We start from the raw sequence: 56,828 nt of genomic DNA, 5'->3' as shown, positions 1-56,828 counted from the left end.
CAATGGTAAACCTTGCCACCCCTTTCTTAACATAAATCAGCTCAGTTTCATTATCATGAACGTGATGTCCCGACTCCCATTTAGGATCGTCACTAAACGCAAAGCGCGAAAGTCGTGGCGTTTTACCGGCGACAAACAGCGTTTCGCTGGCATTATCAAAACAGCGTTGATACATGACAACCTCCCTATTCCATGAGCAAGTAAAAACAATATATGCCGGATAAAATACGGCGTGTATTGCGGTTATACAACCGCATTTAGCGAGAGCTAAACAAGATTATTTACATTGAATGCAAGATAGTACGTAAACGATGGCATAATATTGCCACTTATTGTGCTTTTGTTTTAACGATCTCATTTTTTTTGCAAGATTGTTTGCAAGGAAAACAGATTGCTCCGTCGAAAACCCCGCCCTGCTATCGCACACTATTTTCAGACCATTTTTACCTTCCATCGGAGATGGTTCCGTATGCGACCCACAGGAGAAATCATGAAAATAATAACCTGCTTTAAGCTGGTGCCTGAAGAACAGGACATTGTTGTCACTCCCGAGTACACCCTCAATTTCGACAATGCCGACGCCAAAATTAGCCAGTTCGATCTCAATGCCATTGAAGCCGCAAGCCAGCTTGCAACGGATGATGATGAGATAGCCGCGCTGACCGTTGGCGGTTCATTGTTGCAGAACTCAAAAGTGCGTAAAGACGTGTTATCCCGCGGACCGCACTGTCTGTACATGGTGCAGGATGCCCAGCTTGAGCATGCACTGCCTATCGATACCGCAAAGGCGCTGGCGGCAGCAGTTGAAAAAATCGGCTTCGATTTACTGATCTTTGGTGAAGGTTCCGGCGACCTTTATGCCCAGCAGGTTGGCTTGCTGGTCGGAGAAATTCTGCAACTTCCGGTGATTAATGCTGTGAGTGCTATTCAGCGTCAGGGCAATACACTGGTGATTGAACGCACGCTTGAAGATGAAGTTGAAGTGATCGAACTCTCTGTTCCAGCCGTGCTGTGCGTCACGTCAGATATTAACGTGCCACGCATTCCATCGATGAAAGCCATTCTCGGCGCGGGCAAAAAAACGGTACATCAGTGGCAGGCGAGTGATATCGGCTGGAGCCAGGCCACGCCGCTTGCTGAACTGATCGGCGTTCGCGTACCGCCGCAAACAGAACGCAAACACATCATTCTCGATAACGATTCGCCGGAAGCCATTGCCGAGCTGGCGGAACATCTGAAGAAAGCCCTGAACTAAAGCCAACGGAGAAGAAACGATGAGTCAATTAAACAACGTCTGGGTCTTTAGCGATAATCCTGAACGTTATGCCGAACTGTTTGGCGGCGCGCAGCAATGGGGCCAACAGGTGTATGCCATTGTACAAAATACCGACCAGGCACAGGCCGTTATGCCTTATGGTCCAAAATGTATTTATGTTCTTGAGCAAAACGATGCTCTGCAACGCACTGAAAATTACGCTGAAAGCATTGCTGCCCTGCTGAAAGATAAACACCCCTCTATGTTGCTGTTGGCCGCAACGAAACGCGGTAAAGCGCTGGCAGCACGGTTAAGTGTGCAACTGAATGCGGCGCTGGTGAACGATGCCACGGCGGTGGATATTGTCGATGGTCACATTTGCGCCGAACACCGCATGTATGGTGGATTAGCGTTCGCCCAGGAAAAGATCAACAGCCCGCTGGCGATCATTACCCTTGCGCCCGGTGTTCAGGAACCTTGCACCAGTGACGCCTCGCATCAGTGTCCGATTGAGACTGTGCCTTACGTTGCTCCGCGTCATGAAATTCTTAGTCGCGAACGCCGTGCGAAAGCGGCAAGCAGCGTGGACCTGAGCAAAGCAAAACGCGTGGTCGGCGTCGGTCGTGGTCTGGCAGCACAGGATGACCTGAAAATGGTCCACGAACTGGCAGCGGCACTCAATGCTGAAGTCGGTTGTTCACGCCCGATTGCCGAAGGCGAGAACTGGATGGAGCGTGAACGTTATATCGGTGTCTCCGGCGTGTTGCTGAAATCCGACCTCTACCTGACGCTGGGGATCTCCGGGCAGATCCAACATATGGTTGGCGGCAATGGCGCAAAAGTGATTGTCGCCATCAATAAAGATAAAAATGCGCCAATCTTCAACTATGCCGACTACGGTCTGGTGGGCGATATCTACAAAGTCGTCCCTGCCCTGATTAGCCAGTTGAGTCGCTAATTCCCTTTCAACTACATCTCCCGCTGTGAAGACAGCGGGAAGGGAGCATAACGCATGTCGGATGACAAATTTGATGCCATTGTGGTCGGTGCGGGCGTTGCCGGTAGCGTTGCCGCATTGGTCATGGCGCGAGCCGGACTGGATGTCCTGGTGATCGAACGCGGCGACAGTGCCGGATGTAAAAATATGACCGGCGGGCGTCTTTATGCCCACACGCTTGAAGCGATCATTCCAGGCTTTGCTGCATCAGCGCCGGTAGAGCGCAAAGTCACACGCGAGAAAATCTCCTTCTTAACCGAAGAGAGCGCCGTTACCCTCGATTTTCACCACGAGCAGCCAGATGTTCCGCAACACGCTTCTTATACCGTATTGCGCAATCGTCTCGACCCGTGGTTGATGGAACAAGCCGAACAGGCGGGTGCGCAGTTTATCCCGGGCGTTCGCGTCGATGCGCTGGTTCGTGAAGGTAACAAGGTCACTGGCGTCCAGGCCGGGGATGATATTCTCGAAGCCAATGTGGTGATTCTGGCTGATGGCGTTAATTCAATGCTTGGCCGTTCGCTGGGAATGGTTCCCGCCTCCGATCCGCATCATTACGCTGTTGGCGTTAAAGAAGTCATTGGCCTCACGCCGGAGCAAATCAACGATCGCTTTAACGTCACTGACGATGAAGGTGCCGCCTGGCTGTTTGCCGGTTCCCCTTCTGACGGTCTGATGGGCGGCGGATTCATCTACACCAATCACGATTCCGTATCGTTGGGTCTGGTTTGTGGATTGGGTGATATCGCCCATGCGCAAAAAAGCGTGCCGCAAATGCTGGAGGATTTTAAACAGCACCCCGCCATTCGCCCACTGATTAGCGGTGGCAAACTGCTTGAATATTCCGCGCATATGGTGCCGGAAGGCGGTCTGGCAATGGTGCCACAACTGGTTAACGATGGTGTGATGATCGTCGGTGACGCCGCAGGCTTCTGCCTCAATCTGGGCTTTACGGTTCGCGGAATGGATTTAGCCATCGCATCGGCCCAGGCGGCTGCCACAACGGTGATTGCCGCCAAAGAACGCGCGGATTTTTCTGCCACTAGTCTGGCGCAATACAAACGCGAGCTGGAACAAAGCTGTGTTATGCGTGATATGCAGCATTTTCGCAAGATCCCAGCGCTGATGGAAAACCCGCGCCTGTTTAGTCAGTATCCGCGCATGGTCGCCGATATCATGAACGATATGTTCACTATTGACGGCAAACCAAACCAGCCGGTACGAAAAATGATTCTCGGACATGCGAAGAAAATCGGGCTGATTAATCTGCTGAAAGATGGCATTAAGGGGGCAACCGCGCTATGAGCCAGAACGCTACGGTCAACGTTGACGTCAAATTAGGCGTCAACAAATTCCATGTTGATGAGGGCCACCCACATATCATTCTGGCGGCAAATCCCGACATCAATGAATTTCAAAAATTAATGAAAGCCTGCCCTGCCGGACTGTATAAGCAGGATGACGCGGGAAACATTCATTTTGATTCCGCCGGTTGTCTGGAGTGCGGCACCTGTCGGGTGCTGTGCGGCAACACTATTCTCGAACAATGGCAATACCCCGCAGGCACCTTCGGTATTGATTTCCGTTACGGCTAATTACGCTTCCCACAGGCCCGCACATCGGGCCTGACGTTCTGTTTCGAGAGTTCAAAATGAAAGTGACATTAACGTTTAACGCGCAGCGTCGTGCAGCCTATCGACAACAAGGATTGTGGGGCGATGCTTCGCTGGCCGACTACTGGCGGCAGACTGCATGCGCGATGCCAGACAAAATAGCCGTTGTCGATAATCATGGCGAATCGTACACCTATAGCGCACTCGATCACGCTGCGAACTGTCTGGCAAGCTGGTTACTGGCTAACGGTATTGAATCGGGCGATCGTATCGCTTTTCAATTGCCTGGCTGGTGTGAATTTACCGTTATCTATCTTGCCTGCCTGAAAATCGGTGCAGTTTCCGTGCCGTTGTTGCCTTCCTGGCGAGAAGCTGAACTGGTGTGGGTGCTCAATAAGTGTCAGGCAAAAATGTTTTTTGCACCGACATTGTTTAAACAAACGCGTCCGGTAGATTTAATCCTGCCACTGCAAAATCAGCTTCCACAACTACAACAGATCGTCGGCGTGGATAAGCTGGCCCCCGCCACCTCGTCTCTCTCGTTAAGTCAGATTATTGCCGACAATCCCCCGCTGGCCGTCGCAACATCGGTCCACGGCGATGAATTAGCGGCGGTGCTATTTACCTCCGGAACTGAGGGCATGCCAAAGGGCGTGATGCTAACGCATAATAATATTCTCGCCAGCGAGCGGGCTTATTGCGCGCGGCTGAATCTGACCTGGCTGGATGTCTTTATGATGCCTGCACCACTCGGTCACGCGACGGGGTTTCTGCATGGTGTAACAGCGCCGTTTTTGATTGGCGCCCGCAGCGTGTTGTTAGATATTTTTACCCCGGAAGCCTGTCTCTCGCTGCTTGAGCAACAACGTTGTACCTGTATGCTCGGCGCAACGCCGTTTGTTTATGACCTTTTGAATCTACTTGAGAAACAGCCTGCCGACCTTTCTGCGCTGCGTTTCTTTCTTTGCGGCGGCACCACGATCCCCAAAAAAGTGGCGCGTGAATGCCAGCAACGCGGCATTAAATTATTAAGCGTTTATGGTTCCACGGAAAGCTCGCCACATGCAGTGGTGAATCTCGACGATCCTTTGTCGCGCTTTATGCACACCGATGGTTACGCTGCCGCTGGGGTGGAAATTAAAGTGGTCGATGATGCACGCAAGACCTTACCGCCAGGTTGCGAAGGTGAAGAGGCTTCGCGTGGCCCTAATGTGTTTATGGGTTATTTTGATGAACCTGAATTAACCGCTCGCGCGCTGGATGAAGAGGGCTGGTATTACAGTGGCGATCTCTGCCGCATGGATGAGGCTGGCTATATAAAAATTACCGGACGCAAGAAAGATATTATTGTTCGCGGCGGCGAAAATATTAGCAGCCGTGAGGTGGAAGATATTCTATTGCAGCATCCTAAAATTCACGATGCCTGTGTGGTTGCGATGCCCGATGAACGTTTAGGTGAACGTTCATGCGCTTATGTCGTGCTGAAAGCGCCGCATCATTCATTATCGCTGGAAGATGTAGTGGCATTTTTTAGCCGTAAACGGGTCGCGAAATATAAATACCCTGAACATATCGTGGTGATCGAAAAACTGCCGCGCACGGCCTCCGGTAAAATACAAAAATTTTTGTTACGCAAAGATATTCTTCAACGGCTGGAACAAACATGCGTTGAGGCATAATTCATAAATAATAAAGCACCTTATACGCAAGGTGCTTTATTCAATCCCGATTAACCACGTCCGACATATGGCATATTATTTGCCATAATCGTTATTTCCAGCACGTTCGTGGTTACTGGCAACTGGGCCATCATCTGAATGGCTGCTGCAACATCAGCAACATTCATCATATCTTCCGCTTTAATAGCGCCATCTGCCTGATAAACGCCCTTACGCATCCGATTCGATAATGTCGTTTCCGCATTGCCGATATTAATTTGCCCGCAAGCGATATTAAATTTGCGACAATCAAGGGAAATGGCCTTGGTCAACCCGGTAACAGCATGTTTCGACGCCGTGTATGCCGCAGTATAAAGGCGCGGTGTCAGTGCGGAAATCGACGCATTGTTAATAATGCGTCCTCCCATTGGCTGCTGCGCTTTCATGATTTTAATCGCTTCTTTCGAACACAAAAATGTCGAGTGAATATTGGCGTTAAACACGCGTGTCCACTCAGTAAACTCAACCTCTTCAATACTTTTTGCCGGACTATTATTGCCCGCATTATTGAACAAAAGATCCAGTCGACCAAAACGAGCCTTAATCTCGGCAAATAGTGCAACGACAGCGGACTCATCCGTGACATCAGCAACCAGAGGAATAAAGCGTTCCTTGGCTAAACCTTGTGCACATTGCTGTAAGGTTTCTTCGTTACGCGCGGCAACAATAACAGTATATCCAATGTCATAGAGTGCCTTTGCTGCCGCGTAGCCGATACCTTTACTTCCCCCTGTCACCAGGGCAATTTTTGTCATAGCCAGCTCCGCCTATAATAAACTCATGTCGATTTTCACGACTGTTTTTTTGATTTTCTCCACGTTATCGACTTTATAACATGCCCGATGTACCTCTTCCGGGAAGACCACCACAAACTGTCCTGGTGTCAACGTGATTATCCGATCATTAATACGTTCATCAGCATAAAAAATAACGTCACGGTCGCCCAGGTGGCTTTCTACAACCGAGTTTTCTCCATCATCAAAATCCACACAAATCCGCTCTTCTCCGGCAATTAAGAAATGGACATCAAGATATTTACGATGAACTTCTGGTCGGCATTCATGTAGTGGTTTAGTCATCGGTTCAACCACGGTATAAAATATTGAGTCATCCTGAATAAAAACCTTCTCCCCCACAGGAACACTATTCAGCTCATGCTGTGAAAGATACTCAATGACACGAGCAATGACAGGATGAAATGTCCGCTTTTGTTGTTCACTAAGATACGCGATATCACCATAAATCATATTTCCCGCCTTATTGAGTAACAGGGGTAATAACTGGCTGTCCGCTAAAGAAAGCCTGTAAGTTATCAAAAACCAAATCTGCCATTGCATTAAACGTTTCGCTCGTACCACTGGCGATATGTGGCGTCAGGACAACGTTATCCAGCGACATTAATTGTTCTGGCACATGTGGTTCGTTGGCATAAACGTCCAGTGCCGCACCAGCAATGATGTTATTTTGCAGAGCATCAATCAGATCGGTTTCGTTCACCACTGATCCCCGGGAAATACTGATCAAATGTCCGGTTTTCCCCAGAGCCTGCAGCACAGTTTTGTCGATAACGCCGCGTGTACTTACCCCGCCTGGCAGCGTCAGAACGAGGAAGTCCACCGCTTGCGCCAGAGAAACCAGCGAATCATGCGCCGTCCATTCAGGTTTGTTATGCGGTTTTGGGTCGAAATAGTGAATTTCCATTTCAAATGCTGCTGCACGGCGGGCTACAGCATTACCAATGTTCCCCAGACCAACAATTCCGCAACGTTTACCACTCACTTTCGTCGCCATCGGGAAACGCCCTTCGTTTGGCCAACGACCGTCACGAACATAACGATCGGCAATGTTAATACGTCGGGCAACATTGAGTAACAACGCCATGCCAATGTCTGCAACACAGTCATTAAGCACGCCAGGGGTGTTGGTGACGATAACGCCATGCTCCCTGGCTGCCACGATATCAATAGGGTCATAGCCCACACCATTGCTGGCAATAATCTTCAGATTCGGAAATTTTTCAATTAGCGCCCGAGAAGCTCCCATTACCGGATTACCACTGGTCACCAGCGCCTTAATATCCGGCGCGATCTGCGTGTAAAAAGCGTCTGCGTCGGTCAGTTCCCACAGGCGATATGCGGTGAAGGTAGATTCAACTTTAGCCATTAAGCGGTCGCTTAATTTGCCGACGATAGCCACCTGAATATCTTTTAAGTTCATACACTATTCCTTGATTGATGTTTGCCGCAGGCCACTTACCATAGGCCAAGAATTTTCCACCACACCGCCCCCAGTCCGAACCAGATGACAATGTTCAACAACATGACGATAAAGCCCAGCCGCCACCATTCTCGTTGCGAGACATAGCCAGCGCCGTAATAGATGACTGCGGGTCCGTTGCCATAATGCGAAATGCCGCTCATCAGGTTAGTGACGAACGCCAGTGACAGAGCAGCCATCATCGGCGGCGCGCCTGCAGCAACCGAGACGCTGCCAAAAGCGGCATACATCGCCACTACATGCGGCGTACTTCCGGCAAAGAAATAGTGGGAATAGCAGTAAACTATCAGCAAAACCGTCAGTGTTATTTCCCAGGGAATGCCGGTGAACAGAGCCGAGGTTGTGACGGCGAACCATTTGAACAGGCCAAGCTGATTGAGCTTATCTGCCATACAAATCATGACGCCCAGCCAGACCAGAATGTCCCAGGCCCCCTTCTCTGACTGCACATCCTGCCAGGTGATAATCCGGGTCATCAACATTAAACAGACGCCGGAAAGCGCGACAGCGGTCGCATCCAGACCAGTCCATTTCGATGTACTCCAGGCCAATAATGAAAGCAGGAAAATGCCAATCGTCACGCGCTCATCTCGGGTTACCGGCCCCATTTTGATAAGTTCTTCCTGTGCCAACGCTTTGGCTTCTGGCGTCTTTTTGATCTCTGGCGGGTAGAGTTTGTAAATGACCAACGGCATAGTGATAAAAGCGATAATGCCCGGCACTAGTGCGCTTAGCGTCCACATCCCCCATGAGATATCGACAAATAAGGTGCTGGCCGCCAGAGATACAATGAGTGCATTTGGCGCGCTGGCCGTCATAAACATCGAGGATGAGAGACAGTTGGAATGGAACACCGTCTGCATCAGATAAGCGCCAATTTTACGCGGCCCTTGATCCGGTTCAGATCCAAAGCTGTTAGAGACACTGCGAACAATCGGGAACAAAATTCCCCCTGCTCGCGCTGTGTTTGATGGCGTTGCGGGCGCGATAATCATATCGCTTAGCGCCAATGTATAACCCAGACGTAACGAGCTGCCGCCAAATCCGCGAATCAGCAAATAGGCGATACGCCGCCCCAACCCCGTTTTGATGAATCCTTTCGCGTACAGGAATGCGGCGACAATAAGCCATACCGTGGTGCTGCTGAAACCTTTTAAGGCTTCGCTGGTTTTCATCATGCCGGTCAGCATAATAAAACTGATGGCTATTAACGCGATAGCGCCTACCGGCAACGGTTGCAGAATAAACGCCACCACAGTGGTGATGAATATGGCCAGAATGTGCCAGGTTAAGGGTGTTAATCCGTCAGGGACGGGGGAAAACCATATTGCGAGTGCGACAATCGCACAAATCAGGACTTTCAAATAGCAACTCATATGCAATCCCTGTAGCTGTTTCCCTCCGCTCGCGGAGGGAATTTATCCTGTTTTCTGTACAGCCAGACAAATCAGAAAATCGGTTTTAGTTCGAATAAATTCTCTGAATTACATAATCTGCGCTTATGTCTGAATAACGGTGCGGTAATTTTTCATATCCATATCCCTTTTTATGCTGTGGTTGAAGACAGTATAAAAACGGGACTCGCCAGTGACTTCGTGCAATCCAACGAACTCTGGATGAAAAAATTACGCATATGCTTAAGGAAATTGACGAGTGGTCACATTCGGCTTTGAGAAAAAACAGTATCGAGAATTATTCTGTGGAGAGGATCGCAAACGAATTAAAATCAGAAAGAACACCAGCCAATTATTCAGATGATGCCCGGAAGCTTTTTATATTGCACGAGCGCGTTTGCCCGAAGTAGGTTGATAAAAGGTGTGGATATAGAAATGGACCCGGCGACAAAACGCCGCCGGGTTTTTATTTACTTCTTCAGTTCAGCCAGGCATAACCAGGTTTGCACCACGGTGTCCGGGTTCAGAGACAGGCTATCGATCCCCTCTTCCATCAACCATGCAGCAAAGTCTTCGTGGTCAGACGGTCCCTGACCGCAAATGCCGACATACTTGCCCTGTTTCTTCGCAGCACGGATCGCCATAGACAGCAGTGCTTTCACGGCGTCGTTGCGCTCATCGAACAATTCAGACACCACGCCGGAGTCGCGGTCCAGACCGAGCGCCAGCTGTGTCATGTCGTTTGAGCCAATTGAGAAACCGTCGAAATATTCGAGGAACTGCTCAGCCAGCAAGGCGTTGGACGGGATTTCACACATCATGATGATTTTCAGCCCGTTCTCACCACGTTTCAGCCCCTGACGAGCCAGTTCTTCAACCACTGCTTTCGCCTGGTCTACGGTACGCACGAACGGGATCATGATCTCTACGTTGGTCAGTCCCATGTCGTTGCGCACACGTTTCACCGCTTCACACTCCAGTGCGAAGCAGTCGCGGAAGCTGTCAGAAACGTAGCGGCCCGCGCCACGGAAGCCCAGCATCGGGTTCTCTTCATGCGGCTCGTAACGCTCACCACCCACCAGATTGGCGTATTCATTGGATTTAAAATCAGAAAGACGGACAATCACGCGTTTCGGATAAAACGCGGCGCCCAGCGTCGCGATCCCTTCGGTCAGACGGCCAACGTAAAATTCGCGCGGAGAATCGAAGCCTTTCATCATCTCGCGAATTTCATTTTGTAACTGTGGTTCCTGGTCATCAAACTCAAGCAGTGCGCGGGGGTGAACGCCAATCATGCGGTTGATGATAAATTCCAGACGCGCAAGGCCCACGCCTTCGTTCGGCAGGCAGGCAAAGTCAAACGCACGGTCAGGGTTACCGACGTTCATCATCACTTTCAGTGGCAGGTCCGGCATGGTTTCCACGCTGGAGCTTTTCACACTGAATTCAAGCAACTCCGCATAGACGTAACCGGTATCGCCTTCGGCACAAGAAACGGTGACGTTCTCACCGTCTTTCATCCGTTCGGTCGCATCACCGCAGCCCACTACCGCCGGAATACCCAGTTCACGAGCGATAATTGCCGCGTGACAGGTACGACCGCCACGGTTGGTGACGATGGCAGACGCTTTCTTCATGATCGGTTCCCAGTCCGGGTCGGTCATGTCAGTAACCAGCACGTCGCCAGGTTCGATGCGGTTCATTTCGCTGATGTCATGAATGACTTTCACCGGACCCGCGCCGATACGATGACCGATAGCGCGGCCTTCGGCAATAATCTTGCCCTGTGAATGCAACGTATAACGTTCCATCACCTGACCGCGAGAACGTACAGTTTCTGGACGCGCCTGCACGATAAACAATTTACCGGTGTGGCCATCTTTCGCCCACTCAATATCCATTGGGCGACCGTAGTGTTTCTCAATTTGTACGGCCTGTTTTGCCAGTTCCTGCACTTCTTCGTTGGTCAGCGAGAAGATGTCACGCTGTTCCTGCGGTACGTCTTCGATTTTAACCTGCTTGCCGTGCTCCTGGGTCGGCGCGTAGACCATACGGATTTTTTTCGACCCCATGGTGCGGCGCACGATAGCCGGGCGATTCGCTGCCAGTGTCGGTTTATGCACGTAAAACTCATCCGGGTTAACCGCGCCCTGCACGACCATTTCACCCAGGCCCCATGCGGAAGTGATAAACACCACCTGGTCAAAGCCGGATTCGGTATCAATGGAGAACATCACCCCAGAAGATGCGAGGTCGGAGCGCACCATCCGCTGAACACCGGCGGAGAGTGCCACGCCACGGTGATCGTAACCCTGATGCACACGATAAGAGATGGCGCGATCGTTAAACAGAGAAGCAAAGACATGTTTCACTGCCACGAGAACGGCGTCAAAACCCTGAACGTTGAGGAAGGTTTCCTGCTGACCGGCAAAAGAGGCGTCCGGCATATCTTCTGCGGTGGCGGAGGAACGCACCGCAAAAGAGGCATTTTCGTCATCGGCGGAAAGCTGTGCATAGGCTTCGCGGATGGCGTTTTCCAGCTCAGGCTGGAAGGGAGTGTCGATAATCCACTGGCGGATTTGCGCGCCCGCTTTCGCAAGCTGGGTAACATCGTCAATATCCGTTTTATCCAGCAGTTCATAGATGCGCTGGTTTACGCCGCTTTGGTCCAGAAACTGGTTAAACGCGTCGGCGGTTGTGGCGAAACCATTCGGAACGGAAACGCCCATTCCGGAAAGGTTAGTAATCATTTCACCCAGGGAGGCATTTTTGCCCCCAACCCTGTCTACATCATTCATGCCGAGTTGGTTATACCAAAGCACCAGCGGTGACGAGCCATTGTTGGACATCGAACAATCCTTTTGTGATAAATGAACGGTTTGAGAAACACATTTCTGCGTATTTATCTTTGCATATTTAACCGGATGAAAAAAACGGTGAATCGTTCAAGCAAATATATTTTTTTACTTTTTAAGACAGATCCCTGCGTTGCGCAAATTCGCTATCTTCAGTAATTTCCACATAAACCATCGGTATAAACGAAAGCGTAAAAATGAAATGCTGTTTTCATAAAATATAAAATTGAAGGTTCATTTTATAAACCAGGCATAACCTTCTACGCTTCTGTACGTTTTTAATTTATGCTTTCATAGAATTATGTCTGCATCACGGGAAGAACAAAATGGATAATGCTGTTGATCGCCACGTTTTTTATATTTCTGATGGTACGGCTATAACTGCGGAGGTATTAGGACACGCAGTGATGTCACAATTTCCCGTTACTATCAGCAGCATTACGCTGCCGTTTGTCGAAAATGAGAGCCGTGCTCGGGCGGTGAAGGATCAGATTGACGCAATTTATCACCAGACAGGTGTGCGCCCGCTGGTTTTTTACTCCATTGTGCTACCGGAAATCCGCGCCATCATTTTGCAAAGCGAAGGTTTTTGCCAGGATATTGTGCAGGCGCTGGTTGCCCCGCTACAACAAGAGATGAAACTGGACCCGACGCCGATTGCTCATCGTACCCATGGCCTGAACCCTAATAATCTCAATAAATATGATGCGCGCATTGCGGCGATTGATTACACCCTCGCCCATGACGACGGCATTTCGTTGCGCAATCTGGACCAGGCTCAGGTGATCCTGCTCGGTGTCTCTCGTTGTGGTAAAACCCCCACCAGCCTGTATCTGGCGATGCAGTTTGGTATCCGCGCGGCAAACTATCCCTTTATTGCCGATGACATGGATAATCTGGTGCTGCCCGCGTCGCTCAAACCGCTTCAGCATAAATTGTTCGGACTGACTATCGACCCTGAGCGTCTGGCGGCGATTCGCGAAGAGCGTCGGGAGAACAGTCGCTATGCCTCGCTTCGCCAGTGCCGGATGGAGGTTGCGGAAGTGGAAGCGTTGTACCGTAAAAATCAGATCCCGTGGATTAACAGTACCAATTATTCGGTAGAAGAGATTGCCACCAAGATCCTCGATATCATGGGCCTAAGCCGTCGAATGTACTAGAGAACTAGTGCATTAGCCTATTTTTTTGTTATCATGCTAACCACCCGGCGAGGTGTGACACACCTCGCACTTGAAATCAGCTGCGATTGGTTTATCGTGATGCGCATCACTTCCCGGTAGTCCTGCCGTTGAAGCAACAAATTTCTGAGACTTGTAATGAACAGAACTGACGAACTCCGTACTGCGCGTATCGAGAGCCTGGTAACGCCCGCCGAACTCGCGCTACGGTATCCCGTAACGCCTGGCGTCGCCAACCATGTCATTGATTCCCGCCGCAGAATTGAAAAAATACTGAACGGTGAAGACAAGCGGCTATTGGTCATTATTGGACCCTGCTCGATCCACGATCTGACCGCTGCCATGGAGTATGCCACCCGTCTGCAGGCGTTGCGCAACCAGTACCAGTCACGACTGGAAATTGTAATGCGCACCTATTTTGAAAAACCGCGTACCGTTGTTGGCTGGAAAGGACTCATCTCCGATCCGGATTTAAACGGCAGCTATCGCGTTAATCACGGCCTTGAAATGGCACGTAAGTTGCTGTTGCAGGTAAATGAACTGGGCGTTCCCACCGCGACCGAGTTCCTCGATATGGTGACCGGTCAGTTTATTGCTGACTTAATTAGCTGGGGCGCAATTGGCGCACGTACCACCGAGAGCCAAATCCACCGTGAAATGGCGTCAGCGCTCTCCTGTCCGGTAGGTTTTAAAAATGGTACCGATGGCAACACGCGGATTGCCGTGGATGCTATCCGCGCAGCCCGTGCCAGCCATATGTTCCTCTCGCCAGACAAAAACGGTCAGATGACCATCTATCAGACCAGCGGCAACCCATACGGCCATATTATTATGCGTGGCGGCAAAAAACCGAACTACCATGCCGATGATATCGCCGCAGCCTGCGATACGCTTCACGAGTTTGATTTACCTGAACATCTGGTGGTTGATTTCAGCCACGGTAACTGCCAGAAGCAGCACCGCCGTCAGTTAGAAGTCTGTGAAGATGTTTGCCAGCAAATCCGCAATGGCTCCACGGCAATTGCCGGAATTATGGCAGAAAGTTTCCTGCGCGAAGGTACACAAAAAATCGTCAGCGGTCAGCCGCTCACCTACGGTCAGTCGATTACCGATCCTTGTTTAGGTTGGGAAGATACTGAACGCCTGGTCGAAAAACTCGCCTCTGCGGTAGATTCCCGCTTCTGAATGCGTGCCCATTCCTGACGGAATGGGCATTTCTGCGCAACTTGTTGTCTTCTCAACAAATTACTGCTTGCTCTGGTTTGCCATAATATTGATAATAAGAATCATTGTTATATCAATTATTATTAATTTTTATGCGTTATACGGATAGCAGAAAACTCACGCCTGAAACGGATGCCAATCATAAGACCGCTTCCCCGCAGCCCATTCGGCGAATTACCAGCCAGACACTGTTAGGTCCTGATGGCAAACTGATTATCGATCATGACGGGCAAGAATATCTGCTCCGTAAAACTCAGGCTGGCAAGCTGCTGTTGACCAAGTAGCCTTTAACTCGAGCAGCTGACTTCAAGCCGTTTACCCCAGTCAGGTGGACGACTGACATAGTCATCATCCCTGTCGCTGAAAGGATTTCGCAACGCTTCATGCAGACGTTGTAATTCTGTCATATCGCCCTTTTCTGCCGCCTCAATAGCGCGTTGTGCCAGCCAGTTTCGCAATACCAGCGCAGGATTGACGCTCTGCAGCAGTTGCTGACGTTCACTATCGGCAACTCCGTCTTGTTGCAAGCGCGCCCGATAACGCGTAAACCAGTCATCAAACGCCGCGCGGTCAAAAAACTCATCGCGCAGCGGTGAAGCCGCACTGTGCTGCTCGGTCAGGCTTAACATGCGGAATGTGCGAGTATAATCACTGCGCTCTTGCGCCATCAGACTGAACAATTCATTCAGTAGCGCATTATCCTCTTTTTGCTCCGTCATAAAGCCCAGCTTCTGCCGCATACGTTTTCCATAATGCGTCAACAAAACCTGTTGATAGCTTTCCAGTGCCTCGTTTAACGCGTCGACAGTGATAAACGGCGACAATGTCTGCGCCAGACGCTGTAAATTCCACAACGCAACGGCAGGTTGATTATCAAAGCTGTAACGTCCCTGATGATCAGAGTGATTACAAATAAAGCCCGGTTCATAATCATCGAGGAAAGCAAATGGACCATAATCCAGCGTCAGCCCGAGAATCGACATGTTATCCGTGTTCATCAAACCGACTGTCTGCCAGCTGGCGATTAACGAAGCCGTACGTGCGACAATATCGGTAAACCAGAGGCGGTATTTATCCTCTTCATCCTGAAGATGCGGCCAGTAATAGCGAATGGCGAAGTCAGCCAGCTGGCGAACTTTTTCCGGTTCCCGACGATAGTAAAAGTGTTCAAAGTGGCCAAATCGCAAATGACTCTGCGCTACGCGCATCAGCATCGCTCCTGATTCGACCGTCTCCCGGTAAACCGGCGTATCGCTGGTAACAATGCTTAAGGCGCGTGTCGTCGGAATGCCAAGGTGATGCATTGCCTCACTGGCAAGACTTTCGCGAATTGTTGAACGTAAAACCGCAAGTCCGTCGCCCATCCGCGAATAAGGCGTCAGTCCCGCACCTTTCAGATGCCAGTCCATGGTGGTGCCGTCGGCAAACTGTTGCTCGCCGAGTAAAATACCGCGCCCGTCGCCAAGCTGCCCCGCCCAGACACCAAACTGGTGGCCACTGTAGACCTGGGCCAGTGGCGACATGCCCGGCAGTAAAGTTTCGCCGCCCCAGACACTCGCGCCACTTTCAAACAGCGACGATGGAACACCCAGCGTATTAGCCAGTTCGGCGTTATACCAAATCAACCGGGCATTATTTAAAGGCGTAGGGGAAAGCGATGTATATGTTGCCGGCAATTCATCACGCCAGCGGGTAATAAAAGACAGGGTCATAGATCCTCCTGTTTGATAGTGTAGACGGTTACTCTCGTCTTAAACACCAGCAAACAAGAGGGTTATCGCTGGACCAGCGTTGTTATCTGGCTAACGGGAACTGCGGGCCACAAGCATCCCTGAAAAGCATGGAAACCAAACGGCACCATCTGCGCCAACATCTCCGGTGTATTAATACCAGCAGCAATAATACAATTGCAACAAGGTGAAATTTGCGCATGGAGCGCACGAATAAAAGGCGCGAAAGATTTATGGACTATTTGTTGCTGAATAAAACCTTTATCCAGCATGACGCGAGTGAAAAGCCCATCAAAAACAGCCTTCATTGTACTGTTGCCCGCACCCAAATTTCCCAAAACCAATGGAAAAATTTGCGATAAGTGCAAAAGTTCATAATTATCTTTTCCCTCATTAAGATGAGGATAATTTTCATTAATCATCAATTCAGCAAAGGGAATTTTTAATAGTTTGCTTGCGTAATTATCCCTATCTAATAATAACTTTGCTACTTGTGGCGTTAAATTAATCCAGGCAAAGAGTTTATGTTGAATAAAAAAATGTTGGCATGATTTTAGTAATTCCAACTTTTCGGCAAATAATTGCCAATGCTGCTCCTCTGAAAGTTGTGCAATAACCCGTGTCGTCGGGATGCGCACCGTACCATCGTCACTGGAGAAATGGGTTATTAACTCAACCCCAACAAGATTTTGTTGGCTGTCTCTTATCGGTAGAAAATAGTAATCAGAATGATAAAGATTCTCCAGTAAGACCTTCATGGTAACAGCCCCTCTCTTCGGATTTTTTTCAACATCCAGATAAAAAGTTTGAGGCCATAAGGCATAACAAATACAGAGGGAATAACTTTCATTTGTTCCATGTTAACCACTTTTTCAGGGGTCCTTTTTTTAGATTATCCTGAGTATAAACGAATATTCCATTTGCGGTATTTTTGTCTGCAAAATACTACTGTATTCAGGAGTTAACAGACGGTGCGGTATCAGCACCGTCCATTTATTGAGATACTAGATTCGTCTCGCCTGCCAGAAATTTTTCTGCCAGTAGACATTATCGAGGGAAGAACGCATCACCCCCTTGCTGGTAGAGGCGTGAATGAATTGATTGTTGGTATCGTAAATACCCACGTGTAAACCATTTTGCCCGGAACCTGTTTTGAAAAAGACCAGATCGCCTGGCAGCAATTCTTCTTTATCAATTTGGGTACCGATAGCGGCCTGTTGTTTTGTTTCGCGTGGCAACTGTAAGTCGAAACGGTCACGCATCGTCACAACCACGAAACCAGAACAGTCCACTCCACGTCGAGTCATGCCGCCATAACGATACGGCGTACCATGCCAGCTCTGTAGTTGATCGTTCAAACCGGCAATGACAGTAATGGAGTCAGAAAGCCTGGCGTTTGGCGGCGGCGCTTTATGATGGCTACACCCGGCCAGAAACAGTGCTGTAATTAAAATTAGGCAGAAACGCATTCCGTACGAATCCTCTGTTTTTTATTCTTGCATTAATTTAGCGTCGAAATTACCCGTTTTTCAAGATGCTAATGAAATCAGGTGGTCGAAATCAGCATTCGGTGACCTTCAATGTCCAGACGACGGAAGCTCATGCCATAAGCCTGGGCCAGATTCGGCGGTGTTAGTACTTCATCTCGCCGCCCACTGGCAAGCAGTTTTCCTTGTTTAAGTAACCACGCCCGATGCGCGTGACGCAATGTGTGGTTAAGATCGTGACTGCTCATCACAATCGCCACGCCTTGCTGACAGAGTGCGCTCAAAATTTTATCTAACGCGCTTTGCTGGGCAACATCAAGGCTGTTCATGGGTTCATCAAGGAGAAGCAATTGACCTGCCGGATTCGCTTGCGGCGTGATTTGTAGCACCACAGCAGCAAGACGGACACGTTGCCATTCACCACCGGATAGTTGATTGGTGCTTCGACCGAGTTTGTCATCAAGGGCCAACGCCCCTGCGACATCATTTAGCAGATCGGTTCGCGTTTTATCGTGCTGGTGCATGGTCAGGTAATGCCAGACTGGCATAGCAAACGGCGGCGTCTGTTGTTGTGCAAGATAGGCGCGATGCAGGGCGAGTTTTGTTGCGGGCCAGGTATCCAGTGGTTTACCTGCAAACTGAATGCTTCCCTGACCACTGGTCATCCCCGCCATTCGCGCCAGCAAGGTGCTCTTGCCCGCGCCGTTCGGACCCACCAGATGCAGGATCTCCCCTGCCCGGACCTCGCCAGAAAGCGGCCCCAGGCGGGTTGATTCCGCTACATCCTGTAACTGCATCACAATAGACATTATTTTGCCAACGCCAGTTTAATGCTTTCCATTACAATAGGATCTTCCGGCGTCATATCCGGGGAAAAACGCTGGATGACCTTTCCGTCTCTACCCACCAGAAACTTTTCAAAATTCCACAAAATATCATCAGGGTACAGTGGCGCACGGCCTTTACTGGCCATTCGCGCGTAGAAACCGCTCTCTTCCGGTGCCACCGCCGTGGGCGCTGCGGCAATCAATTTTTGATATAGCGGATGACGCCCTTCGCCATTGACCTCAATTTTACTGAACATTGGGAACGTCACGCCCCAAGTGGTGGTGCAATAAGTTTTAATTTCTTCATCACTACCTGGTTCTTGTTCAAGGAACTGGTTGCACGGAAATCCCAGCACGACGAAACCACGATCGGCCCAGGCTTTCTGGATGTTCTCCAACTGTTCATATTGCGGCGTTAAGCCACACTTTGAAGCGACATTAACAATTAGCAGCACATTACCGGCATATTTCTCCAGCGTGGTCACTTCCCCGTCAATCGTCTTCACTACGGTGGTCAGAATGGGATCTTGCATCGTGTCTCCTGGATAAGGTCAGTAAAAATCTTAGCTTTTAATCATAGACCGTCTTTATGCGGCTAACGTCCTGCTTTTAACAATAACCAGATAAACACCGGCGCCCCCAGGGTGGCGGTGACCACACCAATCGGTAACTCTGCGGAAGCCAGCGCCAGTCGAGCAACAATATCGGCAAGCAGCAACGCAGTAGCACCTGCCAGCGCGCAGCCGGGAAGTAATACCCGGTGATCGGTTAATCCGCACAGCCGCAGAATATGCGGGATAACCAGGCCAATAAACCCAATAGCGCCAGCCAACGCCACACTGACACCGACCATCCAACCGGTAGCCGCGACCAGTACATTCCGCCAGAGCCACAGTGGTAACCCCAGTTGTCGCGCCGAGATTTCACCCAGCGCTAACATATTCATTGGTCGGGACTGACAGCAAATCCACAGCAACACCGGAATCAAGGCCACCATCAGCCAACTTTGCCGCCAGTCCACACCGCCAAAGCAGCCCATCATCCAGTACATCAGTTGGCGTAAATCAACAGACGTGGAAAAGTAGATGGCCCACGTCATTAACGCGCTACAGATGATACCCAGCGCAACACCAGCCAACAGTAATCGGCTGGTTGAAAGATGACGGCGGGCAAAACGCAAGAGAATTAAGGTGATAATAAGCGCGCCAGCAATCGCACACAGCCCCAGCGCCCAGTTCGGTAACTGCCCTTGTCCGAGCAATACAGCGGCGATAAGCCCCACTCCAGCGCCGTTAGAGACGCCAAGCAGCCCCGGCTCCGCAAGAGGGTTTTCAAACAGCGCCTGCATGACCGCGCCTGATAACGCCAGCGCCGCGCCAACCAGCAATACAGCCAGGGTACGTGGCAGGCGAATTTGCCAGACGAACAGTTCGCCACGAGGAGTGAACCAGTCGGCAGGTGAAATCCATTGTTCACCAGCGCAAAGGCTTAAGAGAAGCGCCAGCAGCATCAAAACTGACAGACATAATAACCAGCGAATATTTTGTCGCTGTTGTTGGCGGGCAAGTGTCAGCATGGTATCCGTTCTGCTGAAGTGTCATTCCGTTGATTTTACGGTGACTCTTCGACAGTGAAAAGAAAAAAGGCCGCAGAGCGGCCTTTTTAGTTAGATCAGATTACTCGTCTTTGGGTGTGGCGTTTTCGACCCGGCTTTTTAACTTCTGCCCGGGTCTGAAGGTCACCACGCGCCGTGCTGTAATGGGAATATCCTCGCCCGTTTTCGGGTTACGTCCCGGGCGTTGATTCTTATCACGCAGATCGAAGTTACCAAAACCAGAGAGTTTCACCTGCTCGCCGTTTTCCAGAGCGCGACGGATCTCTTCGAAAAACAGTTCAACCAGTTCTTTGGCATCCCGCTTGCTAAGCCCAAGCTTATCAAACAGATATTCTGACATTTCAGCTTTTGTAAGCGCCATAGGTTCAATCCCTCAATGATGCCTGGAATCGCTCTTTTAATGCCTCTACACATTTGGCGACGGTAGCGGCAATCTCCTCTTCTTCGAGTGTACGGCTGGTATCTTGCAGGATCAGGCTTATGGCGAGGCTCTTATACCCCTCCGCAACACCCTTACCGCGGTACACGTCAAACAAGTTTACGCCAACTACCTGATTTACGCCAACTTTCTTACATTCGGATAAAATATCCGCTGCGGGAACGTTTTCTGCAACCACAACCGCGATGTCACGACGGTTCGCCGGGAAGCGCGAAATCTCGCGCGCTTGAGGCACCACGCGGTCTGCGAGCTTGTTCCACTCCAGTTCAAACACCAGAGTGCGACCGTTAAGATCCAGTTTACGTTCCAGTTCAGGATGAACAACCCCAACAAAACCAATACGTTCACCTTTCAGATAAATCGCTGCGGATTGTCCCGGATGCAGTGCCGGATTCGCTTCTGCACGGAACTCAACATCAGCCAGTTTACCGGTCAGGTCGAGAACGGATTCAAGATCGCCTTTCAAATCATAGAAATCAACAGTCTCTTTTGCCAGGTTCCAGTGCTCTTCGTAACGGTTACCGCAAATCACACCGGCTAACATCAGATCCTGACGAATGCCCAATGGCGCCTGCGTATCTGGCACGAAGCGCAGACCGCTTTCAAAAATGCGCACACGGTTTTGCTGACGGTTCTGGTTGTACACTACAGTTGCCAGCAGACCGGTCCACAGAGAAAGACGCATTGCCGACATTTCAACGGAAATCGGGCTTGGCAGCAGTAAGGCTTCAACGCCCGGGTGGATCATCTGCTGCACTTTCGGATCAACGAAGCTATAGGTGATCACTTCCTGATAGCCTTTGTCGTTGAGCAGCGTTTTCACGCGCTTGAGTGACAAATCGGCTTCACGGTGAGTCCCCATAATCAGGCTCGCCTGCACCGGTTCATCCGGGATGTTGTTGTAGCCGTAAACACGCGCCACTTCTTCGACCAGATCTTCTTCAATCTCCATGTCGAAACGCCAGCTCGGTGCAACAGCCTGCCACTCGTCCTTGCCTTCGGTAACTTCACAGCCGAGACGACGCAGAATGTCAGTCACCTGTGCATCGGCAATATGATGGCCGATCAGACGATCCAATTTGCTACGACGCAGAGTGATGGTCGCACGCTTCGGCAACGTTGCTTCGTTAGTGATATCGATAACCGGGCCAGCTTCACCGCCGCAGATTTCGATCAGCAGACGGGTCGCACGTTCCATTGCTTTGTGCTGCAGTGCCGGATCAACACCACGCTCATAACGGTGAGAAGCATCAGTATGCAGGCCATGACGACGAGCACGACCGGTGATAGACAGCGGGCTGAAGAACGCGCATTCCAGCAGGACGTTTTGCGTTTCGTCATTCACTCCAGAGTGTTCGCCACCGAAGATACCGCCCATCGCCAGCGCCTTGTTGTGGTCGGCGATGACCAGGGTGTCAGCGTTCAGCTTCGCTTCGGTACCGTCGAGCAGTACCAGCGTTTCGCCCTCTTTCGCCATCCGCACCACAATGCCGCCTTCAATGCGATCTTTGTCGAAAGCGTGCATCGGCTGACCCAGTTCGAGCAGCACGTAGTTGGTGACGTCAACCACTGCATCGATAGAACGAATCCCGCAACGACGCAGTTTTTCTTTCATCCACAGCGGAGTTGGCGCTTTAACGTTAATGCCTTTTACTACGCGGCCAAGATAACGCGGGCAGGCTTCCGGCGCTTCTACCGCAATCGGCAGCGTGTCATCGATGGTTGCACCAACCGGGACAATTTCCGGTTCAACCAGCGGAAGCTGGTTCAGCACGGCAACATCACGCGCTACGCCGATAATGCCTAAGCAGTCTGCACGGTTTGGCGTCACACTGATTTCGATGGTGTTGTCATCAAGTTTCAGGTATTCACGGATGTCGGTGCCAATTGGCGCATCCGCAGGCAGTTCGATAATACCGTTATGATCGTCAGAAATACCCAGCTCAGAGAAGGAGCACAGCATCCCTTCAGACGGTTCACCGCGCAGTTTCGCGGCTTTAATTTTGAAATCGCCCGGCAGTACAGCACCAATAGTTGCTACCGCCACACGCAGGCCCTGACGACAGTTTGGCGCGCCGCAGACGATGTCCAGCAGGCGATCGCCACCGACATTGACTTTGGTCACTCGCAGTTTGTCAGCATTCGGATGCTGCGCACATTCAACCACTTCACCAACGACCACGCCGTGGAAGCTACCGGCAACCGGTTCTACACCGTCAACTTCCAGGCCCGCCATCGTGATTTGATTCGCCAGCGCATCACTATCGATCGCCGGGTTCACCCATTCGCGTAACCACAGTTCACTGAATTTCATAATCTATTCCTGCCTTATTTAAACTGTTTGAGGAAACGCAGATCGTTTTCGAAGAATGAACGCAGGTCGGTGACGCCGTAACGCAACATGGTCAGACGCTCCATCCCCATACCGAAGGCGAAACCGGAGTAAACTTCCGGATCGATGCCAACATTACGCAGCACGTTCGGATGCACCATCCCGCAGCCCAGTACTTCCAGCCATTTACCGTTTTTACCCATGACGTCCACTTCTGCAGAAGGTTCGGTGAACGGGAAGTAGGAAGGACGGAAGCGAATCTGCAAATCTTCTTCAAAGAAGTTACGCAGGAAGTCGTGCAGCGTGCCTTTCAGGTTGGTAAAGCTGATGTTGGTATCAACAATCAGACCTTCCATCTGATGGAACATCGGTGTGTGAGTCTGGTCGTAGTCGTTACGGTAAACGCGGCCAGGCGCGATAATACGAATCGGCGGCTGCTGGGCTTTCATGGTGCGGATCTGTACGCCAGAGGTCTGGGTACGCAGCAGGCGGGTAGCGTCAAACCAGAAAGTGTCGTGGTCAGCGCGCGCCGGGTGGTGACCAGGAATGTTCAGAGCATCGAAGTTATGATAATCGTCTTCGATTTCCGGCCCGGTTGCCACGGTAAAGCCAAGCTCACCGAAGAAACTTTCGATACGGTCGATAGTGCGGGTAACCGGGTGCAGGCCTCCGTTTTCGATACGACGACCAGGGAGGGAAACATCGATAGTTTCCGCAGCCAGACGCGCATTCAGCGCTGCGCTTTCCAGTTCAGCTTTACGCGCATTCAGCGCCTGCTGAACTTGCTCTTTCGCTTCGTTGATAACCGCACCAGCTGCCGGACGCTCTTCTGGCGGCAGCTCACGCAGGGTCGTCATCTGAAGGGTTAAGTGCCCTTTTTTACCCAAATATTCGACGCGCACATTGTCTAACGCGGCAACATCTGACGCCTGGCTAATGGCCGCCTTCGCACTGGCAACCAGTTCTGCGAGATGTGACATGGTTTTCCTCATTGTGTCAGTGGTGACACTGGTTCGTTGGACTTAGAGCCTATCCCATCAGGCTATTTTACTTGCCATTTTGGTCCCGGGCAGTGCTCGAAATCCTCACGTACTTAAGTACGCTCCGGTTTCTCCGCGCTGGCCGTGTCCAGACTGGCTGCGACAATTACGCCTGATGAGACAGGCTTTTTATTTTTCAAAACGCGCATACAAAAAAAGCCTCCACTGGGAGGCTTTCAGGCGCTGTTTTCCGTTTCTCTTCTCACGCGCTAGCCTCCTGGAGTCAGGTGCTAAAGTAAAAAAAGAAGCGGAAAATAGCAGCATTCATTGCTTGCGTTACCTTTTGGTACTTTTCAAAAGACCTTTATTGAAAAGGCTACGGCGATAAAAGTCAATGTTTTGATGGTGTTGAAACGAAAAGAGGGAGACTAGCTCCCTCTTTCAACTGGCTTATGCCAGAGCTGCTTTCGCTTTTTCAACCAGAGCGGTGAACGCTACTTTGTCGAATACTGCGATATCAGCCAGGATCTTACGGTCGATTTCAACAGAGGCTTTTTTCAGGCCATTGATGAATTTGCTGTAAGAAATACCGTTCTGACGTGCTGCTGCGTTGATACGCGCAATCCACAGTTGACGGAACTGACGCTTACGTTGACGACGGTCACGGTAAGCATACTGACCAGCTTTGATAACAGCCTGGAAGGCAACGCGGTATACGCGAGAACGCGCACCGTAGTAGCCTTTAGCTTGTTTCAAAATTTTCTTGTGACGTGCGCGTGCAATAACACCACGTTTTACGCGAGCCATATGTGCTCTCCTGTATCTATATTCTAATTAAAAAGTTAAAAAACGTTAACGGCTTATGCGTACGGCAGGCACGCGATTACCAAGCCCAGATCGCCTTTGGAAACCATGGCTTTCGGACGCAGGTGACGTTTACGTTTGGTCGCTTTTTTGGTCAGAATGTGACGCAGGTTAGCGTGCTTGTGCTTAAAACCACCTTTACCGGTTTTTTTGAAGCGCTTAGCAGCACCGCGTACGGTCTTAATTTTTGGCATTTTAATAACTTCCACTTCGCATTGTTGATAAACAGAAACAAAGGCGAATCACCCTGTGAGCCGAGGCCCACAGGAATGATTACTTGATGGCCTTACTGTTTCTTCTTAGGAGCGAGCACCATGATCATCTGGCGGCCTTCGATCTTCGTTGGGAAGGATTCGACCACTGCCAGTTCTTGCAAATCGTCTTTCACGCGATTAAGCACTTCCATACCGATTTGCTGGTGCGCCATCTCACGACCGCGGAAACGCAGCGTGATTTTGGCTTTATCACCCTCTTCGAGAAAGCGAATCAGGCTGCGGAGTTTTACCTGATAGTCGCCTTCATCTGTACCAGGACGGAATTTAATTTCCTTAACCTGGATAACTTTTTGCTTTTTCTTCTGTTCCTTAGAAGACTTGCTCTTTTCATAGAGGAATTTGCCGTAATCCATTATACGACAAACCGGCGGCTCGGCGTTAGGGCTGATCTCGACTAAGTCTACTCCGGCTTCTTCAGCTTTCTCCAGAGCTTCTCTCAGACTCACAATACCAAGCTGCTCGCCTTCCAAACCTGTTAAGCGAACTTCCTGGGCGCGAATTTCGCCATTGATACGGTTAGGACGCGCCGTTTGAACTCGTTTTCCGCCTTTAATACCTTATTCCTCCAATTGTTTAAGACTGCGGCTGCGAATCTCTTGTTGCAGCTTCTCGATCACTTCATTTACGTCCATGCTTCCCAGGTCTTTACCACGGCGGGTGCGAACGGCAACTTTGCCAGATTCCACCTCTTTATCACCACAGACCAACATATATGGGACGCGACGCAAAGTGTGCTCGCGGATTTTAAAGCCAATCTTCTCATTTCTCAAGTCTGCTTTAACACGAATGCCCGCATTTGATAGTTTTTGCGTCAATTCGTTAACGTATTCAGACTGTGAATCCGTAATGTTCATGATAACAACCTGAACCGGCGCAAGCCAGGTCGGGAAGAAACCAGCGAACTCTTCGGTCAGGATACCGATGAAACGTTCCATCGACCCAAGAATTGCACGGTGAATCATTACCGGAACCTTACGCTCGTTGTCTTCGCCTACATAGGAAGCGCTCAGACGAGACGGTAAGGAGAAGTCCAGCTGTACTGTACCGCACTGCCATGCACGATCGAGGCAGTCATACAGGGTAAATTCAATTTTCGGACCGTAGAACGCGCCTTCACCCAGTTGATACTCAAACGGGATGTTGTTTTCTTCCAGCGCAACTGCCAGGTCCGCCTCAGCACGATCCCACATTTCGTCACTGCCAATACGTTTTTCAGGACGAGTGGAAAGCTTGACCACGATCTTCTCGAAGCCAAAAGTGCTGTACATATCATAGACTAAACGGATACATCCGTTAACTTCATCGCGAATTTGTTCTTCAGTACAGAAGATATGCGCGTCATCCTGGGTAAAACCACGCACGCGCATCAGGCCGTGCAGGGATCCTGACGGCTCGTTACGGTGGCAGCTACCGAACTCGGCCATACGCAGCGGCAGATCGCGATACGACTTCAGCCCCTGGTTAAAGATTTGTACGTGACCCGGACAGTTCATCGGCTTAATGCAGTATTCACGGTTCTCAGAAGAGGTGGTGAACATTGCATCTTTATAGTTTTCCCAGTGACCGGTTTTTTCCCACAGGACGCGGTCCATCATAAACGGGCCTTTAACTTCCTGATACTGGTACTCTTTCAGTTTAGAGCGAACGAACACTTCCAGTTCACGGAAGATGGTCCAGCCGTCATTGTGCCAGAACACCATACCCGGCGCTTCTTCCTGCATATGGTACAGGTCGAGCTGTTTACCGATTTTACGGTGGTCGCGTTTAGCGGCTTCTTCCAGACGCTGCAGATACGCGTTGAGGGCTTTTTTATCTGCCCACGCAGTACCATAAATACGTTGCAACATTTTGTTGTTGCTGTCGCCGCGCCAGTAGGCCCCTGCCGTTTTCATCAGTTTGAAATGGTGGCAGAAACGCATATTCGGTACGTGCGGACCGCGGCACATATCGACATATTCTTCGTGGAAATAGAGGCCAGGCTGGTCATCATGGGCGATGTTTTCGTCCAGGATGGAGACTTTATAGCTCTCGCCGCGTTTAACGAACGTTTCACGCGCTTCGTGCCAGCTGACTTTCTTCTTAATGACGTCGTAGTTTTTCTCAGCAAGCTCATGCATCCGCTTCTCGAGTGCTTCGACATCTTCCTGGGTTAACGTGCGGTCAAGATCAACGTCGTAATAGAAACCGTTGTCAATAACCGGGCCGATTGCCATTTTGGTATGCGGCCAAAGTTGTTTAATTGCGTGCCCTAACAGGTGCGCACAGGAGTGACGAATGATCTCCAGACCTTCTTCGTCTTTAGCGGTAATGATCGCCAGTTTAGCGTCGTTTTCAATCAAATCGCACGCATCTACCAGTTCGCCATTAACGCGCCCTGCGATACAGGCTTTTGCCAGACCTGGACCAATGTCCAGCGCAACATCCATGGGGCTTACAGCGTGGTCGTAATGGCGTTGGCTGCCATCAGGAAGAGTAATAACAGGCATGTTATATCCTTATTTGCAGTGGTGACCCACACGAAAGATCACATACAAAGATTCATATGAAATTTATCAAAAAGGTTTGGGCTGATTCCCGCTTCACTCTGCGAAATATGTCACAGCATGCTGATTGGCGATGCCAGACCTACACCCACTTTCTGATAATACCGCTTGGCAGTTTACACGGTAATTGTTATCGGGCAAAGCGACAATCATCATGTTTGATATGATATAAATCAATACAGGCAACACCTGACCCTTTTGTTACACTCGATTATTGAAGACTGGAAATCCCCTGGAAAAACGCATGCCGACAAAACGTTTCAACAAAAAACACTGGAAGATGGTGGTCGTCCTGCTGTCTATTTGCGGCGCGATGCTGTTGCTGCGCTGGGCAGCGATGATTTGGGGCTGAATGGTGGGGCGCTATCAACAAACAATGCAGCCAGACCGCAGAACACGGCCCGGCACATTATTACATCCTGTAGCCCAGCGATAACGTGGTGCGGCGATCGGTATGTTCCGGCGCAGACTCAGGCGGTTCAGAGTTCCATGTAACGTTGTAGGCCACCTTCAGACCGAAATGTTCATTGATGGCAACATTTAATGCACTTTCCGAGTTCAGCGTAGTGTCTTCAGCACCAAAAACCGATACCCCCTGGGTAAATTTAGCGTTGTCGGTCAACTGCCACGCATAAGCTCCGGAGGCATACCCCAGCGGCTGCGTTTTACTGGCATTATCGGTATATTTGTCGTAACGCACGCCAGGGCCGAATTCAAAACGGAAGCTGTGTACCGGGCCATTTAAAAACTGGCGACCATAACCCGCAGTCAATACATCTCGTTCCCGATAACCGTTATAACGGTCTGTCAGCCAACTTGCCTGACCAAACAAATAATCATAATCAGTTAAATTAAAACGGCTACGACCACCTACTGCATATTTTTCCGAAGAACGCTCATCATTAGAAGAAGTATTGCTGGCATTTCCCCACAGCGACCAGGCAGTCGTCTGCCCATACCAGGTCATAGTGGTATCAGCCGTCAGAGAGGAACTTTTCGTGTTGCCTGATTGTGCAAGGTAACCTGCGTTAAGATTACCTTCGAAAGGTTTTTTTGCGCTGGCAGGATCGTCCATGACAGTAAAAACGGAATCATCGGCAGTTGCATTCAGAGACGCAAACATACCCCCCGCCAACATAACGATGGCAGGAACTGTCTTCAAAAGCTTCATTTATTAAAAGTCCGTACAACAAAAAAAGAGACCATCGCGGTCCCGGAAACTTTCTTAAGGATCAAAGAGTAGCGTCCCTGGAAAGGTGACAAATTATAAAAAGGAGTGAAAAACTTAGCAATGACTTCTTATTTCATTTTTTGAATAAGCGCGTTGCGAAAACAGATATTTATTTATATATCTTTACCTTATTAATTTTATATAAATATCTAATAAATCATATTGTTAATTCCTTCACTTTCCACTGATTCAGTGCCAGACTGAAATCAGCCTATAGGAGGAAATGATGGTACGTATCTATACGTTGACACTTGCGCCCTCTCTCGATAGCGCAACAATTACCCCGCAAATTTACCCCGAAGGAAAACTGCGCTGTACTGCCCCCGTGTTTGAACCAGGTGGTGGCGGTATTAATGTCGCTCGCGCTATTGCTCATCTGGGCGGGAGCGCGACGGCTATATTCCCGGCCGGCGGCGCGACCGGCGAACATCTCGTCGCTCTGCTGGCCGATGAAAATGTCCCTGTTGCCACTGTCGAAGCGAAGGACTGGACCCGCCAGAATCTGCATGTACATGTGGAATCCAGCGGTGAGCAGTATCGCTTTGTCATGCCCGGCGCAGCTTTAAGCGAAGATGAATTTCGTCAACTTGAAGAACAAGTTCTGGAAATCGAGTCAGGGGCTATTCTGGTTATTAGTGGAAGCCTGCCACCAGGCGTGAAACTGGAAAAGTTAACGCAGCTTATTTCTGCTGCGCAAAAACAAGGAATATGCTGCATCGTCGACAGTTCCGGCGAAGCCTTAAGCGCAGCACTGGCGATTGGCAATATCGAGTTAGTTAAACCTAACCAAAAAGAACTCAGCGCACTGGTAGGTCGCGAACTCACTCAACCCGATGATGTGCGTAAAGCCGCGCAGGAAATTGTTAATAGTGGTAAGGCCAAACGGGTCGTCGTTTCCCTTGGTCCACAAGGAGCGTTGGGGGTAGATAGCGAAAACTGCATTCAGGTTGTGCCACCGCCGCTAAAAAGCCAAAGTACCGTCGGTGCTGGCGACAGTATGGTTGGGGCTATGACGCTGAAGCTGGCAGAAAATGCCTCGCTTGATGAAATGGTTCGTTTTGGCGTGGCTGCCGGTAGTGCCGCAACACTCAATCAAGGAACACGCCTGTGCTCCCATGACGATACACAAAAAATTTACGCTTACCTTTCCCGCTAATCGAGACATTCCCCCCTCGGTTGGGGGAATCACCACAAACCTGTCAGCAATGCGTTTCTGCGACTATGCTAAAAAATCACGTGATAACAAAGAGGTGAATTATGGCTGGTGGCGATCTTGCCCGTTATGTCATTACCGTCATGTTGCATGAAGATACATTAACTGAAATTAATGAGTTAAATAACTTTCTGACACGCGATGGCTTTTCACTGACCATGACAGACGATGATGGGAATATCCATGAACTCGGGACGAATACCTTTGGACTTATCAGTACGCAAAACGAAGATGAGATAAGAGAACTCGTTGCCGGACTCGCCCAGAGTGCTACAGGCAAAGACCCCGAGATAAGGATCACCACCTGGGAGGAATGGAATAGCAACAAATAAAGATTTTTGGGCAATAATCAGTCTGTGGTGTGCGTTAGCTCGTGTTTTTACACCTTATTCTTGCGCTAACCTTATGATCTGGCAGACAGCATGGGAGAGACATCATGTGGCAGGTAATCAGTCGTCTTTTGAGCGAGCAGTTAGGTGAAGGCGAAATCGAACTGCGTAATGAACTGCCTGGCGGGGAAGTCCATGCCGCATGGCATTTGCGCTATGCAGGACGTGACTTTTTCGTCAAATGTGATGAAAGAGAATTGCTTCCCGGTTTTACCGCCGAAGCCGACCAACTGGAGTTATTGTCTCGCAGTAAAACCGTCACCGTACCCCGGGTGTGGGCAGTTGGCGCTGACCGTGACTACAGTTTTCTAGTGATGGATTATCTCCCTCCTCGGCCGTTGGATGCACATAACGCCTTTATTTTAGGGCAGCAAATTGCGCATCTACATCAATGGAGCGACCAGCCACAATTTGGCCTCGATTTCGATAACGCCCTTTCTACTACCCCTCAACCCAATACCTGGCAACGCCGTTGGTCAACGTTTTTTGCTGAACAACGGATTGGCTGGCAACTGGAGCTGGCAGCAGAAAAAGGGATCGCCTTCGGCAATATCGACGCCATCGTCGAGCATATCCAGCAGCGCCTGGCCTCACATCAGCCGCAACCATCACTGTTACACGGCGATCTATGGTCAGGGAATTGTGCGCTAGGTCCGAATGGTCCGTATATTTTCGACCCTGCTTGTTACTGGGGCGACAGAGAGTGCGATCTGGCGATGTTGCCGCTACATACCGAACAGCCTCCGCAAATCTATGATGGTTATCAATCAGTGTCACCGCTACCGACCGATTTCCTCGAACGCCAACCGATTTACCAGCTTTACACTTTGCTAAACCGTGCAAGGTTGTTTGGTGGTCAACATCTGGTTATTGCTCAACAATCATTGGATAGATTGTTAGCCGCGTGACGGGAGTCGATGATAATGGCCGCACCGCGCGGCCTTTGTATTAAATGAAACCGAGCAGAGAAAAGAACACGTATCCCGCAGCAATACAAATGACCGGCAGGATATAGAGTGAAAAAAACTGTGTGAAGATAGTATGGCGTGGAACGACAATGCGCGACTCGATCTGTTCACGCGTTAACCCCTCTTCCCCTTTAGCCTTCTCCAGAATGAGTTGATCTTCAACGCCTTCGCGCAAGAAGCGCACCTGACGACTCATGCGTGCTCCAGAGTCTTGCAACGCCAGACCGACAAAAATCAGGATAAAGATCACCCAGAACATAACGTTCACACCACCATTAAAATTGGGCGTCGGCGAGTTATACCAGAACAGATTCAAAAAAGGCGTATTCGCTTGCATCATATCGATCATGACATGGGCAAAGTCGAGCATTACCGCATTAATACCTTCCTGGGTTTCTTGCCGGATATTCATAAACTTCAGCAAGGAAATCAACGTGGAAACAAGTGTTGGTATAAAAATCACCCAACCGAAAATCCTTTTCAAAATAGCAATGCGTCCAGCTTGTTGATACGTCATGAGTTCTCCTTGATTAAGACGCGTCGATTCACTTAGTTTACCTGTAGATATCTGTTTTCGCCCATTCTTTAAAGGCGATATGATAGGCGCTTAATCATAAGCACTGCTTAATACCTTACACATAATGCTCTAAAGGAGAGGTTGTAATGTCAACCCCACGACAGATTCTTGCTGCAATTTTTGATATGGATGGATTACTTATCGATTCCGAACCATTATGGGATCGGGCCGAACTGGATGTGATGGCAAGCCTGGGGGTGGACATCTCCCGTCGTAATGAGCTACCGGACACCTTAGGTTTACGCATCGATATGGTGGTTGATCTCTGGTATGCCCGGCAACCGTGGAATGGACCGAGTCGTCAGGAAGTGGTCGATCGGGTAATTGCCCGTGCCATTTCGCTGGTTGAAGAGACGCGTCCATTACTGCCTGGCGTGCGTGAAGCCGTTGCTTTATGTAAAGCGCAGGGCTTATTGGTCGGCCTGGCCTCAGCGTCACCGCTGCATATGCTTGAAAAAGTGCTGGCCATGTTTGACCTACGTGACAGTTTCGATGCCCTCGCCTCCGCCGAAAAATTGCCTTATAGCAAGCCACATCCGCAGGTTTATCTCGACTGCGCAGCAAAACTGGGCGTTGACCCAATCGCCTGCGTGGCGCTGGAAGACTCTGTTAATGGCATGATCGCCTCGAAGGCAGCACGAATGCGCTCCATCGTCGTTCCTGCACCAGAAGCGCAAAATGATCCACGTTTTGTGTTGGCGAATGTAAAACTTTCATCCTTGACAGAACTCACCGCGAAGGACCTCCTCGGCTAATAAAAAGGGGCGTGGTGACACGGCCCCTGGTTGCTTATCTGAAATCACGTTCAACTGATGATTTTATCATCATATTATGATGAAGAGTTACACCGTCACCACTTCCGCGCACTGTACAAAAACCCTATACTGTACGTATCGACAGTTTAGTGAGTTTTATCATGACGGCGGAAGGTCACCTCCTCTTTTCTATTGCTTGTGCGGTGTTTGCTAAAAATGCCGAGCTTACACCCGTGCTGGCACAGGGTGACTGGTGGCATATTGTCCCTTCCGCAATATTAACTTGTCTGTTACCGGATATTGACCATCCAAAGTCGTTTCTTGGGCAGCGATTAAAGTGGATATCAAAACCCATTGCCCGCGCTTTTGGTCACCGTGGCTTCACCCACAGTCTGCTGGCGGTGTTTGCTCTACTGGCGACCTTTTATCTGAAAGTTCCGGAAAGCTGGTTTATTCCAGCTGATGCTCTGCAAGGTATGGTTCTCGGTTATTTGAGTCATATCCTTGCTGATATGCTGACCCCTGCTGGCGTTCCCCTACTCTGGCCGTGCCGATGGCGTTTCCGTCTACCAATTCTGGTTCCACAAAAAGGCAACCAGTTAGAACGTTTTCTCTGCATGGCGTTGTTTGTCTGGTCAGTGTGGATGCCCCATTCACTGCCCGAAAACAGTGCCGTGCGTTGGTCATCGCAAATGATTAATACCTTGCAGATCGAGTTTCATCGCCTTATTAAGCATCAGGTTGAATACTAAAAAAACAAAAATCGCTTTTCTGGAATAAGCCATTCCATTTGAATATAAGAGCCAGCTCACAGTTCTGTTAATCTTGCTTCAACACTATGGCTACTGCGTAGCGATAGAAATAATAAGATCAGGAGAACGGGGATGAACTTTCCATTAATTGCGAACATCATAGTGTTCGTTGTGCTGCTGTTTGCGCTGGCCCAAACCCGCCACAAACAGTGGAGTCTGGCCAAAAAAGTGCTGGTAGGTCTGGTGATGGGGGTGGTTTTTGGCCTTGCCCTGCATACCATTTATGGTTCTGACAGCCAGGTACTTAAAGATTCTGTTCAGTGGTTTAACATTGTCGGTAACGGCTATGTTCAGCTACTGCAAATGATCGTCATGCCGCTGGTATTTGCCTCCATTTTAAGTGCGGTTGCCCGTCTGCATAACGCGTCTCAACTAGGCAAAATCAGTTTTCTGACTATTGGTACGCTACTGTTTACCACGCTGATTGCGGCGCTGGTCGGTGTACTGGTCACTAATCTGTTTGGTCTGACAGCTGAGGGGCTGGTTCAGGGTGGCGCTGAAACTGCGCGTCTGAACGCTATCGAAAGCAACTATGTCGGTAAAGTCTCTGACCTGAGCGTTCCGCAGCTTGTCTTGTCCTTTATCCCGAAAAACCCGTTTGCCGATCTGACCGGTGCCAATCCGACGTCAATTATCAGCGTGGTAATTTTTGCGGCTTTCCTGGGCGTTGCAGCACTGAAACTGCTGAAAGATGATGCGCCGAAAGGTGAACGAGTCTTAACCGCTATCGATACGCTGCAAAGCTGGGTGATGAAACTGGTTCGCCTGGTCATGCAACTGACGCCATACGGCGTTCTGGCACTGATGACCAAAGTCGTTGCTGGCTCCAACCTGCAAGACATCATTAAACTGGGTAGCTTCGTTGTCGCGTCCTACCTCGGTCTTATCATTATGTTTGCAGTGCATGGCATTCTGCTGGGCATTAATGGCGTAAGCCCGCTGAAATACTTCCGTAAAGTATGGCCAGTGCTGACGTTTGCCTTCACCAGCCGCTCCAGTGCTGCGTCTATTCCGCTGAATGTAGAAGCACAAACGCGTCGTCTGGGTGTTCCTGAATCCATCGCCAGTTTCGCCGCCTCTTTCGGCGCGACCATTGGTCAAAACGGCTGTGCCGGGCTGTATCCGGCAATGCTGGCAGTGATGGTTGCGCCTACTGTTGGCATTAATCCGCTAGACCCAATGTGGATTGCGACACTCGTTGGTATCGTCACTGTGAGTTCAGCAGGTGTTGCAGGCGTTGGTGGCGGTGCAACATTCGCCGCACTGATTGTACTCCCTGCAATGGGCTTGCCGGTAACGCTGGTGGCATTGTTAATTTCCGTTGAACCACTTATCGATATGGGCCGTACGGCACTGAACGTCAGCGGTTCTATGACCGCAGGTACACTGACCAGCCAGTGGCTGAAGCAGACCGATAAATCTATTCTGGATAGCGAAGATGATGCCGAACTGGCTCACCGTTAACCCTGGCTTATAACGCAAAACGCCTGTCATCCCGACAGGCGTTTTTTTACTCTTCGACCTCATTCTCTTGTCGAATCTGATTCGCCCATCGCTGGGCCGCCTCCGGCACACTAAACGCCGGTGAGCGCAAGAATGACTCCCCCACCAGAACAAACGCTACATATTTGCCACGTAATATCCAGACATCACGAAACGAATCCATTTTAATCGCATGCTCCGGCGGCGCAGGTTCCGTGCGCGGGACATAGCTAATAATCGGGCGGTTTTGCTGACGTAGCGGTTTCTTCATTACTGGCTTCACTAAACGCATATTAAAAATCAGAAAAAATGTAGTTTAGCCGATTTAGCCCACGTCCGTCCTGCTTTGCGTACATCTTCAAATACTTTCGCCGACACCACCTCCAGAGCGAGACATCCCCGATGGTCTATAGTTAGAGGGTTTTTTGACCAAAAAAGCGGCCCTTTCAGCAATGAAATAAGGAGACGAGTTCAATGTCGCAACATAACGAAAAGACCCCACATCAGCACCAGTCCCCCCTGCACGACTCGAACGAAGCGAAACCAGGAATGGACTCACTGGCACCTGAGGACGGCTCTCATCGCCCAGCGGCTGAACCGACCCCGCCAGGCGCGCAGCCGACCGCGCCTGGCAGTCTGAAAGCCCCTGATACGCGTAATGAAAAACTCAATTCCCTGCAAGATGTACGTAAAGGTAGTGAAAATTATGCGCTGACCACCAATCAGGGCGTGCGCATCGCTGACGATCAAAACTCACTGCGTGCCGGTAGCCGTGGTCCAACGCTGCTGGAAGATTTTATTCTGCGCGAGAAGATCACTCACTTTGACCATGAGCGTATCCCGGAACGTATTGTTCATGCGCGAGGATCTGCGGCTCATGGTTATTTCCAGCCGTATAAAAACTTAAGCGATATTACCAAAGCCGACTTCCTGTCTGACCCGAACAAAATCACCCCAGTATTTGTCCGTTTCTCGACCGTTCAGGGTGGTGCTGGCTCGGCAGATACCGTGCGTGATATTCGCGGTTTTGCCACCAAATTCTATACTGAAGAGGGTATTTTTGACCTTGTCGGCAACAACACGCCGATCTTCTTTATTCAGGATGCGCATAAATTCCCCGATTTTGTTCATGCGGTAAAACCGGAACCGCACTGGGCGCTCCCACAGGGAGGTAGCGCCCACGACACATTCTGGGATTATGTTTCCCTGCAACCGGAAACGCTGCATAACGTGATATGGGCGATGTCGGATCGCGGGATCCCGCGCAGCTACCGTACGATGGAAGGTTTCGGCATCCACACTTTCCGCCTGATTAACGCCGAAGGGAAAGCGACGTTTGTGCGTTTCCACTGGAAACCTCTGGCAGGTAAAGCCTCGCTGGTATGGGATGAAGCGCAGAAACTCACCGGACGTGACCCGGACTTCCACCGCCGTGAGCTGTGGGAAGCCATTGAAGCAGGCGATTTCCCGGAATACGAACTGGGCTTCCAGTTAATCCCGGAAGAAGACGAATTCAAGTTTGATTTCGACCTTCTCGATCCAACCAAACTTATTCCGGAAGAACTGGTGCCAGTACAGCGCGTCGGCAAAATGGTGCTTAACCGCAACCCGGATAACTTCTTTGCCGAAAACGAACAGGTAGCTTTCCATCCAGGGCATATTGTCCCCGGTCTGGATTTCACCAACGACCCGTTATTGCAGGGGCGTTTGTTCTCTTATACCGATACACAAATTAGTCGTCTTGGTGGGCCAAATTTCCATGAAATTCCGATTAACCGCCCGATCTGCCCTTACCATAATTTCCAGCGTGACGGCATGCACCGCATGGGAATCGACACCAATCCGGCAAACTACGAACCAAACTCGATCAACGACAACTGGCCGCGCGAAACACCGCCGGGGCCGAAACGCGGCGGATTTGAATCATACCAGGAACGTGTTGAAGGCAACAAAGTCCGCGAGCGTAGCCCATCGTTTGGCGAATATTATTCCCATCCGCGTCTGTTCTGGCTAAGCCAGACGCCGTTTGAACAGCGCCACATTATCGACGCTTTCAGCTTTGAATTGAGCAAAGTTGCTCGTCCGTATATTCGTGAACGCGTCGTTGATCAACTGGCACATATCGATCTCACTCTGGCGCAGGCTGTGGCTGAAAATCTCGGTATCGAACTGACTGATGAACAACTGAATATTACCCCACCACCAGACATCAACGGTCTGAAAAATGCCCCAACATTAAGCCTGTATGCCATTCCTGACGGTGATGTCAAAGGCCGTGTGGTAGCGATTTTGCTTAATGATGAAGTGAGATCGGCAGACCTGCTGGCCATTCTCAAGGCGCTGAAAGCCAAAGGCGTTCATGCCAAACTGCTTTATTCACGGATGGGCGAAGTGACCACCGATGACGGCACAGTATTGCCAATTGCTGCTACCTTTGCCGGAGCGCCTTCGCTGACGGTGGATGCGGTCATTGTCCCTTGCGGTAATATTGCGGATATCGCAGACAACGGCGATGCGAACTATTACCTGATGGAAGCCTACAAACACCTTAAACCGATTGCGCTGGCGGGAGACGCCCGCAAGTTCAAAGCGACAATTAAGGTGGATGACAAAGGTGAAGAAGGGGTTGTGGAAGCCGACAGCGCCGACGGTAGTTTTATGGATGAACTGTTAACGCTAATGGCGGCGCACCGCGTCTGGTCACGTATGCCTAAGATTGACAAAATTCCGGCGTAAATATGGGTGGCGCAATTGCGCCACCTTTGCCTGATGCGCTGCGTTTATCAGGCTTACCGGATGCTCATAATGCTTTGAAATTTCAATATATTGTATGCCGAACAAGGTGTTTACGCCGCATCCGGCAAAACAGCCTTACCTACACATCCAGATAACTACCCAACCGATAACCACGCTCGGCAATGGCATACTTCAACGACGCCGACGTTAACACATCCAGTTCCGCTAACCGTGGGAAACAGTAAGCACTCTGGCGAATTGTATTATCGACAAACGCAGGATGGCACATCACTTCCAGTGAGCGTTCACCGCGATGACTGGAATCATCCAACACTTGCAGGAGCAGTGATTCACTGATCTCTTCACCATAGAATGCACTACTGAAGCCCTGTGAACTGCGCAGATTTGCGGGTAAATCACCGTCGTTAAATACTGGCTGGCGATCAATACGCAACGCAATCTCCTCTTCAGCCGCAAACTTCGCCACAATCGGGAAAATCTGCGGGAACATATGCACATGATGATGACTATCAAGATGTGTTGGTTTGCGGCCAAACAATTCAATGAATCGCAGATACTGGCTGGCGAGTTCCTGGGAAATTTCTTCCAGTGGTAAGGCATCGTCTTCTGCCAGCTGCCAGATCCATTTCCCCAACACACCTTGCCGGGTCAGCCCAGGCATCTCAGTCAGCGGCTTACCCAGTGTAAGGACAAAGTGCATCCCAACTGCCAGACTCGGCTCATCACGACTTAACCGCACCGCATGGTCGATAGCTTCCCCATTCACCAGCGCCGTCGTTGAGGTGACAATACCATTACGACAGGCCTCGATAATGCCGTAGTTCTGGCCTCTACTTAAGCCAAAGTCATCAGCATTAACAATCAGTAAGCGTTCCATATTCAGCCTCAGTTAATGTGCTTTTTTGAGTTCTGCAATGCAGTCAGCAAAGTTTGGCAACCACTTCTCATGCGCCAGAATCATCTCTCTTGCCAGCAGTTCCGCGTCACGATCGGAATGCACCAGCGGGCTAAGGTTGAGCGCCAGTAACACATCGTTAAATTCACCGCTAAGGGCTGCGTGACTGGCGGCAATCTCAAAACCTTTGATGGTATGAATCAAGCCCATCACTTTGTCATCGAAGTGTGTAATGCGTGGATGTGGCGTCGCGCCATCGCGCCCCAGTGTACAGGTCATTTCTACCGCCCAGTCTGCCGGAATATTATCAATATGCCCATGATGCGGGATATTAACGTAATGTTCCGCTTGCTTGTCGTTGTAGATAGCATTAATCACTTCACACGCCGCATCTGAGTAATATGCCCCGCCGCGCTGTTCCAGTTCTTTCGGCTTAACTTTCAGGTCCGGATTTTTATACAGGTCAAAGAGTTGTTTCTCGACTTTCTGTACCACCTGTGCACGTGCACCGCCTTTATAATACTCACCCATTTCAATCGCCAGCATCTCTTTTTGCTTGAAGTAATAAAGCAGATACGAGCACGGCAACAGATTCAGTGAGCGAATTAAGCCTTCGCTAAACGGCAGATCGAAAATATTTTTTACGCCAGACGCTTTTAACTGCCCGGATGCCACACCATCAAGCAATTCGGCAAAGCGAGACTTGCCATTTACCAGAACATCTTTAATAAACACCATGTGGTTCAGCCCGAACAGATCGATAGATAAATCATCGTTCTCATTCAACGCTAAAACATCGCTGATAAACATCTTCATGCCAATCGGAATATTACACACGCCGATAAAGCGTTTAAATCCGGTATGACGATAAACGGCTTCGGTGACCATTCCCGCTGGGTTCGTAAAGTTAATCACCCAGGCATTGGGGCAGAGTTCTTCAACATCTTTGACTATGTCAAAAATCACCGGAATAGTACGCAGACCTTTAAACAGGCCACCTGCACCGTTGGTTTCCTGGCCGAGATAACCATGACTTAACGGAATACGTTCATCGAGTTCGCGTGCTGGTAATTGACCTACGCGCAGCTGGGTGGTGACGAAATCGGCATTTTTCAATGCTTCGCGGCGATCAAGCGTTTTATAAAGCTTCATTGGTACACCAGCGTTATCAATCATCCGCTGGCAGAGATCGAAAATAATATCCAGCTTCGCTTTACCCTCTTCGATGTCAACCAGCCATAATTCACTCACCGGCAATTCGTGATAACGTTTAATAAACCCTTCCAGTAATTCCGGGGTATAGCTGCTCCCGCCACCAATAGTGACGACTTTTAATTTCTGGCTCATAATTTCTCCCTTCATTAGGAAATACTGATATTCGTCGTGCCTGCCGTTAAGTCAGGAATAACCCGGAAACACCAGGTTATACAGAGCAAGCATGTAAATTTAGTGTTCTGATACAATGGCTACTGATTAAATTCAGTCAATTTTTTACGATAGCTATTGGGTGTAAACGAGGTCAATTTCTTAAACGTTTTAATAAACAGACTGGGGCTACTATAACCGGCTTCAAATGCAATATCTGTTACCGAATAGTTAGTCATTTCCAGTTGTTTTTTGGCAAAATTAATGCGAACTTCATTAATAATTTGCATTGGCGTTTTGCCATAATATCGCTGGGTCGCACGCGTCAAATATTCCTGCGATTTCGCCGACAGTATCACCATATTTTCCAACGCATTTTCACTAAACTGCTCTTTATCATGCATCTTTTCAACCGTGCTTTTCAGCCACTGAGGCACATCATCAATTACCTGTTCTTCTCGGTAATGACGTAAGCGGTTGATAACATAAAAAGTCACTGTCTCAACAAACTCTTCCAGCCCGGTTTCACGGAAATTCAGTGAAGAGATGACCGTTTCCACATAGGTGAGAAAAGCGCTATTGGTCCGGTATACCTGTGATGCGACAAAGCAATAAGGCAACAACGGCAGATAATGCTGCTCAAAAAAACGTTTGCTGATCCCAACATTTAATATACGCGTGGCGCCAAACTCATAAAAACTTTGATGGTGCGAGCCCAACGGAATAAAGACAAAATCGCCCCGCTCCAGCAACACGCGTTTACCGTTTATCTCCTGGTAATAACGACCAGTTAACACCAGGGTGAATTCATAATAGTCGTGTTGATGCAGCCCACTGATACTCTCAGTTTTGTTGTAGATAAACACATGGAAGTTTTTGCCATTAAACAGTTGTTGTTCACGGGCTGTGGCAATTTCCGGCGCGTTAATCACTGACTGCATCATCAACTCCTTATGCCTTCAATTTTTCATGAAGCTCAATTAATTCGCTAATCAGTTCACGTGCAAGCATTGAGGTCATTAAATGATCCTGAGCGTGGACCAGCACCAGACTCACTTTCATCTTACCTTCGCCCGCATCGCCTTCAATCAGTTTCGTCTGTACCAGATGCGCTTCATTCAACGCCATTCGTGACTGATCCATCATCGCTTTTGCTGCCGCAAAATCGCCCTGCTTTGCCTGTTTCAGCGCCGCATACGCCAGACTGCGCGCCTGCCCGGAGTTGATGATAAGCCCCATCACCACTTCTTCCAGTTCTTCGGCTTCGGTTTGCGTATCCGGGATATTGTCGAGATCCATCATACTCAGTTCCTCACTTTCCTTACCCGGCACAGCGTTACCTGTGCCGATATCGATTAAAATTTCAGCGCGTTAGCAATATCTTCTTCACTCTCTTCTTTATCAATCACGTTTTGTGCTTTGTTAGCCACCACAACAAATGGCAGATAAATCAGCGTGGCGATACCGAGGTTGAAGAGTGCGACCAGTAAGGCGGCGACGCTACCGTTGGTGTTAAAGAAGGCTCCCAGACCGGTTGGCATGGTCCACGGCGCAATGTTGGTCACTGGTGGAATAATGCCCATGTAATATGCCGCCAGGGTGATTGCCGCCAGAATCGGTTGTACCAGCACAAACGGGATAAACATCACCGGGTTCATAATAATCGGCAGACCAAACAGAATCGGTTCGTTAATCTGGAAGATGCCGGACGGCAGAGCCAGTTTTGCCACCTGACGATAATCAGCACGGCGAGAAGCAATAAAGATAGCCAAAATCAGGCCCAGGGTCGCGCCACTACCACCGAGGAAAATAAAGGAGTCCAGCATCGGCTTGGCCCAGATATGGAAGGTCTTACCGGCAGCTAATGCCGCTTCGACGGAACCATATTGCTGGTAGGTCGCAATGTTTTCCAACGCCCACGGCGTCATGATGCCGTTGTCCAGTGCAGTCAGCGCCAGCGCGCCGTGAATACCGAAGAACCACAGCAGTGGAACAAAAATCACATACGCCCAGCCGACCACGCTACCCAACGATGCCAGCGGCGTCGAGATGGTATCCATGATGATCTGATGGAAGTTTGTGCCCCAGGTCGTCAGCGCCCAGGCAATAATCCCCATCACGGAAAGAATAATAAAGCCGGGAATCAATGCAGAGAAAGAACGCGATACCGACGCAGGTACGCTATCGGGCAGTCGAATTACCCAGTTGCGGCGGACAATAAAGGTAAACATTTCTGCCACCACCAGGCCGATAATAATCCCGGAGATGATATTCGCGCCGCCTAACCAATTAGCGCCGATGGCATAAGCCTCGCCGACGCTATAAGGCGTGACGGTCATAAACGCCGCAACGGATAACAATCCCGCTGCCAGCGCATCGACTTTACGCTCTTCTGCCAGCGCCATGCCGATAAAGAACGGTGCCATTAAAGACATAATCCCCAATGTTCCGTTATAAACATTTCCGCCAATACCTTTCAGACCATTGAGTGTTTCAATGGTCGAGGCGTCGAGGCGAATACCTAAGGAATAAAAAAACGACCCCTCCCCAAAGCTAAGGAAAACGTTATTAATTAATACAAACATCGCCCCTGCGAGGGTTAACGGCATTAAGCGAATAAAACCGTTTTTGATTGCATTAACGTGCGGCTGCTTTCCTATTTTAACTGCAAAAGGGAGGAGTACCTTTTCAAGCGATGCAATAACATTACTCATAGAAAAATACCCTTAAAAACCGCAACTTAAATATCGCGGTATAGATTTATGAAATAACTCTTTGACGGGAAAATTTAAAAATTAATTTGCTGCGGCTTTTTTAATTGCTGCAACTGCAGCCTTAAGCACGCCTAAACCATCGACTTTGCCATATAACAGCGAGTCAATTACTTCCACCGGTTTATTGGGTAACAAACGCTGAATTTCGGGCAACATATAAGCAATCTGTGGCCCTAATAAAACGACATCGGCATTCAGCCCTTTTTCACCAGCCAGCGTTTCTGGAAATGCTTCAATAATGACCGGAACTTCATATTTTTCTGCCTGAGCGCGCATTTTTGATACCAGTAAAGAGGTAGACATGCCCGCAGAACAAAACAGATAAATGTGTTTCTTTTCCATAAAACTGCCCTCATCAACGATTATCTGTCAGCCAGACACTCCGCAAGCCTTCACCTGCTTCCATGCTCTGGGTAACTTGCGAAACCAACATGACTTTTTTTGGTGGCTGAAAAGAGTATACGGTATTGACCTGAGCAATAGTATTTCTTTGACTATACAAATTGTCTCTCCTTGACCTGCTGTTATGACCACCTTCACATTTCGGTTAAATAATTCGCGTCAACAAATAAGAACACGCGCATAAAAAAACCGGCACAATGGCCGGTTTTCGTTGTGACTCAAGCTTTCAGATGAAGGAATTACTTCGCAGCCTGCGGATCAGTGTCGTATTCGGCACAGGTCTGATAGCCGGTATTGATCACATGCCCGGTATCATCTAACGCGACAAAATAGGTTTCTGCTTTACCATCACGTTGACCCAGAATGTAGGTCTGGCAAGTACCACGAGCATGGATCATGCTCACTTCAGACGAAGGTTTACCCGCAATTTGTGCAACCTGCGCCCGGCTCATGCCTTTTTTGACGTCTTTCACCACAGGCTGTACAAACTGGTCTTTGGTACGATCATACGCCGTACAACCTGCCAGCATGGTTAATACCGCCGCTGCACCCAGAATTCCTGCCATATTCTTGTTCATATTCCGTCCTCTTGTTTATCAGCGTGTTAGATAAGCCTGGAATACATCGGGGGCTTTTTCAAGCCTGAGAGCGAAACGGTTTCGCTTTCAGAGGATTCCTGTATGACGTTTTAACCACCATTCAACCTGCTGTCCCTTGTCGTTTCTGTAGCAACGGGTTAGCTTTAAGGAAGTTTTATTTTTCTGTCTGGAGGGGTTCAATGACATTGCAGCAACAAATAATAAAGGCGCTGGGCGCAAAACCGCAGATTAATGCTGAAGAGGAAATTCGTCGTAGCGTCGATTTTCTGAAAAGCTATCTACAAACCTACCCGTTCATTAAATCACTGGTACTCGGCATTAGCGGTGGTCAGGACTCTACCCTTGCCGGTAAGTTGTGTCAGATGGCAATTAATGAACTGCGCCAGGAAACCGGTAATGAATCACTGCAATTTATCGCCGTGCGCCTGCCCTACGGTGTTCAGGCCGACGAACAAGATTGCCAGGACGCCATTGCCTTTATTCAGCCGGATCGCGTATTAACCGTCAATATCAAGGGCGCGGTACTCGCCAGTGAACAGGCATTGCGGGAAGCGGGTATCGAACTGAGCGATTTTGTGCGTGGCAATGAAAAAGCACGTGAGCGGATGAAAGCGCAATACAGCATTGCGGGTATGACTAATGGCGTCGTAGTTGGCACCGATCATGCGGCAGAAGCCATTACTGGATTCTTCACTAAATATGGTGATGGTGGCACAGACATTAACCCTCTGTATCGTCTGAACAAACGTCAGGGTAAACAGTTACTGGCGGCGTTAGGTTGCCCTGAGCATCTCTATAAGAAGGCCCCAACAGCCGACCTGGAAGATGACCGCCCGTCACTGCCAGATGAAGTCGCGCTCGGCGTAACGTATGAAAATATCGATGACTATCTGGAAGGGAAAAATGTCCCGGAACAGGTCGCCAGAACGATTGAGAACTGGTATCTGAAAACCGAGCATAAACGCCGCCCACCCATTACGGTTTTCGATGATTTCTGGAAAAAATAAACAGTGCGGCCTCCCCGCCTGAGATTGTCGACACCAAATACTTTATTCATGCCGGATGTGGCGTAACCGCCTTATCCGGCCTGCAAAACTTTGCAAATTCAATACATTGCAGGAATCGAGTAGGCCTGATAAGCGTAGCGCATCTGGCAGTTTACATTTGTCATCGGCCTTGCCTCTTTTTTAATCGCCACCCACCCGCTACACTGGATAAATGACCAGCACTCGGAGTAAACAGTGGTACGGCGTTTAACTTCCCCGCGGCTCGAATTTGAAGCGGCGGCAATTTATGAATATCCCGAACATTTACGTTCATTTCTTACTGACTTACCCACCCGACCCGGTGTGTATCTGTTTCATGGTGAAAGTAACACTATGCCGCTCTATATCGGCAAAAGCGTTAACATCCGCAGCCGCGTCCTTTCCCATTTACGTACCCCGGATGAAGCGGCCATGCTGCGACAATCCCGACGCATTAGCTGGATATGTACCGCGGGCGAAATCAGCGCTCTGCTCCTTGAAGCGCGTCTAATCAAAGAGCAACAGCCTTTGTTTAATAAACGGTTGCGCCGCAATCGTCAGCTCTGCGCCCTGCAACTGAATGAAAAACGCGTAGATGTGGTGTACGCCAAAGACGTGGATTTTTCTACTGCGCCAAACCTGTTTGGCCTGTTTGCCAATCGCCGCTCGGCATTACAGGCATTACAGACAATCGCCGATGAACAAAAGCTCTGTTATGGCCTGCTCGGGCTGGAACCGTTAAGCCGCGGTCGTGCTTGCTTTCGGTCGGCGCTAAAACGTTGCGCCGGAGCGTGCTGCGGAAAAGAGAGCCATGAAGATCATGCTCAACGTCTGCTCCAGTCGCTGGAACGTTTGCGGGTGATCTGCTGGCCGTGGCAAGGGGCGGTTGCGTTGAAAGAACAGCACCCGGAAATGACCCAATACCATATTATTCATAACTGGCTGTGGCTGGGGGCAGTTAATTCGCTGGAAGAGGCGGCAACGTTGATCCGTACGCCTGCCGGATTCGATCACGATGGTTATAAAATTCTTTGTAAACCACTACTTTCCGGTCGCTATGAAATTACTGAACTTGATCCGGTGAATGGCCTGCAAGCCAGTTAATTTCACTGAACAGCAGTTTGCCTTGCGGTTGCAAAAGCCGCAGGGTGTGTTTGCCATCGTACCAGCACGCGCCCTGGTCGGTGGTTAACAATTTTTCGCCCAGTTGCCATGCCCCGCTAATCACAAACACCACCCCGCCGCGTGAGCCAAAAGTGGTGAACGTGCGATCGGCAATTCTGACTTTCGCCTTACAGGCATCCAGGCGCGTCATAATGTTGAAATCCATCGACATCAGCCCTTCCGTCAGTTTCGCTTTTACCACCTGGTCTGCCGCAAAAGCAAAAGGCTGTAACGGCTTTAAGGTATGGCTAAAACGGTCTGCGCTTTCAAGAAGCATCTCACCGCCTTCCAGCAGCGTCACACTTCTTTCCATCCCAGGAAATAAAGAAAATTCACCATTGGCCGCAATGGACGCAATGCTGGCACGCCAGTAAAAATCACGTTTCGCAGGGGGAAAACTACAGATCTCACGAGTTTCACCGGCAGCGTTTCGCCACAGGTTCACCGACATTTTACGCATATCAAAGTATTCCATACTCGCTCCGGGCATGCTCTTTTCATTGTTATCGCTCAGGCAACCGTGGATTGTTATCGGCAACTCGTATGATTTACCTTAACGTTTTCGCAAAAATGACAGGCACAGGCGCATAAAAGAAAACCGCCGATCCTGTCCACCGCCTTACTGCAAGGTAGTGGACAAGACCGGCGGTCTTAAGTTTTTTGGCTGAAAGATTATTCAGCAGTTGCAGGCATTTTACCTTTTCCCGCTGGGCGTTCTGTCAGACGCTTCTCAAAATTAGCATTAAATTGCTTTTTCTGCTCCGGCGTCAGGATGTTGTAAATCTTGTTCTGGGTTTCCATATGCGCCAGCATGTTAGCTTTGCGCTGTTCTTCCATTTTAGCAATCTGCGCTTCAGCTTTTGCTTTGTCGAAAGTATCGCTGGCGATGATGTCATGCATTGCGCGGCGTTCTTCCAGCGGCGGACGTTTCATCTGGTCACGCTGGCCTTTCATGATTTCACGAATCTGCTGTTTCTGCGCGTCGGTCAGGTTCAGGTCTTTGAACATCATGTCCTGATGCGGACCGAACTTGCCTTTATGGTGCATCATCGGCTTCGCGTCAGCCGGTGCTGCGGTAGTGGTGTCAGCGGCGTGGGCCAGGTTAGCCGCGCCAAGAGCCAGGGTAGAGGCAACAAACAGTGCAGTTAATTTACGCATATTCTATATCCTTCCTTTCAGTTATTTGTTACGGCTTTCTTAAGTAACGTGCCGTGTTGACGAGATTAACTTTACTGAGTTTAGCGTCAATTAATCAGAGCAACGGTAAATCAATGAAAGTATAAAAAACATTTTTTCGCCAATTATGGAGAAAAAAAGAAAAATTGAAGGAAATTGATGAATAAATATTACAACACAATGATTTTGCAGAAATTATGAAGGACTATACCTGATAAATGGCGATAAATAAAGCAAACATCCAGGATTAATCCGTATTATTCCGAAAGTCGTTATTAAATACCCGCAGAAACCTTTCTGCGGGCAAGTGTTAGGTTATTTTTTCCAGCATTAATCCCGCGCGTAATCCCAACGCCACCAATGGATTGGGGAATAGCACATATTCAATATCATGAGTCACGGTAAAACGTTCCTCATCATCCTGCGCCAATAACGTTCCTTTCTTAAACGGCGTGAAATTCAGCGTCTCGCTCGCCATATGCAACTCGAAGGCAGCAGTGTGACGGGTAATCTGCGAAACCACCCGGTAACGCTGGGGCAGTTTTCTCTCTATACCGACACTTGCCCCTGCTAACAGCGCAGCAATTGCATTGGTGGTTGGCGCAAACTGACGAAGATCGTTTTGCCCAAACGGCAGTGCTTTGCCTAGCTCCAGCGTACACGCCAGTGCGCCAAAATGTTGGCAGCTGAAATGGGTAAACGTGCCGCCGGGCGCCTGATGAAATACCAACGCCTCTAGCCCTGCCGCGCCCAGCCATATCAGAAAACTTTCGTCCCAGGGAATTTCTCGTTGCGGTAAAACACCAAACCGCTGGTGGTACGAGCCGCGGATGGCTGTATGCAGATCAAGATGCCAGCGAAATGACTCCTTCCCCTGCTGATAAAAATCTTCCAGGCACTGTTCCAGCTCGCGGGCGCGGCAGGTTTCGCTGCTTTCGGCAAATTGCTGCCAGCGTCCGCCAAACATCCGGTTCATATCGCTATGGCAATAGCGCTTTCCTTGCTTGAGCGCAGGGGGATTTCCGAGGATTGCCAACAAGCGCCAGCGTAACTTAATTTCACCGTGATAAATTGCGCCAAGTAAGGCGTCCAGCATTTCTACAGGCGCCGTTTCATTACCGTGGATCCCCGCCGAAATTACCAATGCGCCTTGCGGTGGGATTAATGGCGTCAGTTCCAGCACGCCATCCCCCAGCCAGCGCCAGCGAATACCGTTGATTTCTCTCTCGGTGATGACAGGTTTTTTACCCTCTAATGTCAGAGTGAGAAAATTATCCATTCTCCCCTCCCTCACGCTGGAACGGATAAACCGAACCGAGATTCAATAATTGAGTCAACGCATCCAGTGCTTCCCGCCCTTCGCGCAGCAATTGCGGGTCGGCCAGATCGGCAGCACTCAGACGATCGCGGTAGTAACGATCCACCCAGTCATTGAGCGCATTAAACAGCGTATCATTCATCATCACCGCCGGATTCACCGCCTGACGTTCTTCATCCGTCAACACAACGCGCAAACGCAGGCACGCAGGGCCTCCGCCGTTCGCCATGCTTTCGCGCAAATCAAAAACTTTTAGTGAGCTTATCGGGTTATCCGCAGCAAGGAGTTCATTGAGATAACGCCATACTCCGGCGTGTTCCCGACACTCCTGTGGCAGCACCAGCATCATCGAACCATCATCGCGACTCAACAACTGGCTGTTAAACAGATAGGTCGAGGCAGCATCCGGAACGGAAACCTGCGACGTCGGTACTTCTATCGCCATAAAGCCGTTGACCCGCGAACGCAGGTTTGCCAGTAATTGCGCCTGGCGAGCGAACGCCTGTTGATGGCAAAACAGCACCTGACGGTTACTCACGGCAATCACGTCATTATGAAAAACGCCCTGGTCGATAACGTCCGGGTTTTGCTGGGCGAAAATCACCTGCTGCGGATTAACCTGATTCAGCCTGGCTACCGCCTCGCTGGCTTCGCGGGTCTGCCGCGCCGGATATCGGGAAGGCCGCGTACCGTTACCCTCTTCTCGCCCGTAAACAAAAATCTGCATGCCCGGTTCGCCGTAATGACCGCCGAGGCGATTGTGGTTTGCCGCCCCTTCGTCACCGAGCATCGCCACCTGTGGCAACGCCGAATGGATGGTGAATTTCTCTTTATCGTTAAAAATGGCGTTTAACAGCGATTCGGTGACGGGGGCTTCCAGCGAACGGTGAAATTTATTGTTCAGGTTGGCGACCGTGAAATGTACTTTGCCATCCAGCGTATCGGCGGATGGCGCTACCGTGGCCGCATTAGCTACCCACATTGGCGATGCTGAACTGACGCTGGAAAGCCAGTGTGGTGCCTGGCGGGCAACCTTTTCCAGTACCTGCTCATCGCTGCCGCTGAATCCCAACTGACGCAGCACCGGAATAAACGGACGCTCGTGCGGCGGGATCACCGCCTGGGGAAATCCCGCATCGGCAAGGGCTTTCATTTTCAGTAAGCCTTGCTTCGCCGCCAGTCGTGGATTCGATACCTGAAAACGATGACTGGTGGAGGCTTCATTACCAAACGACAGACCAGCGTAATGGTGCGTCAGCCCCACCAATCCATCGAAATTCACTTCCCGGGCATTCATCGCACCACCTCATCGGAAAAATCCAGCCCGGGGTTAAGCGTTGCGGGCAACGTTAACGAGTCCGACTCCAAGCTCGCCATCGGCCAGGCACAATAATCCGCCGCATACCAGGCGCTGGGGCGATGGTTGCCGGAAGCGCCAATGCCGCCGAATGGTGCTGTACTGGCGGCTCCGGTAAGCGGTTTGTTCCAGTTAACAATTCCTGCCCGCGCTTCCAGTAATAGTTGCTCGAACTTTTCCCGTTTTGGGGAAACCAGCCCACAAGAGAGGCCAAAGCGGGTGTTATTCGCCATCTTTATCGCCCCATCAAAAGTGTCATAACGCCAAACGCGAAGTAGCGGCCCAAACACTTCTTCATCCTGCACGCCTGAAACGCCCGTCATTTCAACGATCCCCGGCGTCAGCAGCGATGTTCCCGCTTGTAGCAAACGTGGCGCAAGCAGCGTTTGCCCGCCCAATGCTTCCAGTTCCTGCCAGGCAGTAACAACCTGCTGTGCGGCCTGTTCAGAAATTAGCCCACCAATAAACGGCTGCGGTTCGTCATCCCATTTCCCCGGCGTTAACCGCTGGCTGACGGCAACAAGGCGAGCAAGAAACGCATCGCCCTGCGCCCCGCTTTTCACCAATAAACGGCGGGCGCAGGTGCAGCGTTGCCCGGCAGTGACAAATGCCGACTGGATAGTCAGATGAACAGCGGCGTCGATATCCACCACGTCATCAATAATCAGCGAGTTATTGCCGCCCATTTCGAGGGCGAGAATTTTTTCCGGCTGACCGGAAAGCTGACGATGTAACTGGTAGCCGGTATTGGCGCTGCCGGTAAACAGCAAGCCGTCGAGATCCTCCAGCGCACTGAGTGCCTGACCGGTTTCGCGCCCACCTTGCACCAGGTTCAGCACGCCCGACGGCAAGCCTGCCTGCTGCCATAAACGCATGACTGCCTCGCCGCTCCAGGGGGTTAGTTCGCTGGGTTTAAAGATTATCGTGTTACCTGCCAGCAGCGCCGGAACGATATGCCCGTTAGGCAGATGCCCGGGGAAATTGTACGGTCCAAACACCGCCAGCACGCCATGTGGACGATGCCGCAAGCTCGCCGCTCCATCCGGCATTTCACTACGCTGCTCTCCCGTGCGAGCGTGATACGCCTTGATTGATATCGCGATCTTATTGATCATCGCCGTCACTTCGGTTGCCGCTTCCCAACGCGGTTTGCCGGTTTCTCTGGCAATAATCGCCGTTAATTCGGCTTTGTTGCTTTCCAGCAGTGCAGCAAATCGTTCAACTCTTACCTGACGATCGCCAAAAGAGAGCCGCGCCCAACGCGGAAACGCTGCACGAGCGGCCCGACAAGCCTGCTCAACCTGAGCAGCATCGGCATCGTTTCCCTGCCATAACACCTCGCCCGATACCGGATTACGCTTCACGCGCAGTGCGCCCTGGCCCGTCACCCAGTCACCGTTGATCCATAAAGTCATGCTGTTTTCTCCTCTGCACACAGGCGCACCAGACGAACGCGATCCCCGGCGTGGCATTTGAGGGCATCCAGTTGTGCGGCGGTTAAAATCAAACGTTCGGTCGCCGGATCGGCTCGCACCAGCAACACGCGGAAATGGTGATAATTTTCATTGGCGACCAGGCAAGCCGGAAAATCTCCCTGTGCAGGTTGTCCTTCCGCTACTTCCACCAGCCGACTTTTGCGGATAGCGCGAACGCGGTCAATGTCACACTCCAGCGTCGGCCCGCCGTCGAAAATGTCGATATAGTTGCGGTAGCGAAAGCCCTCTTTTTCCAGCACCGCCCGCGCGGGCGCAGTTTGCGGATGAACCTGACCGATGACGTCCTGGGCTTCCTGGGATAAAAAGTCCGTATAGATCGGATGTTTCGGCATCAGTTCTGCAATAAATGCCTTTTGCCCGGTGCCGCAGAGAAAATCGGCGCGGCTAAAATCCATCGAAAAGAAGCGTTTACCGAGGCTTTGCCAGAACGGTGAATAGCCGTGTTCGTCAATCACCCCGCGCATTTCCGCGACCACTTTGTCATTAAACTTGTCGCGAAAAGCCGCCATAAACATAAAGCGCGATTTCGACAACAAATAGCCGTTGCCCTCTTTGCGCCAGTCCGGGTCGAGAAACAGCGTGCACAGCTCGCTGCTGCCGGTGTGATCGTTACTGAGAAACAGCGTCGGCAACGCGTTATAGACATTCAGCTCTTTTGAGGCGTGGACCAGCGTGCCGACGCGATAGTTGTACCAGGGATCGTTCAGCCCAACTGCCACCTCTATGGCGCAAATTCCCGCCACAGTACCTGTTTCACTCTCTTCCAGCACAAACACATAGCCCTGCTCGCTTTTGGGCAGTTCGCCCTGCCAGGTTTTGATTGCCCTTTCGATACGTGCCGAAAGCGTGGCTTCATTGGCGGGAAGCGACGTCAGGCCGCCGCCCGTTTTGCTGGCAAGCTGCATCAGCGCTGAGACATCTGATCGCTCAACGGGACGGATGACCATCATGATGAACCTCGGCTAACAAAGTGTTCGCAAGCAGCTGCAAAGCGATCCAGTCCGGTCGTCACCTCTTCTTCGCTGACATTCAGTGCAGGCGCAAAACGCACCACGTTGCCACCCGCAATCAGTACCATCACGCCCGCTTTCGCCGCTTCCTGAGAGATCTGTTTCGCTTGCCCGGCGTAATCGGCATTCAGCACACAGCCAATCAGCAGACCTAAGCCACGAATTTCACTGAACAAACCGCAGCGGTGATTAATGGTATTAAGACGTTCAACAAACCAGTCATGACGCTGTTTAACGCCATTAAGCATCTCTGGCGTGTTGATGAGATCCAGCACTTTGCCTGCCACCGCCGAGGCCAGCGGATTGCCGCCATAGGTGGTGCCATGAGTGCCAACGGTCATCACGCTGGCGCATTCTTCGGTTGCCAACAGAGCGCCAACGGGGAAACCGCCGCCCAGCGCTTTGGCGGTAGTTAACAGATCTGGCGTCACGCCGTAGTGCATATAGGCATACAGTTCCCCGGTGCGCCCGACGCCGGTTTGTACTTCATCAAAAATCAGCAAAGCATTGTGGCGGTCACACAATTCACGCAGACCTTGTAAAAACGCGTTGCTGGCGGGTACCACACCGCCTTCCCCCTGGATGGGCTCGACAATCACCGCACAGGTGGAGTCATCAATCAGCGCGCTGGCAGAGTTAATATCGTTATACGCAGCATGACGGATATCCGGCGGCAGTGGCGCAAAATCCTGTGAATAGGCTGGCTGCCCGCCTGCGCTGACGGTAAACAGCGTGCGCCCGTGAAACGCATTTTTAAATGCCACGATGCCGCTCTTATGGCTGCCGTAGCGGTCGTGGGCGAATTTACGCGCCAGTTTTAGCGCCGCTTCGTTGGCTTCCGCACCTGAGTTACAAAAGAAGACGCGATCGGCAAACGTGGCGTCGATTAATTTTTTCGCCAGTCGTAGTACCGGCTCGTTGGTGTAACCGTTGCCGGTATGCCAGAACTTACTCGCCTGTTCGTTCAGCGCCTCGCGCAGTTCGGGATGCGCATGGCCCAGCGCGTTCACCGCAATGCCACCTGCGAAGTCGATATACTCTTTCCCCTGCTGATCCCACAAGCGCGAACCTTCGCCACGTACCGGTATAAACGGTGCCGGAGCGTAAACAGGTATCATCCATTCATCAAAGTTTTCACGCGTAATTGGCTGAGACATAGCGACCTCCACAGTAAATAATTCGTTATTTATATGTTAATAATAAGTAATGTTTGCGCTGTAAATGTAGATTGCAGGGTTCATGCCAGCCAGGGGGAAAAGTGCATAAATGACGGTCACTAACTGGAAATCAATGAGTTACAACCGAACAATATGCACCTTAAGTGCATATAAAGTGAATATGTTTGCCATGTGGATGAATAAATAGAATAAAAAACGCAATGTTATGCAGAAGTAAAATATAATTCTGGAATTGTGATCATTGGCGAAATTTACTGGAAATTACTGCGCCATTCTGACGCAACTCGCACCAAAAGCGGGCATTTTCTGCGCCATCGTTGACATCATTAACAACCATCGATCAAATCACTTAACAACAGGCAGTAAGTCAGACGAATTTCTGCTAACATCCACGCACTCATTATCAGAATAAATGGCAGCGACTATGAAATTTGTCTCTTTTAATATCAACGGCCTGCGCGCCAGACCACACCAGCTTGAAGCTATCGTCGACAAGCACCAGCCTGATGTGATTGGCCTGCAGGAGACAAAAGTTCATGATGATATGTTTCCGCTCGAAGATGTGGCAAAGCTCGGCTACAACGTGTTTTATCACGGGCAGAAAGGCCATTACGGCGTGGCGCTGTTGACCAAAGAGACGCCGATTGCCGTGCGTCGTGGCTTCCCAGGCGACGGCGAAGAGGCACAACGGCGGATTATTATGGCGGAAATCCCCTCACCGCTAGGCAATGTCACCGTGATCAACGGCTACTTCCCGCAGGGCGAAAGCCGCGACCATCCCATAAAATTCCCGGCTAAAGCACAGTTTTACCAGAACCTGCAAAACTACCTGGAAACCGAACTCAAACGTGATAATCCGGTGCTGATTATGGGCGATATGAATATCAGCCCCACCGACCTGGATATCGGCATTGGCGAAGAGAACCGCAAACGCTGGCTGCGTACTGGTAAATGTTCTTTCCTGCCGGAAGAACGCGAATGGATGGACAGGCTGATAAGTTGGGGGCTGGTCGATACCTTCCGCCATGCGAACCCAGAAACGGCAGATCGCTTCTCGTGGTTTGATTACCGCTCAAAAGGTTTTGACGATAACCGTGGTCTGCGTATCGACCTGCTGCTTGCCAGCCAGCCACTGGCCGAATGCTGCGTAGAAACCGGCATCGACTATGAAATCCGCAGTATGGAAAAACCGTCAGATCACGCACCTGTCTGGGCCACCTTCCGCCGCTAATTTCTCCGTTCTCCTGGCTCGCACTGGGTCAGGAGAATTAACCTTGAGAAAAATCAACAAACTGTCAGTAATGATTTGTTGCCCGCCGTCCTTTGTTATACCGTCACTGCGTTTTTTAGTTGTCTGACCACTTCTCTATTATCAAGTTTGATATAGGAAACTCCACGATGAACGCTGAGCGTAAATTTCTTTTTGCCTGTCTGTTTTTTGCGCTGATAATTTACGCTATCCATGCTTTCGGTTTATTCGATCTACTCACCGATTTACCCCACTTACAGACACTCATTCGCCAGAGCGGATTGTTCGGTTATAGCCTCTATATTCTGTTATTCATCATCGCCACCCTCTTTCTGCTACCGGGCAGCGTACTGGTGATCGCTGGAGGAATAGTTTTTGGCCCGCTAACAGGAACGCTACTTTCGTTAATTGCCGCCACGCTGGCCTCGTCGTGCTCATTCCTGTTGGCGCGCTTTCTGGGGCGTGATTTACTGTTGAAATACGTCGGTCATTGCCACACTTTTCAGGCTATTGAAAAAGGCATTACGCGTAACGGTATCGATTTTCTTATTCTGACCCGCTTAATCCCGCTATTTCCATACAATATTCAAAATTACGCTTACGGATTAACCGCCATCGCCTTCTGGCCTTATACCCTTATTTCGGCATTAACCACTCTGCCTGGAATAGTGATTTATACCGTGATGGCCAGCGATCTTGCCAGTGAAGGCATTACGCTGCGCTTTATTTTACAACTCTGTCTGGCGGGCCTGGCGCTGTTTATTCTCGTCCAGCTCGCCAAACTCTACGCCCGACACAAACATGTGGATCTGTCTGCTTCGCGCCGCAGCCCACTTACTCACACAAAAAATGAAGGATAGAACGATGTTGCAACATTATTCAGTGTCATGGAAAAAAGGACTGGCTGCGCTGTGTTTACTGGCCGTTGCGGGGCTTAGTGGCTGTGATCAAAAAGAGAATACGGCGGCAAAAGTGGAATACGACGGGCTTTCGGACAGCCAGCCGCTGCGTGTCGATGCAAATAACCATACGGTAACCATGCTGGTACAAATTAATGGGCGTTTCCTCACCGACGATACCCGCCACGGTATTGTGTTTAAAGATGGCTCCAACGGACATAAATCGCTGTTTATAGGTTATGCCACGCCGAAAGCATCTTATGAAGCCCTGAAAGAGGCAGGTGGTATGCCGGGCGAAAACATGACGATGGATAATAAAGAAACGACTCATGTCACAGGCAGCAAACTGGATATTTCAGTTAACTGGCAAGGGGCGGCAAAAGCGTATTCCTTCGATGACGTGATTGTTGACAGTAATGGCAAGAAACTGGACATGCGCTTTGGCGGTAATTTAACGGCAGCTGAAGAGAAAAAAACGGGCTGCCTGGTATGTCTGGATAGTTGCCCGGTCGGTATTGTCAGCAATGCGACATACACTTATGGTGCGGTGGAAAAACGCAGCGAAGTGAAATTCAAAGGCAATGCCTCGGTTCTCCCGGCAGATAACACGCTGGCAACGGTGACCTTTAAAATCGCCGAATAAAACCAGGATAAAGGATGATGAAAATGCAATCGCGTAAAATCTGGTACTACCGCATAACCCTCATCATCCTGTTGTTCGCGATGCTGCTGGCATGGGCGCTGCTTCCCGGCGTCCATGATTTTATCAATCGCAGCGTTGCGGCGTTTGCCGCCGTGGACCAACAGGGTATAGAACGCTTTATTCAGTCTTATGGCGCTCAGGCGGCAGTGGTCTCGTTCTTCCTGATGATCTTACAGGCCATTGTCGCGCCGCTGCCTGCGTTTTTAATTACCTTTGCCAATGCGTCGCTTTTTGGCGCGTTCTGGGGCGGTTTGCTGTCGTGGACCAGTTCGATGGCGGGCGCGGCGCTGTGCTTTTTTATCGCCAGAGTGATGGGCCGCGAAGTGGTGGAAAAATTAACCGGCAAAACCGTACTCGACAGCATGGACGGCTTTTTTACCCGCTACGGTAAACACACCATCCTGGTATGCCGGTTATTGCCTTTTGTCCCT

General features: G+C 50.2%; 59 protein-coding genes and 1 other annotated feature (2 of these 60 only partly in view). Of the genes, 22 read left to right on the top strand and 37 right to left on the bottom strand.

Annotated elements, in window-relative coordinates:
* Positions 1-175, bottom strand: partial view of an AraC family transcriptional regulator gene (locus FEK50_RS11580; RefSeq protein WP_130208252.1) — the beginning only. It extends 737 nt beyond the left edge of the window; the window shows 175 of its 912 coding nt (coding positions 1-175); its start codon is at positions 173-175; its stop codon lies beyond the left edge, outside the window.
* 315 nt (positions 176-490) lie between these two features.
* Between FEK50_RS11580 and FEK50_RS11575 the strand changes: the two genes are divergently transcribed.
* Genes FEK50_RS11575 through fadK form a run of 5 tightly spaced genes read left to right on the top strand, consistent with a single transcriptional unit; the run spans position 491 to position 5,544 of the window.
* Entirely contained in the window at positions 491-1,255 is a 765-nt protein-coding gene (locus FEK50_RS11575; RefSeq protein ID WP_131161181.1) for an electron transfer flavoprotein, read from the top strand.
* A 19-nt stretch (positions 1,256-1,274) separates the two neighbouring features.
* The gene (locus FEK50_RS11570; protein ID WP_131161180.1) at positions 1,275-2,213 is read left to right on the top strand and encodes an electron transfer flavoprotein subunit alpha; all 939 of its coding nucleotides are present in this window, start codon (positions 1,275-1,277) and stop codon (positions 2,211-2,213) included.
* A 54-nt stretch (positions 2,214-2,267) separates the two neighbouring features.
* Positions 2,268-3,557 carry an FAD-dependent oxidoreductase gene (locus FEK50_RS11565; protein ID WP_131161179.1) on the top strand — a complete coding sequence of 430 codons (1,290 nt, stop codon included), beginning with the start codon at positions 2,268-2,270 and terminating at the stop codon, positions 3,555-3,557.
* Positions 3,554-3,847, top strand: a complete 294-nt coding sequence (locus FEK50_RS11560) for a ferredoxin family protein (RefSeq protein ID WP_000081086.1) — start codon at positions 3,554-3,556, stop codon at positions 3,845-3,847. Before FEK50_RS11565 ends, FEK50_RS11560 begins: the two co-directional genes overlap by 4 nt.
* 56 nt (positions 3,848-3,903) lie before the next feature.
* Complete coding sequence (fadK, locus tag FEK50_RS11555; RefSeq protein ID WP_130208260.1) at positions 3,904-5,544, top strand: medium-chain fatty-acid--CoA ligase; 1,641 nt, start codon at positions 3,904-3,906, stop codon at positions 5,542-5,544.
* A gap of 50 nt (positions 5,545-5,594) precedes the next feature.
* Here fadK and FEK50_RS11550 read toward each other — a convergent pair whose 3' ends face one another.
* From FEK50_RS11550 to ppsA, 5 genes are all read right to left on the bottom strand, one after another.
* Positions 5,595-6,338 carry an SDR family oxidoreductase gene (locus FEK50_RS11550; RefSeq protein WP_130208262.1) on the bottom strand — a complete coding sequence of 248 codons (744 nt, stop codon included), beginning with the start codon at positions 6,336-6,338 and terminating at the stop codon, positions 5,595-5,597.
* 12 nt (positions 6,339-6,350) lie between these two features.
* On the bottom strand, positions 6,351-6,830 hold the full coding sequence (locus FEK50_RS11545) for a YhcH/YjgK/YiaL family protein (protein ID WP_130218911.1): 480 nt from the start codon (positions 6,828-6,830) through the stop codon (positions 6,351-6,353).
* Positions 6,831-6,840: 10 nt separating this feature from the next.
* Entirely contained in the window at positions 6,841-7,800 is a 960-nt protein-coding gene (locus FEK50_RS11540; protein ID WP_130208266.1) for a 2-hydroxyacid dehydrogenase, read from the bottom strand.
* Between the two features lie 35 nt (positions 7,801-7,835).
* Complete coding sequence (locus tag FEK50_RS11535) at positions 7,836-9,236, bottom strand: anion permease (RefSeq protein WP_001278076.1); 1,401 nt, start codon at positions 9,234-9,236, stop codon at positions 7,836-7,838.
* 488 nt (positions 9,237-9,724) lie between these two features.
* The gene (gene ppsA / locus FEK50_RS11530; RefSeq protein ID WP_135524360.1) at positions 9,725-12,103 is read right to left on the bottom strand and encodes a phosphoenolpyruvate synthase; all 2,379 of its coding nucleotides are present in this window, start codon (positions 12,101-12,103) and stop codon (positions 9,725-9,727) included.
* A gap of 332 nt (positions 12,104-12,435) precedes the next feature.
* On the opposite strand from ppsA, the gene ppsR reads away from it, so the two are divergent.
* From ppsR to hemP, 3 genes are all read left to right on the top strand, one after another.
* The gene (gene ppsR, locus FEK50_RS11525) at positions 12,436-13,269 is read left to right on the top strand and encodes a posphoenolpyruvate synthetase regulatory kinase/phosphorylase PpsR (protein ID WP_000368046.1); all 834 of its coding nucleotides are present in this window, start codon (positions 12,436-12,438) and stop codon (positions 13,267-13,269) included.
* 156 nt (positions 13,270-13,425) lie between these two features.
* A complete protein-coding gene (gene aroH / locus FEK50_RS11520; protein ID WP_131161178.1) occupies positions 13,426-14,472 on the top strand; it encodes a 3-deoxy-7-phosphoheptulonate synthase AroH in 1,047 nt (348 codons plus the stop codon).
* Between the two features lie 131 nt (positions 14,473-14,603).
* Positions 14,604-14,795: a hemin uptake protein HemP gene (gene hemP / locus FEK50_RS11515; protein WP_001270810.1), complete on the top strand. Its 192-nt coding sequence runs from the start codon at positions 14,604-14,606 to the stop codon at positions 14,793-14,795.
* 3 nt (positions 14,796-14,798) lie between these two features.
* Here hemP and selO read toward each other — a convergent pair whose 3' ends face one another.
* From selO to thrS, 14 genes are all read right to left on the bottom strand, one after another.
* Positions 14,799-16,223, bottom strand: a complete 1,425-nt coding sequence (gene selO / locus FEK50_RS11510) for a protein adenylyltransferase SelO (protein ID WP_131161177.1) — start codon at positions 16,221-16,223, stop codon at positions 14,799-14,801.
* Between the two features lie 62 nt (positions 16,224-16,285).
* A complete protein-coding gene (locus FEK50_RS11505; protein WP_130224663.1) occupies positions 16,286-16,999 on the bottom strand; it encodes an EAL domain-containing protein in 714 nt (237 codons plus the stop codon).
* A gap of 246 nt (positions 17,000-17,245) precedes the next feature.
* A complete protein-coding gene (locus FEK50_RS11500) occupies positions 17,246-17,710 on the bottom strand; it encodes an NlpC/P60 family protein (protein ID WP_130208276.1) in 465 nt (154 codons plus the stop codon).
* Positions 17,711-17,787: 77 nt separating this feature from the next.
* A complete protein-coding gene (gene btuD, locus FEK50_RS11495; protein WP_130208278.1) occupies positions 17,788-18,537 on the bottom strand; it encodes a vitamin B12 ABC transporter ATP-binding protein BtuD in 750 nt (249 codons plus the stop codon).
* Complete coding sequence (btuE, locus tag FEK50_RS11490; RefSeq protein ID WP_130208280.1) at positions 18,537-19,088, bottom strand: bifunctional thioredoxin/glutathione peroxidase; 552 nt, start codon at positions 19,086-19,088, stop codon at positions 18,537-18,539. The genes btuD and btuE overlap by 1 nt, the downstream gene beginning before the upstream one ends.
* 62 nt (positions 19,089-19,150) lie before the next feature.
* Entirely contained in the window at positions 19,151-20,131 is a 981-nt protein-coding gene (gene btuC / locus FEK50_RS11485; RefSeq protein WP_131161176.1) for a vitamin B12 ABC transporter permease BtuC, read from the bottom strand.
* A gap of 100 nt (positions 20,132-20,231) precedes the next feature.
* A complete protein-coding gene (ihfA, locus tag FEK50_RS11480; protein WP_002440155.1) occupies positions 20,232-20,531 on the bottom strand; it encodes an integration host factor subunit alpha in 300 nt (99 codons plus the stop codon).
* Between the two features lie 4 nt (positions 20,532-20,535).
* Positions 20,536-22,923 carry a phenylalanine--tRNA ligase subunit beta gene (gene pheT, locus FEK50_RS11475; protein ID WP_131161175.1) on the bottom strand — a complete coding sequence of 796 codons (2,388 nt, stop codon included), beginning with the start codon at positions 22,921-22,923 and terminating at the stop codon, positions 20,536-20,538.
* Positions 22,924-22,937: 14 nt separating this feature from the next.
* Positions 22,938-23,921: a phenylalanine--tRNA ligase subunit alpha gene (pheS, locus tag FEK50_RS11470; RefSeq protein WP_000018588.1), complete on the bottom strand. Its 984-nt coding sequence runs from the start codon at positions 23,919-23,921 to the stop codon at positions 22,938-22,940.
* A 209-nt stretch (positions 23,922-24,130) separates the two neighbouring features.
* Positions 24,131-24,255, bottom strand: a sequence feature (Phe leader region).
* Positions 24,205-24,249: a pheST operon leader peptide PheM gene (pheM, locus tag FEK50_RS24195; protein WP_001386830.1), complete on the bottom strand. Its 45-nt coding sequence runs from the start codon at positions 24,247-24,249 to the stop codon at positions 24,205-24,207. (Overlaps the previous feature by 45 nt.)
* Before the next feature lie 116 nt (positions 24,256-24,371).
* The gene (gene rplT, locus FEK50_RS11460) at positions 24,372-24,728 is read right to left on the bottom strand and encodes a 50S ribosomal protein L20 (protein ID WP_000124850.1); all 357 of its coding nucleotides are present in this window, start codon (positions 24,726-24,728) and stop codon (positions 24,372-24,374) included.
* Positions 24,729-24,781: 53 nt separating this feature from the next.
* A complete protein-coding gene (gene rpmI, locus FEK50_RS11455; protein WP_001124225.1) occupies positions 24,782-24,979 on the bottom strand; it encodes a 50S ribosomal protein L35 in 198 nt (65 codons plus the stop codon).
* Between the two features lie 92 nt (positions 24,980-25,071).
* Positions 25,072-25,614 carry a translation initiation factor IF-3 gene (gene infC / locus FEK50_RS11450; protein ID WP_001700733.1) on the bottom strand — a complete coding sequence of 181 codons (543 nt, stop codon included), beginning with the start codon at positions 25,612-25,614 and terminating at the stop codon, positions 25,072-25,074.
* A gap of 3 nt (positions 25,615-25,617) precedes the next feature.
* The gene (gene thrS / locus FEK50_RS11445) at positions 25,618-27,546 is read right to left on the bottom strand and encodes a threonine--tRNA ligase (RefSeq protein ID WP_130208286.1); all 1,929 of its coding nucleotides are present in this window, start codon (positions 27,544-27,546) and stop codon (positions 25,618-25,620) included.
* 301 nt (positions 27,547-27,847) lie between these two features.
* Between thrS and yniD the strand changes: the two genes are divergently transcribed.
* The gene (gene yniD / locus FEK50_RS11440; protein ID WP_064529152.1) at positions 27,848-27,955 is read left to right on the top strand and encodes a small membrane protein YniD; all 108 of its coding nucleotides are present in this window, start codon (positions 27,848-27,850) and stop codon (positions 27,953-27,955) included.
* 60 nt (positions 27,956-28,015) lie between these two features.
* On the opposite strand, the gene FEK50_RS11435 is transcribed toward yniD, so the two are convergent.
* Positions 28,016-28,774 (bottom strand): YdiY family protein, encoded by a 759-nt coding sequence (locus tag FEK50_RS11435; RefSeq protein ID WP_131161174.1) that lies wholly within the window; start codon positions 28,772-28,774, stop codon positions 28,016-28,018.
* 286 nt (positions 28,775-29,060) lie between these two features.
* On the opposite strand from FEK50_RS11435, the gene pfkB reads away from it, so the two are divergent.
* From pfkB to FEK50_RS11420, 3 genes are all read left to right on the top strand, one after another.
* Complete coding sequence (gene pfkB / locus FEK50_RS11430; RefSeq protein WP_131161213.1) at positions 29,061-29,990, top strand: 6-phosphofructokinase II; 930 nt, start codon at positions 29,061-29,063, stop codon at positions 29,988-29,990.
* Positions 29,991-30,091: 101 nt separating this feature from the next.
* Positions 30,092-30,379: a type V toxin-antitoxin system endoribonuclease antitoxin GhoS gene (gene ghoS, locus FEK50_RS11425; RefSeq protein ID WP_131161173.1), complete on the top strand. Its 288-nt coding sequence runs from the start codon at positions 30,092-30,094 to the stop codon at positions 30,377-30,379.
* A gap of 104 nt (positions 30,380-30,483) precedes the next feature.
* Positions 30,484-31,344 carry a fructosamine kinase family protein gene (locus FEK50_RS11420; protein WP_130208292.1) on the top strand — a complete coding sequence of 287 codons (861 nt, stop codon included), beginning with the start codon at positions 30,484-30,486 and terminating at the stop codon, positions 31,342-31,344.
* Positions 31,345-31,384: 40 nt separating this feature from the next.
* Here the strand turns inward: FEK50_RS11420 and FEK50_RS11415 are convergent, their stop codons facing one another.
* A complete protein-coding gene (locus FEK50_RS11415) occupies positions 31,385-31,921 on the bottom strand; it encodes a YniB family protein (protein ID WP_130208294.1) in 537 nt (178 codons plus the stop codon).
* 146 nt (positions 31,922-32,067) lie between these two features.
* On the opposite strand from FEK50_RS11415, the gene hxpB reads away from it, so the two are divergent.
* The 3 genes from hxpB (at position 32,068) to tcyP (ending at position 35,012) form a co-directional block, all read left to right on the top strand.
* Positions 32,068-32,736: a hexitol phosphatase HxpB gene (gene hxpB / locus FEK50_RS11410; RefSeq protein WP_130218883.1), complete on the top strand. Its 669-nt coding sequence runs from the start codon at positions 32,068-32,070 to the stop codon at positions 32,734-32,736.
* A 161-nt stretch (positions 32,737-32,897) separates the two neighbouring features.
* Entirely contained in the window at positions 32,898-33,488 is a 591-nt protein-coding gene (locus tag FEK50_RS11405; RefSeq protein ID WP_064529159.1) for a metal-dependent hydrolase, read from the top strand.
* Positions 33,489-33,620: 132 nt separating this feature from the next.
* Positions 33,621-35,012 carry a cystine/sulfocysteine:cation symporter gene (gene tcyP / locus FEK50_RS11400; protein ID WP_064529160.1) on the top strand — a complete coding sequence of 464 codons (1,392 nt, stop codon included), beginning with the start codon at positions 33,621-33,623 and terminating at the stop codon, positions 35,010-35,012.
* A 46-nt stretch (positions 35,013-35,058) separates the two neighbouring features.
* On the opposite strand, the gene cedA is transcribed toward tcyP, so the two are convergent.
* The gene (gene cedA, locus FEK50_RS11395; RefSeq protein WP_130208300.1) at positions 35,059-35,322 is read right to left on the bottom strand and encodes a cell division activator CedA; all 264 of its coding nucleotides are present in this window, start codon (positions 35,320-35,322) and stop codon (positions 35,059-35,061) included.
* Positions 35,323-35,504: 182 nt separating this feature from the next.
* Between cedA and katE the strand changes: the two genes are divergently transcribed.
* Entirely contained in the window at positions 35,505-37,766 is a 2,262-nt protein-coding gene (gene katE, locus FEK50_RS11390) for a catalase HPII (RefSeq protein ID WP_131161172.1), read from the top strand.
* 139 nt (positions 37,767-37,905) lie between these two features.
* On the opposite strand, the gene chbG is transcribed toward katE, so the two are convergent.
* From chbG to osmE, 7 genes are all read right to left on the bottom strand, one after another.
* On the bottom strand, positions 37,906-38,664 hold the full coding sequence (gene chbG / locus FEK50_RS11385) for a chitin disaccharide deacetylase (protein WP_131161171.1): 759 nt from the start codon (positions 38,662-38,664) through the stop codon (positions 37,906-37,908).
* A 12-nt stretch (positions 38,665-38,676) separates the two neighbouring features.
* Positions 38,677-40,029 carry a 6-phospho-beta-glucosidase gene (gene celF / locus FEK50_RS11380; RefSeq protein WP_131161170.1) on the bottom strand — a complete coding sequence of 451 codons (1,353 nt, stop codon included), beginning with the start codon at positions 40,027-40,029 and terminating at the stop codon, positions 38,677-38,679.
* Positions 40,030-40,148: 119 nt separating this feature from the next.
* Positions 40,149-40,991, bottom strand: coding sequence for a transcriptional regulator ChbR (gene chbR, locus FEK50_RS11375; RefSeq protein ID WP_171025403.1), 843 nt, complete (start codon positions 40,989-40,991; stop codon positions 40,149-40,151).
* A gap of 7 nt (positions 40,992-40,998) precedes the next feature.
* On the bottom strand, positions 40,999-41,349 hold the full coding sequence (gene chbA / locus FEK50_RS11370) for a PTS N,N'-diacetylchitobiose transporter subunit IIA (RefSeq protein WP_064529165.1): 351 nt from the start codon (positions 41,347-41,349) through the stop codon (positions 40,999-41,001).
* 53 nt (positions 41,350-41,402) lie between these two features.
* Positions 41,403-42,761: a PTS N,N'-diacetylchitobiose transporter subunit IIC gene (chbC, locus tag FEK50_RS11365; RefSeq protein ID WP_131161169.1), complete on the bottom strand. Its 1,359-nt coding sequence runs from the start codon at positions 42,759-42,761 to the stop codon at positions 41,403-41,405.
* Between the two features lie 81 nt (positions 42,762-42,842).
* Positions 42,843-43,163 carry a PTS N,N'-diacetylchitobiose transporter subunit IIB gene (chbB, locus tag FEK50_RS11360; RefSeq protein ID WP_000412160.1) on the bottom strand — a complete coding sequence of 107 codons (321 nt, stop codon included), beginning with the start codon at positions 43,161-43,163 and terminating at the stop codon, positions 42,843-42,845.
* Positions 43,164-43,462: 299 nt separating this feature from the next.
* Entirely contained in the window at positions 43,463-43,801 is a 339-nt protein-coding gene (gene osmE, locus FEK50_RS11355) for an osmotically-inducible lipoprotein OsmE (RefSeq protein ID WP_064529167.1), read from the bottom strand.
* 200 nt (positions 43,802-44,001) lie between these two features.
* Between osmE and nadE the strand changes: the two genes are divergently transcribed.
* Both nadE and cho read left to right on the top strand, forming a co-directional pair.
* Positions 44,002-44,829 (top strand): ammonia-dependent NAD(+) synthetase, encoded by an 828-nt coding sequence (gene nadE / locus FEK50_RS11350; RefSeq protein WP_064529168.1) that lies wholly within the window; start codon positions 44,002-44,004, stop codon positions 44,827-44,829.
* Positions 44,830-45,063: 234 nt separating this feature from the next.
* On the top strand, positions 45,064-45,951 hold the full coding sequence (cho, locus tag FEK50_RS11345) for an excinuclease Cho (RefSeq protein WP_131161168.1): 888 nt from the start codon (positions 45,064-45,066) through the stop codon (positions 45,949-45,951).
* On the opposite strand, the gene ves is transcribed toward cho, so the two are convergent.
* The 7 genes from ves to astC form a co-directional block, all read right to left on the bottom strand.
* Complete coding sequence (ves, locus tag FEK50_RS11340; RefSeq protein ID WP_131161167.1) at positions 45,911-46,486, bottom strand: environmental stress-induced protein Ves; 576 nt, start codon at positions 46,484-46,486, stop codon at positions 45,911-45,913. The two genes, cho and ves, sit on opposite strands and share 41 nt — an antisense overlap.
* Positions 46,487-46,683: 197 nt before the next feature.
* The gene (gene spy, locus FEK50_RS11335) at positions 46,684-47,169 is read right to left on the bottom strand and encodes an ATP-independent periplasmic protein-refolding chaperone Spy (RefSeq protein WP_130208314.1); all 486 of its coding nucleotides are present in this window, start codon (positions 47,167-47,169) and stop codon (positions 46,684-46,686) included.
* Between the two features lie 328 nt (positions 47,170-47,497).
* Positions 47,498-48,466 carry a succinylglutamate desuccinylase gene (gene astE, locus FEK50_RS11330; protein WP_131161166.1) on the bottom strand — a complete coding sequence of 323 codons (969 nt, stop codon included), beginning with the start codon at positions 48,464-48,466 and terminating at the stop codon, positions 47,498-47,500.
* Positions 48,459-49,802, bottom strand: coding sequence for an N-succinylarginine dihydrolase (gene astB / locus FEK50_RS11325; protein WP_131161165.1), 1,344 nt, complete (start codon positions 49,800-49,802; stop codon positions 48,459-48,461). Before astB ends, astE begins: the two co-directional genes overlap by 8 nt.
* Positions 49,799-51,277, bottom strand: a complete 1,479-nt coding sequence (gene astD, locus FEK50_RS11320; protein WP_131161164.1) for a succinylglutamate-semialdehyde dehydrogenase — start codon at positions 51,275-51,277, stop codon at positions 49,799-49,801. Before astD ends, astB begins: the two co-directional genes overlap by 4 nt.
* Positions 51,274-52,308 (bottom strand): arginine N-succinyltransferase, encoded by a 1,035-nt coding sequence (astA, locus tag FEK50_RS11315; RefSeq protein ID WP_130208322.1) that lies wholly within the window; start codon positions 52,306-52,308, stop codon positions 51,274-51,276. The genes astD and astA overlap by 4 nt, the downstream gene beginning before the upstream one ends.
* On the bottom strand, positions 52,305-53,525 hold the full coding sequence (gene astC, locus FEK50_RS11310) for a succinylornithine/acetylornithine transaminase (protein ID WP_106905094.1): 1,221 nt from the start codon (positions 53,523-53,525) through the stop codon (positions 52,305-52,307). The genes astA and astC overlap by 4 nt, the downstream gene beginning before the upstream one ends.
* Positions 53,526-53,970: 445 nt before the next feature.
* Between astC and xthA the strand changes: the two genes are divergently transcribed.
* The 4 genes from xthA to FEK50_RS11290 all read left to right on the top strand — a co-directional run.
* On the top strand, positions 53,971-54,777 hold the full coding sequence (xthA, locus tag FEK50_RS11305) for an exodeoxyribonuclease III (protein ID WP_130259859.1): 807 nt from the start codon (positions 53,971-53,973) through the stop codon (positions 54,775-54,777).
* A 167-nt stretch (positions 54,778-54,944) separates the two neighbouring features.
* Complete coding sequence (locus tag FEK50_RS11300; RefSeq protein WP_131161163.1) at positions 54,945-55,655, top strand: TVP38/TMEM64 family protein; 711 nt, start codon at positions 54,945-54,947, stop codon at positions 55,653-55,655.
* Positions 55,656-55,659: 4 nt separating this feature from the next.
* Entirely contained in the window at positions 55,660-56,337 is a 678-nt protein-coding gene (gene ydjY, locus FEK50_RS11295; RefSeq protein WP_131161162.1) for a lipoprotein YdjY, read from the top strand.
* A 14-nt stretch (positions 56,338-56,351) separates the two neighbouring features.
* Positions 56,352-56,828, top strand: partial view of a TVP38/TMEM64 family protein gene (locus tag FEK50_RS11290; RefSeq protein ID WP_131161161.1) — the 5' portion only. 231 nt of this gene lie beyond the right edge of the window; the window shows 477 of its 708 coding nt (coding positions 1-477); it begins with the start codon at positions 56,352-56,354; its stop codon lies beyond the right edge, outside the window.

This window comes from Escherichia sp. E2586 (assembly GCF_005781105.1).
Classification (GTDB): Bacteria; Pseudomonadota; Gammaproteobacteria; order Enterobacterales; family Enterobacteriaceae; genus Escherichia.
This window is presented reverse-complemented; position numbering and strand designations above follow the sequence as displayed.

What these genes read in the sequence shown, in the direction of transcription:
- FEK50_RS11575 (WP_131161181.1), top strand. Translation starts at nt 491, where the DNA reads ATGAAAATAATAACCTGCTTTAAGCTGGTGCCTGAAGAACAGGACATT.
- FEK50_RS11570 (WP_131161180.1), top strand. Translation starts at nt 1,275, where the DNA reads ATGAGTCAATTAAACAACGTCTGGGTCTTTAGCGATAATCCTGAACGT.
- FEK50_RS11565 (WP_131161179.1), top strand. Translation starts at nt 2,268, where the DNA reads ATGTCGGATGACAAATTTGATGCCATTGTGGTCGGTGCGGGCGTTGCC.
- FEK50_RS11560 (WP_000081086.1), top strand. Translation starts at nt 3,554, where the DNA reads ATGAGCCAGAACGCTACGGTCAACGTTGACGTCAAATTAGGCGTCAAC.
- fadK (WP_130208260.1), top strand. Translation starts at nt 3,904, where the DNA reads ATGAAAGTGACATTAACGTTTAACGCGCAGCGTCGTGCAGCCTATCGA.
- FEK50_RS11550 (WP_130208262.1), bottom strand. Translation starts at nt 6,338, where the DNA reads ATGACAAAAATTGCCCTGGTGACAGGGGGAAGTAAAGGTATCGGCTAC.
- FEK50_RS11545 (WP_130218911.1), bottom strand. Translation starts at nt 6,830, where the DNA reads ATGATTTATGGTGATATCGCGTATCTTAGTGAACAACAAAAGCGGACA.
- FEK50_RS11540 (WP_130208266.1), bottom strand. Translation starts at nt 7,800, where the DNA reads ATGAACTTAAAAGATATTCAGGTGGCTATCGTCGGCAAATTAAGCGAC.
- FEK50_RS11535 (WP_001278076.1), bottom strand. Translation starts at nt 9,236, where the DNA reads ATGAGTTGCTATTTGAAAGTCCTGATTTGTGCGATTGTCGCACTCGCA.
- ppsA (WP_135524360.1), bottom strand. Translation starts at nt 12,103, where the DNA reads ATGTCCAACAATGGCTCGTCACCGCTGGTGCTTTGGTATAACCAACTC.
- ppsR (WP_000368046.1), top strand. Translation starts at nt 12,436, where the DNA reads ATGGATAATGCTGTTGATCGCCACGTTTTTTATATTTCTGATGGTACG.
- aroH (WP_131161178.1), top strand. Translation starts at nt 13,426, where the DNA reads ATGAACAGAACTGACGAACTCCGTACTGCGCGTATCGAGAGCCTGGTA.
- hemP (WP_001270810.1), top strand. Translation starts at nt 14,604, where the DNA reads ATGCGTTATACGGATAGCAGAAAACTCACGCCTGAAACGGATGCCAAT.
- selO (WP_131161177.1), bottom strand. Translation starts at nt 16,223, where the DNA reads ATGACCCTGTCTTTTATTACCCGCTGGCGTGATGAATTGCCGGCAACA.
- FEK50_RS11505 (WP_130224663.1), bottom strand. Translation starts at nt 16,999, where the DNA reads ATGAAGGTCTTACTGGAGAATCTTTATCATTCTGATTACTATTTTCTA.
- FEK50_RS11500 (WP_130208276.1), bottom strand. Translation starts at nt 17,710, where the DNA reads ATGCGTTTCTGCCTAATTTTAATTACAGCACTGTTTCTGGCCGGGTGT.
- btuD (WP_130208278.1), bottom strand. Translation starts at nt 18,537, where the DNA reads ATGTCTATTGTGATGCAGTTACAGGATGTAGCGGAATCAACCCGCCTG.
- btuE (WP_130208280.1), bottom strand. Translation starts at nt 19,088, where the DNA reads ATGCAAGATCCCATTCTGACCACCGTAGTGAAGACGATTGACGGGGAA.
- btuC (WP_131161176.1), bottom strand. Translation starts at nt 20,131, where the DNA reads ATGCTGACACTTGCCCGCCAACAACAGCGACAAAATATTCGCTGGTTA.
- ihfA (WP_002440155.1), bottom strand. Translation starts at nt 20,531, where the DNA reads ATGGCGCTTACAAAAGCTGAAATGTCAGAATATCTGTTTGATAAGCTT.
- pheT (WP_131161175.1), bottom strand. Translation starts at nt 22,923, where the DNA reads ATGAAATTCAGTGAACTGTGGTTACGCGAATGGGTGAACCCGGCGATC.
- pheS (WP_000018588.1), bottom strand. Translation starts at nt 23,921, where the DNA reads ATGTCACATCTCGCAGAACTGGTTGCCAGTGCGAAGGCGGCCATTAGC.
- rplT (WP_000124850.1), bottom strand. Translation starts at nt 24,728, where the DNA reads ATGGCTCGCGTAAAACGTGGTGTTATTGCACGCGCACGTCACAAGAAA.
- rpmI (WP_001124225.1), bottom strand. Translation starts at nt 24,979, where the DNA reads ATGCCAAAAATTAAGACCGTACGCGGTGCTGCTAAGCGCTTCAAAAAA.
- thrS (WP_130208286.1), bottom strand. Translation starts at nt 27,546, where the DNA reads ATGCCTGTTATTACTCTTCCTGATGGCAGCCAACGCCATTACGACCAC.
- yniD (WP_064529152.1), top strand. Translation starts at nt 27,848, where the DNA reads ATGCCGACAAAACGTTTCAACAAAAAACACTGGAAGATGGTGGTCGTC.
- FEK50_RS11435 (WP_131161174.1), bottom strand. Translation starts at nt 28,774, where the DNA reads ATGAAGCTTTTGAAGACAGTTCCTGCCATCGTTATGTTGGCGGGGGGT.
- pfkB (WP_131161213.1), top strand. Translation starts at nt 29,061, where the DNA reads ATGGTACGTATCTATACGTTGACACTTGCGCCCTCTCTCGATAGCGCA.
- ghoS (WP_131161173.1), top strand. Translation starts at nt 30,092, where the DNA reads ATGGCTGGTGGCGATCTTGCCCGTTATGTCATTACCGTCATGTTGCAT.
- FEK50_RS11420 (WP_130208292.1), top strand. Translation starts at nt 30,484, where the DNA reads ATGTGGCAGGTAATCAGTCGTCTTTTGAGCGAGCAGTTAGGTGAAGGC.
- FEK50_RS11415 (WP_130208294.1), bottom strand. Translation starts at nt 31,921, where the DNA reads ATGACGTATCAACAAGCTGGACGCATTGCTATTTTGAAAAGGATTTTC.
- hxpB (WP_130218883.1), top strand. Translation starts at nt 32,068, where the DNA reads ATGTCAACCCCACGACAGATTCTTGCTGCAATTTTTGATATGGATGGA.
- FEK50_RS11405 (WP_064529159.1), top strand. Translation starts at nt 32,898, where the DNA reads ATGACGGCGGAAGGTCACCTCCTCTTTTCTATTGCTTGTGCGGTGTTT.
- tcyP (WP_064529160.1), top strand. Translation starts at nt 33,621, where the DNA reads ATGAACTTTCCATTAATTGCGAACATCATAGTGTTCGTTGTGCTGCTG.
- cedA (WP_130208300.1), bottom strand. Translation starts at nt 35,322, where the DNA reads ATGCGTTTAGTGAAGCCAGTAATGAAGAAACCGCTACGTCAGCAAAAC.
- katE (WP_131161172.1), top strand. Translation starts at nt 35,505, where the DNA reads ATGTCGCAACATAACGAAAAGACCCCACATCAGCACCAGTCCCCCCTG.
- chbG (WP_131161171.1), bottom strand. Translation starts at nt 38,664, where the DNA reads ATGGAACGCTTACTGATTGTTAATGCTGATGACTTTGGCTTAAGTAGA.
- celF (WP_131161170.1), bottom strand. Translation starts at nt 40,029, where the DNA reads ATGAGCCAGAAATTAAAAGTCGTCACTATTGGTGGCGGGAGCAGCTAT.
- chbR (WP_171025403.1), bottom strand. Translation starts at nt 40,991, where the DNA reads ATGATGCAGTCAGTGATTAACGCGCCGGAAATTGCCACAGCCCGTGAA.
- chbA (WP_064529165.1), bottom strand. Translation starts at nt 41,349, where the DNA reads ATGATGGATCTCGACAATATCCCGGATACGCAAACCGAAGCCGAAGAA.
- chbC (WP_131161169.1), bottom strand. Translation starts at nt 42,761, where the DNA reads ATGAGTAATGTTATTGCATCGCTTGAAAAGGTACTCCTCCCTTTTGCA.
- chbB (WP_000412160.1), bottom strand. Translation starts at nt 43,163, where the DNA reads ATGGAAAAGAAACACATTTATCTGTTTTGTTCTGCGGGCATGTCTACC.
- osmE (WP_064529167.1), bottom strand. Translation starts at nt 43,801, where the DNA reads ATGAACAAGAATATGGCAGGAATTCTGGGTGCAGCGGCGGTATTAACC.
- nadE (WP_064529168.1), top strand. Translation starts at nt 44,002, where the DNA reads ATGACATTGCAGCAACAAATAATAAAGGCGCTGGGCGCAAAACCGCAG.
- ves (WP_131161167.1), bottom strand. Translation starts at nt 46,486, where the DNA reads ATGGAATACTTTGATATGCGTAAAATGTCGGTGAACCTGTGGCGAAAC.
- spy (WP_130208314.1), bottom strand. Translation starts at nt 47,169, where the DNA reads ATGCGTAAATTAACTGCACTGTTTGTTGCCTCTACCCTGGCTCTTGGC.
- astE (WP_131161166.1), bottom strand. Translation starts at nt 48,466, where the DNA reads ATGGATAATTTTCTCACTCTGACATTAGAGGGTAAAAAACCTGTCATC.
- astB (WP_131161165.1), bottom strand. Translation starts at nt 49,802, where the DNA reads ATGAATGCCCGGGAAGTGAATTTCGATGGATTGGTGGGGCTGACGCAC.
- astD (WP_131161164.1), bottom strand. Translation starts at nt 51,277, where the DNA reads ATGACTTTATGGATCAACGGTGACTGGGTGACGGGCCAGGGCGCACTG.
- astA (WP_130208322.1), bottom strand. Translation starts at nt 52,308, where the DNA reads ATGATGGTCATCCGTCCCGTTGAGCGATCAGATGTCTCAGCGCTGATG.
- astC (WP_106905094.1), bottom strand. Translation starts at nt 53,525, where the DNA reads ATGTCTCAGCCAATTACGCGTGAAAACTTTGATGAATGGATGATACCT.
- xthA (WP_130259859.1), top strand. Translation starts at nt 53,971, where the DNA reads ATGAAATTTGTCTCTTTTAATATCAACGGCCTGCGCGCCAGACCACAC.
- FEK50_RS11300 (WP_131161163.1), top strand. Translation starts at nt 54,945, where the DNA reads ATGAACGCTGAGCGTAAATTTCTTTTTGCCTGTCTGTTTTTTGCGCTG.
- ydjY (WP_131161162.1), top strand. Translation starts at nt 55,660, where the DNA reads ATGTTGCAACATTATTCAGTGTCATGGAAAAAAGGACTGGCTGCGCTG.